This window comes from Sebaldella termitidis ATCC 33386 (assembly GCF_000024405.1).
Classification (GTDB): domain Bacteria; phylum Fusobacteriota; class Fusobacteriia; order Fusobacteriales; family Leptotrichiaceae; genus Sebaldella; species Sebaldella termitidis.
Genome location: NC_013517.1, coordinates 1672474 through 1730144 on the forward strand (window position 1 = coordinate 1672474; position 57671 = coordinate 1730144).

General features: G+C 33.7%; 58 protein-coding genes and 1 riboswitch (2 of these 59 only partly in view). Of the genes, 46 read left to right on the forward strand and 12 right to left on the reverse strand.

The annotated features are described in order from the left end of the window. From mreC to mnmA, 12 genes are all read left to right on the forward strand, one after another. On the forward strand, nucleotides 1–85 hold the end of the coding sequence (gene mreC / locus STERM_RS07705) for a rod shape-determining protein MreC (RefSeq protein WP_012861025.1). The gene continues 794 nt to the left of window position 1, outside the view; 85 of the gene's 879 nt are visible here — the last part of the coding sequence; its start codon lies off the left edge, out of view; the stop codon is at nucleotides 83–85. A 34-nt stretch (nucleotides 86–119) separates the two neighbouring features. Next, nucleotides 120–632, forward strand: a complete 513-nt coding sequence (locus tag STERM_RS07710) for a hypothetical protein (RefSeq protein ID WP_012861026.1) — start codon at nucleotides 120–122, stop codon at nucleotides 630–632. 3 nt (nucleotides 633–635) lie between these two features. Further along, nucleotides 636–1295, forward strand: coding sequence for a DNA repair protein RecO (gene recO / locus STERM_RS07715; protein WP_012861027.1), 660 nt, complete (start codon nucleotides 636–638; stop codon nucleotides 1293–1295). A gap of 11 nt (nucleotides 1296–1306) precedes the next feature. After that, nucleotides 1307–1768, forward strand: coding sequence for a PTS sugar transporter subunit IIA (locus STERM_RS07720; RefSeq protein WP_012861028.1), 462 nt, complete (start codon nucleotides 1307–1309; stop codon nucleotides 1766–1768). 11 nt (nucleotides 1769–1779) lie between these two features. Continuing rightward, nucleotides 1780–2244: a transcriptional regulator NrdR gene (gene nrdR, locus STERM_RS07725; protein ID WP_012861029.1), complete on the forward strand. Its 465-nt coding sequence runs from the start codon at nucleotides 1780–1782 to the stop codon at nucleotides 2242–2244. Then, nucleotides 2241–3053 (forward strand): DUF368 domain-containing protein, encoded by an 813-nt coding sequence (locus tag STERM_RS07730; protein ID WP_012861030.1) that lies wholly within the window; start codon nucleotides 2241–2243, stop codon nucleotides 3051–3053. The genes nrdR and STERM_RS07730 overlap by 4 nt, the downstream gene beginning before the upstream one ends. A gap of 72 nt (nucleotides 3054–3125) precedes the next feature. Then, the gene (locus STERM_RS07735) at nucleotides 3126–3407 is read left to right on the forward strand and encodes a septum formation initiator family protein (protein ID WP_012861031.1); all 282 of its coding nucleotides are present in this window, start codon (nucleotides 3126–3128) and stop codon (nucleotides 3405–3407) included. A gap of 92 nt (nucleotides 3408–3499) precedes the next feature. Further along, complete coding sequence (locus STERM_RS07740; RefSeq protein ID WP_012861032.1) at nucleotides 3500–3988, forward strand: hypothetical protein; 489 nt, start codon at nucleotides 3500–3502, stop codon at nucleotides 3986–3988. A gap of 26 nt (nucleotides 3989–4014) precedes the next feature. After that, the gene (locus tag STERM_RS07745) at nucleotides 4015–5457 is read left to right on the forward strand and encodes a S1C family serine protease (protein ID WP_012861033.1); all 1443 of its coding nucleotides are present in this window, start codon (nucleotides 4015–4017) and stop codon (nucleotides 5455–5457) included. A gap of 19 nt (nucleotides 5458–5476) precedes the next feature. Continuing rightward, nucleotides 5477–5758, forward strand: a complete 282-nt coding sequence (locus tag STERM_RS07750; RefSeq protein WP_012861034.1) for a hypothetical protein — start codon at nucleotides 5477–5479, stop codon at nucleotides 5756–5758. 129 nt (nucleotides 5759–5887) lie between these two features. Further along, nucleotides 5888–6565, forward strand: a complete 678-nt coding sequence (locus tag STERM_RS07755; RefSeq protein ID WP_012861035.1) for a DUF1905 domain-containing protein — start codon at nucleotides 5888–5890, stop codon at nucleotides 6563–6565. A 148-nt stretch (nucleotides 6566–6713) separates the two neighbouring features. Then, on the forward strand, nucleotides 6714–7793 hold the full coding sequence (gene mnmA, locus STERM_RS07760) for a tRNA 2-thiouridine(34) synthase MnmA (protein WP_012861036.1): 1080 nt from the start codon (nucleotides 6714–6716) through the stop codon (nucleotides 7791–7793). Nucleotides 7794–7998: 205 nt separating this feature from the next. Here mnmA and STERM_RS07765 read toward each other — a convergent pair whose 3' ends face one another. After that, a complete protein-coding gene (locus tag STERM_RS07765) occupies nucleotides 7999–8583 on the reverse strand; it encodes a TetR/AcrR family transcriptional regulator (RefSeq protein WP_012861037.1) in 585 nt (194 codons plus the stop codon). Between the two features lie 127 nt (nucleotides 8584–8710). Next, nucleotides 8711–8808, forward strand: a riboswitch (guanidine-I (ykkC/yxkD leader). Nucleotides 8809–8875: 67 nt separating this feature from the next. Between STERM_RS07765 and STERM_RS07770 the strand changes: the two genes are divergently transcribed. The 13 genes from STERM_RS07770 (at nucleotide 8876) to STERM_RS07835 (ending at nucleotide 28727) form a co-directional block, all read left to right on the forward strand. Continuing rightward, nucleotides 8876–10213, forward strand: a complete 1338-nt coding sequence (locus tag STERM_RS07770; protein ID WP_012861038.1) for an MATE family efflux transporter — start codon at nucleotides 8876–8878, stop codon at nucleotides 10211–10213. Nucleotides 10214–10391: 178 nt separating this feature from the next. Then, the gene (locus STERM_RS07775; RefSeq protein WP_012861039.1) at nucleotides 10392–11120 is read left to right on the forward strand and encodes an HAD family hydrolase; all 729 of its coding nucleotides are present in this window, start codon (nucleotides 10392–10394) and stop codon (nucleotides 11118–11120) included. A gap of 133 nt (nucleotides 11121–11253) precedes the next feature. Next, entirely contained in the window at nucleotides 11254–11895 is a 642-nt protein-coding gene (locus tag STERM_RS07780) for an HIRAN domain-containing protein (protein ID WP_012861040.1), read from the forward strand. A gap of 113 nt (nucleotides 11896–12008) precedes the next feature. Next, nucleotides 12009–12455, forward strand: a complete 447-nt coding sequence (bcp, locus tag STERM_RS07785; RefSeq protein ID WP_012861041.1) for a thioredoxin-dependent thiol peroxidase — start codon at nucleotides 12009–12011, stop codon at nucleotides 12453–12455. 37 nt (nucleotides 12456–12492) lie between these two features. Further along, a complete protein-coding gene (gene mprF / locus STERM_RS07790; RefSeq protein WP_012861042.1) occupies nucleotides 12493–14934 on the forward strand; it encodes a bifunctional lysylphosphatidylglycerol flippase/synthetase MprF in 2442 nt (813 codons plus the stop codon). A 29-nt stretch (nucleotides 14935–14963) separates the two neighbouring features. Beyond that, nucleotides 14964–15974 carry an aspartate--ammonia ligase gene (gene asnA, locus STERM_RS07795; protein WP_012861043.1) on the forward strand — a complete coding sequence of 337 codons (1011 nt, stop codon included), beginning with the start codon at nucleotides 14964–14966 and terminating at the stop codon, nucleotides 15972–15974. Between the two features lie 108 nt (nucleotides 15975–16082). Beyond that, nucleotides 16083–16493, forward strand: coding sequence for a hypothetical protein (locus tag STERM_RS07800; protein ID WP_012861044.1), 411 nt, complete (start codon nucleotides 16083–16085; stop codon nucleotides 16491–16493). 21 nt (nucleotides 16494–16514) lie between these two features. Next, nucleotides 16515–16958 (forward strand): hypothetical protein, encoded by a 444-nt coding sequence (locus STERM_RS07805; protein WP_012861045.1) that lies wholly within the window; start codon nucleotides 16515–16517, stop codon nucleotides 16956–16958. A 385-nt stretch (nucleotides 16959–17343) separates the two neighbouring features. Next, complete coding sequence (locus STERM_RS07810) at nucleotides 17344–25563, forward strand: autotransporter domain-containing protein (protein WP_012861046.1); 8220 nt, start codon at nucleotides 17344–17346, stop codon at nucleotides 25561–25563. A 230-nt stretch (nucleotides 25564–25793) separates the two neighbouring features. Continuing rightward, a complete protein-coding gene (locus tag STERM_RS21200; protein WP_012861047.1) occupies nucleotides 25794–26147 on the forward strand; it encodes a hypothetical protein in 354 nt (117 codons plus the stop codon). Between the two features lie 340 nt (nucleotides 26148–26487). Further along, nucleotides 26488–27216 (forward strand): CRISPR-associated endoribonuclease Cas6, encoded by a 729-nt coding sequence (gene cas6 / locus STERM_RS07825; protein WP_012861048.1) that lies wholly within the window; start codon nucleotides 26488–26490, stop codon nucleotides 27214–27216. Between the two features lie 228 nt (nucleotides 27217–27444). Beyond that, a complete protein-coding gene (locus STERM_RS07830; RefSeq protein ID WP_012861049.1) occupies nucleotides 27445–28209 on the forward strand; it encodes an ATP-grasp domain-containing protein in 765 nt (254 codons plus the stop codon). Beyond that, nucleotides 28206–28727: a DUF2247 family protein gene (locus tag STERM_RS07835; RefSeq protein ID WP_012861050.1), complete on the forward strand. Its 522-nt coding sequence runs from the start codon at nucleotides 28206–28208 to the stop codon at nucleotides 28725–28727. The genes STERM_RS07830 and STERM_RS07835 overlap by 4 nt, the downstream gene beginning before the upstream one ends. 28 nt (nucleotides 28728–28755) lie before the next feature. Here STERM_RS07835 and STERM_RS07840 read toward each other — a convergent pair whose 3' ends face one another. From STERM_RS07840 to STERM_RS07865, 6 genes are all read right to left on the reverse strand, one after another. Beyond that, nucleotides 28756–28995, reverse strand: a complete 240-nt coding sequence (locus STERM_RS07840) for a hypothetical protein (RefSeq protein WP_012861051.1) — start codon at nucleotides 28993–28995, stop codon at nucleotides 28756–28758. 111 nt (nucleotides 28996–29106) lie between these two features. Then, complete coding sequence (locus STERM_RS07845) at nucleotides 29107–29337, reverse strand: helix-turn-helix domain-containing protein (RefSeq protein WP_012861052.1); 231 nt, start codon at nucleotides 29335–29337, stop codon at nucleotides 29107–29109. A gap of 107 nt (nucleotides 29338–29444) precedes the next feature. After that, nucleotides 29445–30599 (reverse strand): toxic anion resistance protein, encoded by a 1155-nt coding sequence (locus STERM_RS07850; RefSeq protein ID WP_012861053.1) that lies wholly within the window; start codon nucleotides 30597–30599, stop codon nucleotides 29445–29447. 48 nt (nucleotides 30600–30647) lie between these two features. Further along, complete coding sequence (locus STERM_RS07855) at nucleotides 30648–32222, reverse strand: YceG family protein (protein WP_012861054.1); 1575 nt, start codon at nucleotides 32220–32222, stop codon at nucleotides 30648–30650. Nucleotides 32223–32259: 37 nt separating this feature from the next. Beyond that, complete coding sequence (locus tag STERM_RS07860; protein ID WP_012861055.1) at nucleotides 32260–32820, reverse strand: TerD family protein; 561 nt, start codon at nucleotides 32818–32820, stop codon at nucleotides 32260–32262. Between the two features lie 395 nt (nucleotides 32821–33215). Continuing rightward, nucleotides 33216–35843, reverse strand: a complete 2628-nt coding sequence (locus STERM_RS07865; protein WP_012861056.1) for a calcium-translocating P-type ATPase, PMCA-type — start codon at nucleotides 35841–35843, stop codon at nucleotides 33216–33218. A gap of 360 nt (nucleotides 35844–36203) precedes the next feature. Here STERM_RS07865 and STERM_RS07870 point away from each other — a divergent pair, with 360 nt between their 5' ends. The 17 genes from STERM_RS07870 to STERM_RS07950 all read left to right on the forward strand — a co-directional run bounded on the left by STERM_RS07870 (nucleotide 36204) and on the right by STERM_RS07950 (nucleotide 49344). Then, entirely contained in the window at nucleotides 36204–37007 is an 804-nt protein-coding gene (locus STERM_RS07870) for a GNAT family N-acetyltransferase (protein ID WP_012861057.1), read from the forward strand. A 17-nt stretch (nucleotides 37008–37024) separates the two neighbouring features. Then, on the forward strand, nucleotides 37025–37291 hold the full coding sequence (locus tag STERM_RS07875; RefSeq protein WP_012861058.1) for a GIY-YIG nuclease family protein: 267 nt from the start codon (nucleotides 37025–37027) through the stop codon (nucleotides 37289–37291). A gap of 81 nt (nucleotides 37292–37372) precedes the next feature. Then, on the forward strand, nucleotides 37373–37951 hold the full coding sequence (ruvC, locus tag STERM_RS07880; RefSeq protein WP_012861059.1) for a crossover junction endodeoxyribonuclease RuvC: 579 nt from the start codon (nucleotides 37373–37375) through the stop codon (nucleotides 37949–37951). Continuing rightward, a complete protein-coding gene (locus tag STERM_RS07885) occupies nucleotides 37948–38409 on the forward strand; it encodes a tRNA (cytidine(34)-2'-O)-methyltransferase (RefSeq protein WP_012861060.1) in 462 nt (153 codons plus the stop codon). Before ruvC ends, STERM_RS07885 begins: the two co-directional genes overlap by 4 nt. Further along, nucleotides 38406–38906, forward strand: a complete 501-nt coding sequence (locus STERM_RS07890) for a lytic transglycosylase domain-containing protein (RefSeq protein ID WP_012861061.1) — start codon at nucleotides 38406–38408, stop codon at nucleotides 38904–38906. Before STERM_RS07885 ends, STERM_RS07890 begins: the two co-directional genes overlap by 4 nt. Nucleotides 38907–38923: 17 nt before the next feature. Continuing rightward, nucleotides 38924–40342, forward strand: a complete 1419-nt coding sequence (hydG, locus tag STERM_RS07895) for a [FeFe] hydrogenase H-cluster radical SAM maturase HydG (RefSeq protein WP_012861062.1) — start codon at nucleotides 38924–38926, stop codon at nucleotides 40340–40342. Between the two features lie 55 nt (nucleotides 40343–40397). After that, complete coding sequence (locus STERM_RS07900; RefSeq protein ID WP_012861063.1) at nucleotides 40398–40649, forward strand: hypothetical protein; 252 nt, start codon at nucleotides 40398–40400, stop codon at nucleotides 40647–40649. Between the two features lies 1 nt (nucleotide 40650). Beyond that, nucleotides 40651–41520, forward strand: a complete 870-nt coding sequence (gene thyA / locus STERM_RS07905) for a thymidylate synthase (protein WP_012861064.1) — start codon at nucleotides 40651–40653, stop codon at nucleotides 41518–41520. 20 nt (nucleotides 41521–41540) lie between these two features. After that, on the forward strand, nucleotides 41541–42008 hold the full coding sequence (locus STERM_RS07910; RefSeq protein ID WP_012861065.1) for a dihydrofolate reductase: 468 nt from the start codon (nucleotides 41541–41543) through the stop codon (nucleotides 42006–42008). A 25-nt stretch (nucleotides 42009–42033) separates the two neighbouring features. Then, nucleotides 42034–42660 carry a TetR/AcrR family transcriptional regulator gene (locus tag STERM_RS07915; RefSeq protein ID WP_012861066.1) on the forward strand — a complete coding sequence of 209 codons (627 nt, stop codon included), beginning with the start codon at nucleotides 42034–42036 and terminating at the stop codon, nucleotides 42658–42660. 17 nt (nucleotides 42661–42677) lie between these two features. Then, a complete protein-coding gene (locus STERM_RS07920; RefSeq protein WP_041309871.1) occupies nucleotides 42678–42863 on the forward strand; it encodes a hypothetical protein in 186 nt (61 codons plus the stop codon). 258 nt (nucleotides 42864–43121) lie between these two features. Beyond that, nucleotides 43122–45182, forward strand: coding sequence for a BglG family transcription antiterminator (locus tag STERM_RS07925; protein WP_041309873.1), 2061 nt, complete (start codon nucleotides 43122–43124; stop codon nucleotides 45180–45182). A 34-nt stretch (nucleotides 45183–45216) separates the two neighbouring features. Beyond that, nucleotides 45217–46596, forward strand: coding sequence for a family 4 glycosyl hydrolase (locus tag STERM_RS07930; RefSeq protein ID WP_012861068.1), 1380 nt, complete (start codon nucleotides 45217–45219; stop codon nucleotides 46594–46596). Between the two features lie 4 nt (nucleotides 46597–46600). Beyond that, nucleotides 46601–47323, forward strand: a complete 723-nt coding sequence (locus STERM_RS07935; RefSeq protein WP_012861069.1) for a glucosamine-6-phosphate deaminase — start codon at nucleotides 46601–46603, stop codon at nucleotides 47321–47323. A gap of 20 nt (nucleotides 47324–47343) precedes the next feature. Further along, nucleotides 47344–47658: a PTS lactose/cellobiose transporter subunit IIA gene (locus tag STERM_RS07940; RefSeq protein WP_012861070.1), complete on the forward strand. Its 315-nt coding sequence runs from the start codon at nucleotides 47344–47346 to the stop codon at nucleotides 47656–47658. Nucleotides 47659–47664: 6 nt separating this feature from the next. Then, nucleotides 47665–48015, forward strand: a complete 351-nt coding sequence (locus STERM_RS07945; protein ID WP_012861071.1) for a PTS sugar transporter subunit IIB — start codon at nucleotides 47665–47667, stop codon at nucleotides 48013–48015. Nucleotides 48016–48030: 15 nt separating this feature from the next. Then, nucleotides 48031–49344: a PTS sugar transporter subunit IIC gene (locus tag STERM_RS07950; protein ID WP_012861072.1), complete on the forward strand. Its 1314-nt coding sequence runs from the start codon at nucleotides 48031–48033 to the stop codon at nucleotides 49342–49344. Nucleotides 49345–49403: 59 nt separating this feature from the next. On the opposite strand, the gene STERM_RS07955 is transcribed toward STERM_RS07950, so the two are convergent. Continuing rightward, entirely contained in the window at nucleotides 49404–49802 is a 399-nt protein-coding gene (locus tag STERM_RS07955; protein ID WP_012861073.1) for a DUF3224 domain-containing protein, read from the reverse strand. Nucleotides 49803–49941: 139 nt separating this feature from the next. Then, a complete protein-coding gene (locus tag STERM_RS07960) occupies nucleotides 49942–51195 on the reverse strand; it encodes an MFS transporter (protein WP_012861074.1) in 1254 nt (417 codons plus the stop codon). Nucleotides 51196–51582: 387 nt separating this feature from the next. Here STERM_RS07960 and STERM_RS07965 point away from each other — a divergent pair, with 387 nt between their 5' ends. From STERM_RS07965 to STERM_RS07980, 4 genes are read left to right on the forward strand one after another with little or no spacing between them, the layout of a single operon-like run. Further along, nucleotides 51583–52218 (forward strand): lysophospholipid acyltransferase family protein, encoded by a 636-nt coding sequence (locus STERM_RS07965; protein ID WP_012861075.1) that lies wholly within the window; start codon nucleotides 51583–51585, stop codon nucleotides 52216–52218. An 18-nt stretch (nucleotides 52219–52236) separates the two neighbouring features. Next, nucleotides 52237–54153, forward strand: coding sequence for a methionine--tRNA ligase (gene metG, locus STERM_RS07970; protein ID WP_012861076.1), 1917 nt, complete (start codon nucleotides 52237–52239; stop codon nucleotides 54151–54153). Between the two features lie 23 nt (nucleotides 54154–54176). Then, entirely contained in the window at nucleotides 54177–55568 is a 1392-nt protein-coding gene (locus tag STERM_RS07975; protein ID WP_012861077.1) for a tetratricopeptide repeat protein, read from the forward strand. A gap of 45 nt (nucleotides 55569–55613) precedes the next feature. Next, nucleotides 55614–56111, forward strand: a complete 498-nt coding sequence (locus STERM_RS07980) for a TlpA family protein disulfide reductase (protein WP_012861078.1) — start codon at nucleotides 55614–55616, stop codon at nucleotides 56109–56111. Between the two features lie 29 nt (nucleotides 56112–56140). Here the strand turns inward: STERM_RS07980 and STERM_RS07985 are convergent, their stop codons facing one another. The 3 genes from STERM_RS07985 to STERM_RS07995 form a co-directional block, all read right to left on the reverse strand. Further along, the gene (locus STERM_RS07985; protein WP_244407237.1) at nucleotides 56141–56995 is read right to left on the reverse strand and encodes a DUF5984 family protein; all 855 of its coding nucleotides are present in this window, start codon (nucleotides 56993–56995) and stop codon (nucleotides 56141–56143) included. Between the two features lie 122 nt (nucleotides 56996–57117). Beyond that, nucleotides 57118–57465, reverse strand: coding sequence for a DUF1667 domain-containing protein (locus STERM_RS07990; RefSeq protein WP_012861080.1), 348 nt, complete (start codon nucleotides 57463–57465; stop codon nucleotides 57118–57120). After that, nucleotides 57462–57671, reverse strand: partial view of an NAD(P)/FAD-dependent oxidoreductase gene (locus STERM_RS07995; RefSeq protein WP_012861081.1) — the final stretch only. The gene runs 1065 nt beyond the window's last position; the window shows 210 of its 1275 coding nt (coding positions 1066–1275); the start codon falls outside the window, past its right edge — the gene reads right to left on this strand; its stop codon occupies nucleotides 57462–57464. Before STERM_RS07995 ends, STERM_RS07990 begins: the two co-directional genes overlap by 4 nt.

Sequence of the window (57671 nt, forward strand, 5' to 3'; positions counted from 1 at the left end):
TAAGGTGGATCGGGACAGGCTTCTGCATGAAGAGATCAAAGAGCAGGAAAGAGCAGATACACAAAACATACAAAATAATAATTAAATAAGAGCAGAATTAACTTTTGGAGGAAATCGATATGAAAAAAATAATACTGACAATGTTTTTTATGAGTATTTTAGCATTTTCAAAAGATTTTTGGGAGTTAAGTAATTTCAGCGTAAATGTAAATGAAACGACAAGCTCCGGAAAATCAAAAGCATATACAATGGTGTATAAAGGCGGGACACTAAAAGTAACAATCAATTCACCGTCTGTAAATAAGGGAGAGGTTTATACTTATTCGGGAAGCCAGAAAACAATATATTATCCGTCGCTGAAGCAGACGGTTACCCAGAATGTAGACAGTGACGAGGCGAATTTTCTGAATATAATAAACATGTTAAAATCTATAAACGGAAAAAATACTGTTACCAAAGGAGATAATAAGTTCGTGTTCAGTGATTCCAAATTAGTTTCGATAGAAACAAAGGAATATACGGCATCCTTTTCGGGATATACAAGTTCAGGCGGGAATACATACCCCAAAACAGTAAGAATTTCTGAAAACGGCAAAACAAAAATTACTTTTAATCTTTCTAATTTTAAATAGTTTATGGATATACTAAAAACTGAAGGAATTGTAATAAAAAAGACAAATGTCAAGGAAGCAGACCTTGTACTGAAGGTATTTACAAAGGAATATGGAAAAATAGATATTTATATAAACGGAATAAGAAAATCAAAAAGAAGAGAGAAACTGGCTGTAGAATTAATGTCCGTAACGGATTTTCTGATATATGAGAAAAACTCGAAATATTCTTCGAATTCATTTACACTTACGGCTTTTTTCCCGAAAATACAGCTCAGTTTTCTCAAACTGAAATATTCTTATTACCTGCTTCACCTTATAGATAAAATTTATGAGCATAACTCGGAAGATATTGAATTTTACGAAAAGATAAAAAATTTATTTGGGTACATAAATACATTATCCGAGGATGAGAAAAAAACTGAAATCCTTCTCAGCTATCTGGTACTTTATCTTTTGAAGGATATTATACTTACACAGGGAATATATGAACATGAGAATATTCTGAATCTTACTGAAAAAGATAACAGGGAAAAGCTTCTGAATATTTTGAACAGCTCGGCTAAAGAAGTAATAAACAGCAGCTTATATACAATAGATGAAATAACAGAAATGATAATTTCTCTGGAAAAATATATAAATTATAATTTAAACAGAAATTTGAACTACAAATTTTTTGTTTAGGAGGGAATGATATGAGTATAAAAATAATAGATTACCTTGATAAAGATTTGATAAATCTGAATCTGAAATCAAAAACAAAAAATGAAGTAATAAAAGAATTAATGAAAACAATGCAGGAGTCTGAAAAAGTAACAGCCCCTGAACGTGCATTAAGCGGTCTTTTTGCAAGGGAAGAACTGGGTACGACTGGAATAGGGAAAGGTGTGGCAATTCCCCATGCTAAGACTGACGCTGTAACAGATCTTCTTGTAGGCTTTGGTATTTCAAGGGAGGGAATAAATTACGGTTCTATGGATGAGGAGCCTGTAAAAATATTCTTTATATTCCTTTCTCCTCTTAGCGGTAATCAGGAATATCTGAAAATTCTGGCTAGAATATCAAGATTAATAAGAGAAGATAAGTTTAGAAACAGTCTTTTAGCAGCAGATACACCGGAAAAAATTATAGAGATAATAAATAACGAAGAAAGTTAAGAGGTGTTCTTATGAAATGTCCATTTTGTGGTAGCGATAATACAAAAGTAGTTGATAGTCGTAATCATCTTGATGGAACTACAATAAAGAGAAGAAGAGAATGCGAAAACTGTGAAAAAAGATTTACAACCTATGAAAAAATAGGTGATCTTTCTCTGCGGGTAGAAAAAAAGAGCGGTTTTGTAGAGCTTTATTCTAGAGAAAAAGTATTTAACGGTATCATGAGAGCTCTTGAAAAAAGATCTGTAGACATGGAAAAAGTGGAAGAAATACTGGAAAAAATAGAGCGTGATATTTTGACTAAATACAGCGGTCTTGTGAAGTCAAGCGAGCTGGGAGATATGACCCTGTCTTATCTTTTGGATTTGGACGAGGTAGCATACGTAAGATTTGCATCAGTATATAAAAAGTTTAACAGCCTGGAAAATTTTTTGAAGGAAATAGAAAAAATAAATTTTGAAAGTGGGAAAAAATGAAGGCGTTGGAAAATATACTAAATGGTTTCTTTATTGGTGTTTCTTGTGCTGTCCCCGGAGTTTCGGGCAGTACAATAGCTTTTTTGATGGGTATATATGAAAAATTTATAGATGCTCTTAGTAATATAGCAGATACTAAAAGTCCGAAATTTACAAAAAGACTTTATCTGCTTGCGGAAGTCGGGTTTGGAATTATCCTCGGCGTATTTGCCGCATTCAAAATTTTAGCAGTTTTTTTTGAAACTCAGGAGGAAATATTGAGATTTTTCTTTTTAGGTTTGATACTATTTTCAATACCGGGAATTCTAAATAAAAAAATGCAGAAGATAGAACCAAAAGACATTATATTTGGATTCTCAGGATTAATTATTATCTGGATAATAGGACTTCAAAATAAAAGTTTTAATATGCTCCCTGACTTAAGTAATATTTTTTACATAATAAAATTATTTCTGATTTCTTTTATTTCGGCAGGAGCAATGATTTTACCGGGATTATCCGTAAGCTTTCTGCTGCTGATATTCGGAGAATACGGCAACATATCAAAATTTTTTGCAGAAACTAATTTTTTTGCGATATTCATAATGATATTCGGGACAATAACTGGGATTTTACTTTTGTCTAAAGTCATGGACAGCTTTTTTAAAAGATACAGGGAAGAAACAATTTCTGCGGCAGTGGGAATAATCATAGGTTCAACGGTAAGAATCATACCATCGCCGATAACTATAGGGAATTTATTTTTTGATATTCTCTTTTTTATAGCAGGCGGATTTTTGGTTTTGAAATTATCAGTAATAAAAAATTAGATTATATGATATAATATTTTTCAGGAAGTTATTTTGAGTTTATAAAAAAAAGTTATAAAGGTTGAGAATTTTATGATAAAGAGAAAGAACATATTTAAGGTATTTTTTAATATAATATTTTTATTTATTGTTTTAAACATATTAATTGAAGGAATACAGCTTAACATAAGAAGGAACGGGCTAAAAAGACAAGTCAGCGATGCACAGGTTAAGATAGATGAACTAGAGAAGAAAAGGAAGACTCTTGAGGAAGAAATAAAGAAAATAGAAGAAAATGAAAAAATAGAGAGACTTGCAAGAGACAGGCTCGATTTACATAAAAAAGGAGAAACAGTATATAAAGTAGTAGAATAATCATAGATATAAGCCACATTTTCATGTGGCTTTTACAGGGTATAAAGACTGTTTATTTACAGTTAATTCTAAAATTTAGGACAGGTGATAAGATGTATAACTGGAAAAATTACGTAAATGAGTTTAAAAATGCAGAGGTTTCCGACAACAGGGAAAAATACTCTTTTGGTTTGTCTTATACGTATCTTTTGCGGACAGGCTTCTTTTTTTTGGCTATTTTGATACTGGGAGGGATTGCTCTCGCAGACTCCCTGAAAAATCACTATAATATAAAAATGACTATTTCGATTCTTTTGATATTATATGCCCTGATTTCACTTTTCAGGACTTTGGCTTACAGGATAACACTGGACAGAGAAACATTGAAATACGGCAAGCACAGAATAAAACTGAATGAGATAAAATCAGCCACACTGACAATAGGAAGAATTTCAGCTTCAAGAGTGGGGAGAGCATTGGAAATAATAAGCAATGACAAAAAAGAATACATTTTGAACCTAAATATAAATCATTCGATAAAATTTTTGAAAATACTTGAGCAGAGAGTAGGTAAAAAATTTCTTATAAATGAAGAGGGGTAAAAATTTACGGGGAGAGGAATTAAAATATGAAAAAAATTTTTCTGATGTTATTCTTTTTAGTTTTACTGCAGATATCTTACGGGACTGATAAAATAAAGTCCTCGATTGTAAAGATTTATTCTACACATCAGCAGTATGATTACAGAAGTCCTTGGCAGAACGGGTCTGATTATAATTCCACTTCGACAGGCTTTATAGTAGACGGAAACAGAATTCTTACCAATGCTCATGCAGTATTGAGCAACAGGTTTCTTCAGGTTAGAAAAGAAGGAGAGTCAAAAAAATATAAGGCCAGTGTAGAATTCATTTCCGAAGAGTATGATCTGGCATTAATAAAAGTAGAGGAACCGGGATTCTTTAACGGCACTGTTCCGTTAAAATTCTCAGGAATACCGATGAACCGGGATAAAGTAGCTATTTACGGCTATCCGATGGGCGGGGACAAGCTGAGTATAACAGAAGGGATAGTATCCAGAATAGAGCACAGCAAGTATACTCTGACAACAGAAAAGTTTCTTATAGGGCAGACAGATGCGGCAATAAATCCCGGAAACAGCGGCGGACCGGTGATTTCCAAGGGGAAAATAGTGGGAGTGGCCTTTTCTGGACTGCTTGGTGCGGATAATATAGGATATTTTATACCTACGCCGATCGTGGAACATTTTTTAAATGATATAAAAGACGGAAATTATGACGGGATGCCGAAACTGGGTATTATCTGGTCAGAGCTTGAAAGCCCGTCACATAGAAAAATGCTCGGAGTGGAAAATACATCAACTGGGATATTAATAAAAAAAATAAAGAAAAATTCTCCGTTTGAGGATATTTTGAAAAAAGGAGATGTCCTTTTGAAGCTGGATAATTATCCGATAGAATATGACGGGACAGTGGAGTTCAGAAAAAATGAAAGAACAGATTTTAATTATGTAGTACAAAATAAGAATTTTGGGGAATTTCTCAGATATGAAGTAATGAGAGACAGAAAGAAGGTTTCCGGAGAAATAAAGCTGACAAAGGACAAAATTCCTTTTGATCTTATAAAAAACAGCTCATTTGAAGAGCCGCCCACATATTTTATATACGGGGGATTGATTTTTGAACCGCTTACCGATATTTATATTAATAATTCTCCGATAAAGCTTCCGGAAGACGTAGACAGCATACAGGGACTTCAAAATAAAACAGAACTGGTAGTGCTGGTAAGGGTGCTTTCAGATGATGTAAATATAGGTTATAACAATTATTACGATGCGATAATTACACGGGTTAACGGAGAGAGCTATACCGATTTCAGAGATTTTGTAAGAATAGTAAAGACATCAGACGAGCAGTTTATGAAATTTGAAGATATTGACGGAAATGAGATAGTTCTTGATACCCGTCAGGTAGAAAAAAGAAATCCTGAAATATTTCAAAATTACAGCATAGACAGGGAAATGTCTGCTGATATACTTGATATTTCCCGTTAAAACTAATCTGGAGGCAATTATGAAAAAACTGATATTTTTAATAATGCTGCTTTTTATATCGTGTACAGCTGTAACTGTACCAAAAACTTCCGTGTACACAAAAGATCAGATACTGGAAATAGGAATAAATGAAGTAAAGCGAGTATACGGACTGGACATAGACAAGGAAAATACGGCAATATTCAAATCCGGATACGGAGAATGGAAAATAGTTCTGTATAGTCCTACGAATCCTATATTTGTTTTGATTAATGAAGATGGAAGTATAAAAAGTGTAGAGATGAAAGATTACATTCAATGAATTTAATTAATAAAATAAGAAATATCCGTGGAAACCGGATATTTTTTAAATATTTGGAGTATTGATTACCAATAATTTATATTATGAAGAATAATTTTTTATAATATAAGAGATTAGGGAGGTTTATGTATGAAATATTCATTTATCGGAAAAATATTCAGGGATGGAAACAGAAATTACATAAAAATTCCTTTTAATGTATGGGAGACATGCGGACAAAAAGGGATGATTCCGGTCAAGGCGGATATTGAAAGTGTTGTTTTTGAGTGTAAGCTGGTTCCTAAAGGACACGGAAATTATTATATTCCGGTTTTAAAAGCTTTTTCAGACAAACTGGGTAAAACAGGGGAATTAAAGGTAAGTTTTGAAATAATAGAAGAATTAAGCAGAATTAACAGCAGAAGTCCGTATACAAAGAAAGAGCCGGTTAGAAAAATAGACAATATAGATCTGGTTTTGCAGCCGGAAGCAGGCTTATGCGGACAGGCGTGTCTTGCGATGTTATCAGGGGCGGACATCAAGGAAATAATAAAAATAATGAAATGCGGGAAATGGCAGGCGAGCTTTAGCAGGGTCATTGAAACACTGAATTATTTTGGAATAGAACATTCTGAAAAAATAACTTATACACAAAAAAAAGATATTGAGCTTTCGAAATGCTGTATTTTGAATATAAGGGATGAAAAAAGCTTAAAGGGCAGTCATATGGCTGTTTATTTTGATAAGAAATTTTATGATCCTGTATATGGAATTTCTGAAAAATATAACAGAGCTAAGATAATTTCTTTTTTAGAGATAAAAGTGTAACTGAAGCGGAATGGAAAATATATTTTAAATAAGCAGTAAGACGGAGAAGAGAATAAGATTAAATATCAATATACAGACGGCGAATATCAGGAAAAGTAAAAAGTTGTAAATACATCTGATATTTGTTAAAATAGTTTAGGTGATTAATGTGAAAAAGAGAGTAGTTTTAGGAATGTCAGGAGGAGTAGACTCTTCTGTGGCAGCAATATTATTAAAAGAACAGGGATATGAGGTTATCGGAGTATTCATGAAGAACTGGGATGAAACAGATGAAAACGGCGTCTGTCCGGCAGACGAGGATTATAAAGATGTGATAGCCGTAGCGGAGCAACTTGATGTTCCTTATTATTCGGTGAATTTTGTAAAAGAATACTGGGACAGGGTTTTTACGTACTTTTTGGATGAATACAGGGCCGGAAGAACTCCTAATCCTGATGTTATGTGTAATAAGGAAATTAAATTCAAGGCATTTCTGGATTATGCCGTGAAAATAGGTGCTGATTATATAGCAACAGGACATTATGCCAGAATTGAGAGAGACAGCGGGAAAGTCAGACTTCTCAGAGGACTTGATGATAATAAAGACCAGACATATTTTTTATGCCAGCTTAGTCAGGAACAGCTGGACAAGGTCATATTTCCTATAGGTGAATATAATAAAAAGGATATAAGGGCAATAGCAGAAAAATATAATCTTAAGACAGCAAAGAAAAAAGACAGTACCGGAATATGCTTTATCGGGGAAAGAGATTTTGCAGAATTTCTGAACAGGTATCTTCCTGCAAAGCCCGGTAAAATAGTAACTGCTGATGGAGAAAATCTGGGAAACCATGTAGGACTTATGCATTATACAATCGGACAGAGAAAAGGAATCGGAATAGGAAATACAAAGGACGGTTCCGGTGAACCGTGGTTTGTAGCTGACAAGGATCTAGAAAAAAATGAGCTTATAGTTGTTCAGGGCGGAGATCATGAAAAACTTTATTCAAAAGCTCTTATTGCGGATAATTTTAATTTTATAAATAAAAGGGAGCTTCCTTTGAAATGTACTGCAAAATTCAGATACAGACAGAAAGATGTGGGAGTTACAGTAGAAAAGGCCGGGACAGACAGTTACAGGGTGACATTTGACAAGCCTGAAAAAGCAGTGACTCTTGGTCAGATAGTAGTGCTTTATGATAATGAAGAATGTCTTGGCGGAGGAATAATAAAGGAAATCATTAAGTAGTTAATATTTTACAGATTTTGGTTATGGTATTTTATAACAGAATAAGGTAATATAAAATGAAGGCATTACTATGTAAAATAGAAGAATTGTACATGTCTTCCAAGGAAGAAATTTGAGTATACGGACAGGGCAAAATATGTAATATAAAAAAGAGATGTTCTCACATAAAGGAGAGAACATCTTTTTTATTTTATAAATAATTTCATTATCCTGCATTGGCTTTCAGAAGCTTATCGAATATAAAGAAAAAGTCAGTAATGGCATTTTCTTTTTTCTCCAGCTTTATTTTAAGCATAGTTCCTTCCATCTGAGAAACAAGAACTCTTGCTACTTCCTCTGCCTGAAGTGTCTTGTAGTTGGGATTTATATTTTTCATCATGGATAAAAAGAAAGAAAACTTCATTTCTATTTTTCTGTATGATAAAAGCAGATGCTGTCTTATATCCTCATTTACATCGGACAGTTCATTGGCAATATTGCCGAGAGGGCTTCCTCCGTGGTAGCTGTTCAGCTCCACATTTGAGAAAAAATTATGAAAAAATACCTTAAATTTAGGAATGGAAAGATCATTTACAGTTCTGTCAAAAAAACGTATTATATTGTTAGTATGATAATCAATGACATGAATAAGCAGATCATCTTTATTTTTAAAATAATAATAAAAGGAACCCTTTGGAATATTACAAACTTCCAGGATTTCCTTCAGTCCGGTATTTACGTATCCGTTAAAATAAAAAAGCTTCGCGCTTTCTTCAATAACTTTTCTTTTTTTTATTTCAGTCTTTTTCATAATAGCCTGCCTAGAATTTTTTTACTTTACACATAATTTTATAACTATATTTGTTTCTTGTCAAATAGAATATTGAGAAACTTGATTTTTTTTTGAGAATTTAGTATTATAGCTATAAATTGAATAAATTTAGATTTTCTAGGGTTCCGTAATATATAAATTAGTCTGGTCCGAGAGAAAACACGGTAATTATACCGGACACGGAAGGAGAAAAGCCTAGGAGGATATTAACAATATCGCTCCCGGGCTTTTCTTTTTTTTATTCAAAAATTTTTATTCAGGAGGGAAAAAAATGGAAAGAAAAAAGAATCTAAAGAATATGCTGAGATATGTAATTCCAAGTGTGACAGCATTAATGGTGAATTCTGTTTATATAATTGTAGACGGGTTTTTCGTAATGAAAGGTGTAGGTGAAAAGGCCCTTGCTGCCGTAACTCTGAGTGTGCCGTTTTTGGAAGCACTGATAGCAGTCAGTATGCTTTTGTCAGTAGGAGCAGGAATTTATATTTCGTATTATTTGGGGAAAGGCAGTAAAAATACTGCAAATACAGTATTAAATACATCTTTGGCATTACTGTTTCTGGTTTCGGCTGTAATCAGTATTTCAGGAATAGTATTTTTAAAAGATTTGGCTCGTATACTGGGAGCAGATGAAACTATGACAGAATTAGTGTGTGATTATTTGAAATATCTGCTTTATTTTTCACCTGCTCTTATTCTCAGTTATGCACTGGCGACATTTTTGAGAAATGACAATAAACCCGGTCTCGGAATGATTGCCATGATATTTGGTGGTTTGGCAAACGGGATATTGGATTATGTGTTTATTTTTGTATTTAATATGGGGATAGAAGGTGCAGGACTTGCTACCGGATTAGGACCTGTATTTAGCATATTAATCATGATGCCGCATTTTTTTCTTAAAAAAGGGGATTTATATTTCCGCTTATCGGCTTTTAGCTTTAGATACTGTAAAAAGATACTGACTGCAGGGATTCCCGCTTTTATTACTGAATATTCCCTAGGAATAGTAACTTATCTTCATAATTTTGTGATAATAAGAATTTTGGGTGAGCAGGGAGTGGCAGCTTATGGAATTATAGGTTATGTAGCTCTTATAGTACTCACATTCTATCTGGGGATTTCTCAGGGGATACAGCCACTGATAAGTATGGCTTACGGTGCAGGAAAGGACAGAGAGCTGAAATTTTATACCAGAGTGTCCTTTATATTTGCAGGAATTATAGGAATAGTTAGTACAGCAGTGATAATAGTATTTGCCCGTCCGATAACAGAAATTTTCTCGGGGAATAATTCAGAATTAACAGCTGTAACTGTATATGGTCTGAGAATATACTCCGTTAACTTTATTTTAGCAGGTATAAATATTTTGGCAATTTCAATATTTCAGTCGGTACAGAAAGTGAAAACAGCTTCTGTAATAGCTGTAATAAGAAGTACTGTATTTGTGTATGCAGCCCTTATGACACTTCCAGTGTTTTTTGGAAGCCTTGGAATATGGCTTTCGATGCCGTTTGCAGAAGCTGGAGCTTTTCTTGTAATTCTGGGAATTTGTATCTTTACACTGCGTGATGAAAAAGAAAAAAGAGCAGAGCATGTAATTTTATAGTTTGTTTAATAATAAAAGCAGACAGTTTCAGAGGAGTTATCTCAGAATTACTGTCTGTTTTTTATATTCCACTGAAAGAACCTTAAATTTTATAATATATTAATTTAAATTCAAAAATATGGTATATTTTCTTGAAAAAATAGTCATTTTAAGATACTATATAAAGGAGGTGAATATTATGAAAAAAAATATAGGTGCATTTTTTGATATAGATGGTACAATTTACAGAGATTCACTTTTAATAGAACATTTTAAGATGCTCGTAAAATATGAATTTATTAATATGTCTTCATGGACAGGTCGTGTAAAGCAGAAATTTGAGCATTGGGAAAAAAGAAACGGCAACTATGACGACTATTTGCTGGAATTAGTAGAAACTTACGTAGATGCATTAAAAAATCTGAATAAAAATGATGTGGAGTTTCTGGCGAAAAGAGTAATTGATTTGAAATGGGAAAGAGTTTACAGATACACAAGGCAGAAACTAATGGAGCATAAGGAAAAAGGACATAAAATAATTATAATTTCAGGTAGTCCGGATTTTCTTGTGGAAAAAATGGCGCTGAAATATGAAGTGGATGATTTTATGGCTTCAAAGTATCTTGTGGATAAAAATAATATATTCACAGGAGAAGTGGTACCCATGTGGGATGCTAAAAGCAAAAAGAAAGCTATTAATTATTTTTGTGATAAGTACAGCATAGATTTTTCCAAGTCTTATGCTTACGGGGATACCACAGGCGATCTTACTATGTTTAAGAATGTGAAGTTTCCTGTAGCGATAAATCCTGCTATGAGACTGATAAAAAAAATAAAAAAAGATAAGGAGCTGTCTGAAAGAATACAGATAATAGTAGAAAGAAAGGATGTCATCTACAGTCTGGATTCTCATGTTAAGGTACAGTAAATAAATCCTGTTGCATTTCGGGGAAGTCTAATGCTATTATTAAGTATGCAATAAAAAAACAAAATAGTCTCTATTTTGAAATTTTTTTGAAAACTTTGTTTCATGAATACTAAAGTATTTAGGAGGAAAAAATATGATGTCTAACAGATTTGAGGGAATAAAGCTGGAGTTTGAAGGGTTGTTTTATGGAGGAAGTTATGAGATAGAAATTTTTTCTGATGGTAGGTTTTATTATTCATTTATAGAAAATGAATCTATAGAAATACAAAGAGGCTGTTTTCAGATTTTACAAAAAGAAGTAATGATGTTTGAAGAGCTGATGGAGCATTTTGAGTTATTAAAAAAACAGGGGAATTATACTGTTACTGAATTTAGATTCGGGAATAGTCTTCTTTTATTACAGAGAAACGGAAGAAAAGAAACCATAGAAGTAGGAAAGAATATGATATTTGAGTATTCAAAGCTGCTTATGGACAAATATATGAAAAGTACAAAAAGGGTATTCCTTCTGGACACATATCTGGACGGGACAAAATATATAAGAAATTTTAACTGGAAAATAAAGAATATGACTACACTTGATCTGTTCAGGGAATTTTCCGGAACATATATAAATATGGTAGCGGCATATAATGACAGAAAAGAGAAAGTGGGCTATGTGCCGAAAGAACACAGTGAAGTTCTTGCAAGACTTGTAGATTCGGGAAAGAAGCTTTATGCACTTGCGATACCTACAGATGAAGCAATAGCATTAAAAATTTATATGTACGACTAGTGCTGTTCTTTAACGTATCAGTTTTAATAATGAACGGAAAAACAGCCGTATCTTATTTGAATACTCAAATAAGATACAAAACTAAATAAAGATAACAAGACAGGGAGGCTTATATGAAAGCAAAGGATTTCACACTTCAGGCAAGTAACGGTAAGGATGTAAGTCTGAGTGACTATAAAGGGAAGGCAGTAATTCTGTATTTTTATCCCAAAGACTCTACACCAGGATGTACTACAGAGGCCTGTGATTTCCGTGATAATTCCAGTGTGATAAAAGAAGGAAATGCCGAGATACTGGGAATAAGTCTGGATTCTATAAACAGTCACGAGAAATTCATAGAAAAAAATGATCTTCCGTTTCTGCTGTTAAGCGATCCTGATCATAAGGTATGTGAAATGTATGGAGTATGGCAGCTGAAAAAGAATTACGGAAAAGAATATATGGGGATAGTAAGAAGTACTTTTCTTATAGATAAAGATCAAAATATCGTAAAAGAGTGGAGAAATGTAAGAGTAAAGAACCATGTAGAGGAAGTAACAGAAGAATTGAAAAAACTATAATTTTAATAAAAATCCGGTCTGACCAAAAGAGGTAGTAATGAAAAAGAAGGTTATTTTGATATTAAAGCTGTTATTCTTTGTGTTAATTCTCTTTTTATTATACAGAGAACTGAAGAATTATAATATCAGGCATATTATAGAAGTAGTAAATGAATACAGTATATCAGTGATAATTTTGGGACTTCTTACAGCGGGACTGAATTATTTTATACTGACTTTTTATGATTTGCTGGCTTTACGCAATGAAGATGAAAAGCTTTCATTCAAAAAAATAATTCCTGTTTCGTTTACAGCCTTTGCATTCGGAAACAGTCTGGGATTTTCCGGGATTTCGTCCTCGGCAATAAGGCTCAGACTGTATGGAGCATTAAAGATACCAGAGGGAAAAATAATAAAGATATCTTTATTTACAATGGTTTCCTTCTGGGTGGGACTGATAACGGCTGCTGCTGTTTCGGCAGCAGTCAATATGAAAATATATGCAGTTCCGCTGATTATCCTGCTTATGATTTACTGCTGGAAAATACCTGATATAAAAAAACTGAGTATAAAAAGAAGTATAGTATTAAAACAGCTCATAGTGGGATTTATTGACTGGGCTGCAGCAGGACTTGTACTATATATCTTTTTGCCGGAAAGACCTGATTTTTTTCTGTTTTTAGGAATTTTTTGTCTGGCACAGTTTGCAGGTGTAGTAAGTAATCTTCCTGGGGGAATAGGAACATTTGAATTTGTTTTTCTAAAGCTTCTGGGCAGCAGTAACGGAATACTTGCAGCGATTTTTCTTTACAGGGTTATATATTATTTAGTTCCCTTACTCGGTGCTATAATTACATATCTGGTACTGGAATTTACCAAGAAAGCTGAAAAAATAACGAAAACTTATGAATTTCTGATTCCGATACTTCTGGCGGCATTTTGCTTTACCAGCGGAATGATACTTTTAATATCTGGTGCGATACCGCCTGCAATAAGCAGAATAACTTTTCTTGAAAAAATTATTCCTTTGGGTGTGCTGGAGATTTCTCATTTTTTGGGAAGTATAATTGGTATAGTTTTGATTTTACTGAGCTATGCAATTAAGAACAGGATAAATCTGGCATACAGAGTTTCAGTGTGTGCTTTGGTTTTCGGTATATTTTCTCTCCTGTTCAAAGGTGCAGGATACGGGACAGTAATGGTTCTTATCTTCGTTCTGATTCTTCTTATTCCGTCAAAAAAGTTTTTTTATAGAAAAAGCTCCTTATTTCATAACGGAATAAATCCGGAATGGACAGTCTTAATTATAATGGTACTTATATCATCTATCTGGCTTGGTCTTTTTTCTTATAAGCAGACGCCTTACAGCAGTCTTTTATGGTGGCAGTTCGAGTTTCATAAAGGAGCTCCCAGAGTTTTGAGAATGATCTTTGCGATAGGGTTATTTACATTTATATTTTCCGTAATAAAAATTTTAAGACCTGTACCACAGGAAAAATACACAGTATTAAATGATTCCAGAGAAGCAGTGGATGAAATTATGAAAACATCTTCTGATTCTGAGTCAAACCTTGTCTACTTAAATGATAAAAGAATATATTTCAGCGATAATAAAAAAGCTTTTCTTATGTACGGAAAGTATCAGAATACCCGTATTGTAATGGGTGATCCTATAGGGAATGAAAGTGAAATATCCGAAATCATATGGGACTATTTTTTGGAAACGAAAAACAGTCTTGAATCTCTTATTTTTTATGAGGTAGGAAAAGAAAACCTCCACTATTATCTGGATATAGGACTGACTATACTAAAAATAGGCGAGGAAGCACTGGTTAACCTTGAGAATTTTTCACTTAAGGGCGATAAAAAGAAAACTCTGAGATATACGTATAATAAGCTTACAAAAGAAGAGTATGAAATGAAAATAATCAAAAAGGAAGATATAGAACCATATCTTGATGAGCTGGAAAGAATATCCGATATCTGGCTCAAGACTAAAAGTGTAAAGGAAAAAAGCTTTTCGCTGGGTAATTTTACAAAGGAATATATGCGTAATTTTGATACGGCAGTTATAATAAAGGATAATGAAATATATGCTTTTGCCAATTTATTTTATTCTGGAGATAAAAACGAGATATCCATTGATCTTATGAGATATGATGCAGATAAGGCACCAAACGGTATTATGGACTTTTTGTTTATGAAAATAATGGAGCATGGTAAAGAAAACGAATTTAAATATTTTAATCTCGGAATGGCACCCTTGTCGGGAATAGAGGATAAAAATACAGGATTAGTTAATCTGTGGAATAAAGCCGGGATATTTATATATAAACATGGCAATCATTTCTATAATTTTGACGGGCTGAAAAAATTCAAGAATAAATTTGATCCCGAATGGAAGCCGAAATATGTGGCTTTTTACGGGAACCCGCTTAAAATAGTAAGTAATACGGTTTCCTTGATTTCTGGCGGAATGAAAGGTTTCTTTAAAAAATAAATCAAATTAAATCAGGAGGATAAAAATCAATGAAAGTTATAGTACCAAAAAATTATAAAACGCCTTTAGACATAAGGGAAACTGAAGTGGCAATAAAAAAACTCAAGGATAGATTTGAGGAAGAGCTTAGTGAAAAAATGAATATAACAAGAGTATCAGCCCCTTTATTCGTAATAAGAAATACAGGATTAAACGATGATCTGAACGGTCAGGAGCATCCGGTGAGCTTTACGGCACCCAATATTACTGATCTTAATGTAGAAATAGTACATTCTCTTGCAAAATGGAAAAGAATGGCTTTATACAGATATGGGTTTCAAAACGGCGAAGGACTTTATACTGATATGAACGCAATCAGACGTGAAGAAGAAACATCTAATCTGCATTCTATCTATGTGGATCAGTGGGATTGGGAAAGAGTTATCGAAAAGGAAGACAGAACAGAGGACTTTCTTGAAGGAATCGTGAAAAAGCTGTTTGATGTATTTAAATCTATAGAAGCATTTACTTTGGGAGAGTATCCACAGCTTGGAGAAAAATGGCTTCCTGAAAAAATAACATTTATAACTACACAGGAGCTGGAAAATAAATATCCTGATCTTACTCCGAAAGAAAGAGAAGGTGCTGCTGCAAAAGAATACGGCGCAATATTTCTGAAAAAAATCGGAGGTGTACTGGAATCAGGAGAAAAGCATGACGGAAGGGCTCCGGACTATGATGACTGGAATCTGAACGGGGATATTATATTCTGGAATCCGCTTTTGGACTGTGCTATAGAGCTTTCATCAATGGGAATAAGAGTAGACAGCGACTCTCTTGAAAAGCAGCTTCATATATCAAATGCGCTGGACAGACTAAATATGCAGTATCACCAAATGGTAAAATCAAATACTCTGCCTCTTACCATTGGAGGAGGAATCGGACAGTCAAGAATATGTATGTATTTTTTGAGAAAGGCTCATGTAGGAGAGGTTCAGGCATCTATATGGAGCGAGGAAACAGAAAAAATATGTAAAGAAAACGGAATAAATTTATTATAAGCTATAAAAACACTTTTTGATAAAAAACTGTCAGAAAGTGTTTTCTGTTTATTTTATACATATGTGTGAACATGAAATAGAAGTTTTTATTTTCAGAAAGGGAAAAATATGATCTTTGAAGATTTGAAAGTATATGAATGGAAAGATTTTTTTGATAAGCCTGTATCTGAAGGAAGAATTATAAAATTACTGGGAAATGATTTATTCAGAATGTCGTATAGTTCTTCTTCATATGAATTCACATGTCCAAGCCACAATATAAGCAAAATGATATTTATGAAAAACGGGACGATTAAATTTTTCCGTGAAAATAAAAGATATCAGGTTTCTGAGGGAGAATTTATTCTAATTCCAAGAGGTCGAACAGCAGTAACATATTCTGATATGTGTAAATATCTTACTGCGATTTTGATTAGAGACCTTCCGGATGAGATAGTCCGGAAAGAACGGGAGAAGTTCCCTGAGATAAGGATGCCATGGAAAGTAAAATCTCATGATCCGGATACAGAAAATGATTGATATTTAGGAAGGAGGAATATTATGGAACTGCCTGAATTATTACTGGAATATCTTCACAGGAAAAAGGTCAGAGTCGGCTTTGAGATAATAGGTGCAGAACCTGGAATGAAGGCTTATGTATTAATTTTTCCGATAGAAAAAAAAGAAGAACAAATATACAGAAATAATCTTCTTCCAATAGCATCTTACGAAGTAAGATATATAAAACATAAAGAAGAATATACAGATACTAAATGGGGGCTTGATTATGACTATGTTCTTGAGGATAAAGATACAAGAATAAAAAGATTTTTTATTGAAAGAAACAATGAAAATTCAAATCTTTTAAAGGTTTTATCAGAATTTGATATTGATTTTGAAGACTTTAAAAGACTGAATTTTTTTGACAGCGCTTTGACTGACAGTCCGATAGAATATTATCTAAAGGATAAAAGTATATTTCCGCATTTATGGAAAGAAGATTAGCTTTGTTTTTTAATAAGAAAATAAAGTAGATTTTGCAATTAAATAGAAGCAGGAATTAACAATATAAAAAAGAAACAAATATTTCCGAATTTGAAGCTCAGATTAATGAAGATAAAAAATCCGGTTTTCTAATATATTTATTCAAATAAACCAATTTTTTAAAAAGAAAGATTTAAACAATTGTATATAAAAATAATTTTTTGATTAATAAATTTATGAGAAGTATTAAATAATAAGATGAAAATGTACTACATTTTTTTGATTATCCGAATGTTTGATTTTTTATCTTGATTTTTTCTAAATAATATTGTAATCTTAAATATATAACTATATGTTTCTACCAAAAAAATAAAATGAAAGGTAATTTAAAAAAAGAAGGATATTTATGAAAGATTATAAAAAATTATTATTTAGTTTCTTAGCCCTTAGTTTAGCTTGGAATGCAAAATCTAGCGAAAATACTTTTATAAAAAAATATGACAGCTTATATACAAAAATAGTAAAAAATATATCAGACAAAAAGAAAGAACAGAATTTTTACAAAACCATTGAAGAGATTTTGAATAAAAGAAACTCAGAGTTAAGAGATTTATACAAACAGAATGACTATATAGTCAAACCGGAATATTTGGAGTGGCAGATTTTTTTCGGTGGTTTTTATAATGTAAAAAATAAAAAATTTACAGATAAAAACGATTATGAATACGGGTACAGCAAGGTACCGATGAGCGTGAATCTGGGAATGTATATTCCTATGAAGGACGTTTTGGGGGTCAGCCCGGCTGATATGGAAAAAAATTCAGGGTTAACAGCCGGATATTTGACTTTAAATGATCCCGGAATTAGAAATGTAAATATGTTTTCAGCAGTGAAGCCCGATATCAATTTAAATGTAAATCCATTTTCACTGTCAATGAATTTGAACGCGGAAGAATCTGAAACAATAAAATTACAGGCTGAGCCGACACCTTTGAATATACTTCTGGATGAAGTGGAGGTCTTTAACTTACAGATGAATTATATGACTACACCTTATTCTTCGGCATATTTGGGACCGGTTTTTTCAACTACACTGGGTGAAACTTCTCCTGATGATATTATATACAGAGTTAACGATATATGGAATAGTACAAATACCCTTGTAAATAACGGGTTATTGGAGAGCAGAATAAAAAGGAAAAATGCAGTTGCCCTTTTGGTAGTAAGAGGTTCAGGATTAGTGGGGACTTACGGTAACCTGTCAGTAATAAATCTTGAAAATTCTAATACTGCAGGTGCTGTAATACAGCCGTACACTGGGGGAATAGTGGGCTTTGACAAAACTACGGATTTCTCGCTGATAAATACGGAATATCTTTGGGGAACAGAAAAAAATGCGATAATCGGACAAAAATACAGTGCTTTGATAGGGCTGGCAGTGCCTCCTGCTAACGGAGTATTTACAAAGCAGGTGGGAATGGGCTACATACCAACTAATACAGCGCAAAATATACAGGTAAGGATGGAGAATTTTGGTGATATAACTATGCTGTCACCGAATAGTACAGGCTTTCTTCTGATGCCGGATATTGATATAGATCCAGGAAGCACTGCTATGGTAAATAGTACGGCTATTGCCACATATGATTCGGGATATACAAAGTATGCATATATTTTTAATAACAGTGACCAGATGAATGTACGTCAGAGAGCACTTAATGCACAATCTGGAACAATAAATGTATATGGATCAAGAAGTTACGGATTTATGACTTCACCCTATGCCGGAGATGATACCAGCTTATATAATTTCGGGATAAGCACTGAATCAGCCTATACTTCCAGCATAGCCAATCAGGGAACAATAAATGTACTTGGCGATGAATCAACAGGATTTGCAATAAAAAAGGCAATCCATCTGTGGTCAAATGAAGGAGAAATAAATGTAGGAAATAATAATTCTTCATTTTTACAGGATAATGACAATGGGAATACCATTTATGACAAAAATGGCAATCTTGTATCAACAGGAAATCAGGCACTGGTAGAAAGAGCAACGGGAATGTATACAAACCAGCCGTTGATCGCATACTCGCAGAGTTATGATTATGCATCTCTTCCGGGATATAGTGCAGATGTACTTTTCGGACTTGCGGAAAATTCAGCAAAAATAATTTTGTGGAATAATGCTGTTTACAGTTCGGGAATACGTGCAGAGAAAAACGGATATATACTTAACAGAGGAGAAATAATCATAAAAGGAGAGAACAACTACGGAATGGTAGTTGCCGATAGTAACAGCTTCGTAGCCTATACAGGAAATAATCAGGCAGTTTCTATTCCGGGAAATGACTCGTATGTCGCACCGCTGGCAGGAAGAGAGGCAAGAATTGTACTTGAATCTACAGCAGGTTCATCAGTGGGCGGTTTTGTACAAAATGAAGGAAATCTTGAAAATGCTTCCGAAATTATAGTAAATAGTATTAATTCTTCCGGGCTGTATATCAAAAGCGGAAATGCACTGAATTCAGACAGAACCAATCAGCCTAAAAATCATAATTATGGTCAGATTATTGTAAATGCAGCCGGGACAAACGGTGTACTTCTTACTAATGAAGATGAAAAAAGTGCTGTTCTGATAAATAACGGACTTATTGAAACAAAGCAGGCAGGAACTATTGCAGTGTATGCAGTGAATGGCTCACTGGCAGAAATGAAAAATCTGAATGAACAGGAAAGTCATTATACCCCCGGAGATATAATTGTAAATGGTAATTGGGCACAGAATGCAGCAATAAAAGCGGCTGACGGTGCAACAGGATTATGGCTGGAACAGTCAAATACGGCTTTTTCTGTTTCAAATCCTTCAGGATTGGCTTTAACCAGAGCTTCTATAGCAGCACCGGTAATAACAGGCAGCAGTACCAGTCAGTATACAAGTGTAGGAGTTTATTCGGACGGGATAGCAACAGCAGAATTTAAAAAAGGAATAAAATACGATCTTAATCCTACACTTTATGCAAATGACACAGCAGCTGTAAGAATCGGAAAAAATGCAGTGGCACTTTTACAAAATTATAAAATTAGCGAGGCAGATTCACGCTCAGCAGTAAATTTTGCAGGGGTAGGAGGAACATTTGATATTCAGGATCTGGAAATTAATATGGATGATAATTCTGTTATGGCTTATTCAAACGGAGGAAAAATTACTACAAATACACTGGGAGGAATACATATTTCTGGTTTGGGCAGCAATACAACATTAACATTTGTATCAAATAACGGAAGTATATTAATTAATGATACAAAAATCAGTGATTTTCTGATGTCTCCGGGAGCTGTGACCGTCGGAACCGGAACAATGGCTTATCTTGCAGAAAACGGAACAATAGAAAATCAGGTAACCACAGGCACAGAAGGACTGGCATTAAATACTGACATCGGAATGAAGGTATATTCCAAAACCGGTACAAGTGTAAGTGTGAATAAAGCAAATACGAATGTAATAAATAACGGAATAATAACTATGAAAAATAGTCTAGCCGGAGCAACGGCAATTTATATAAAATACGGATCAGTGACAAATAATGGAAACGTCGTTCTGACTGACGCTGATTCAGCCGGACTCTTTGCTGTGGAAGAATCTGATGTGATAAATAACGGATCAGTAACAGCAGAGGAAAATAATTCAGCCGGGATTTATGCTTTGTCTGATGATACAGGTTCAAGCCCTATATCGGGAGCAAGCGGAATTAATATAAAAAATTCTGGAATAATAAATGTTTCAGGAAATGACAGTGCAGGAATATATGCAAAATATAACGGAACATTTCCTATATCCGGAGCAAAAATTTATGATATAAAAAATTTGGGAATCATCAATATACGCAATACAGAAAGTGTGGGAATATACTCGGATAATGTCAAAGTCAGCAGCGTAGGGACTATTAATCTGAATGATGTAAGCCTTCTGGGCTCTTCACCATCAGGAAACAGAATAGCCGTATACGGTACAGGAAATAACACAGAGATTACAGGAGGAGGCACTATCAATCTCGGAACTGCAGATCAGACAAATATAGCATACTATCTGGTAAACGGAGCCAAATTAAGAGGAACAGGTTTAGGAACAATTACAGGATACGGGGTGCTGGTTTACAGCGGAGGCGATATTGACAATACTACACCTGACATAACTGCTTCTGACGGACAGATAGCTCTTGTGGTAAAGGGCGGATCTGGGCTTACATATGCAAAAGACATAAAAACAGGAGATACGGTCAATACCGGTACCGGAAAATATTATGCAGTAGCTCTTTATACAGACGGTCAAGCAGGAGCAATAAGTAATGATCTATATGCCGGAGCTGACGGGATAGGGCTGTATGCAGCAGGCGGAAACGGAACTCCCGGAAGCGGAAGTATACTTATTTATAATGGTCAGATAACAATAGGTGGCGGAACTGAAGGCGGAACAGGGATTTATGTAAATAAAGGATCAAATGTAAATCTTAATTCAGGAAATATTATTCTTAACGGTTTCGGAAGTGTAGGAGCATATGTGGAAAGCAACGGAGAATTCACCTTCGGAAGCGGAAGCAGTATGACATTCAGCAGTTCTGGAATAGGTATATGGGGAGAAAATGGAGCTGTTATAAATGATAACGGCGGAACTGTAATTTCTCTGGATTCTGGAGCAACAGTAATCAGAAGCAGAATAGCAAACGGAATAATAAATATAGTTGGTCCTGTAACTACAGTAGGAAACAGTATCACAGGATATGTAGTATCTGGGGAAATAAATAATATGGGCGGTTCACTGATAGAAGCTGTAAGCGGCTCTGACGGAACTGTAGGAATAGCTGCAGAAGATTATAAAACAACAGGAGCTAATCCTTATGAAGCAAATAACTTTGGGACAATAGATTTAACAAATGCTGTAAATTCCATAGGAATAAGCGTAAAAAATGCAAGGGCCTATAATGACACAGTGGCTCTGATAAAGGCAGGAGAAAAAGGTATAGGTATATACGGAGAAGGAAGTTCTTTGTTTGATCTTACAGAATTGAGAAATAACGGAACAATATCTCTAGATTATAATAATTCTGCGGGAATTTACAGTAAAGGTGCTTCCTATATCGAGAATAACGGTGCGATCACTGGAGGAGCGGCAGGTGTGGGAAATATAGGAATATACGGGAGAAAAAATTCCTCACTTTCTGTAATAACAGCAATAATCAACAATTCTTCAATAATACTCGGAGATAATGGTATAGGAATATATGCCGAGAATTCTGATATTACAAATAACGGAAGTATTGTAACAGGAAGCTCGCTGACTTCTTTGGGAACTTCAGCGGGAATTTACGCCAAAGACAGTACTGTTACGAATAATGGTAATATTAGTATAAAAGATAACGGAATTGCTTTTGCGGCAAATAATACAACAGTAAACTTAAACGGCGGTAATATAGATGATACTAAGGGAAGTCTTGTTTATGCAGAGAATGGTTCTGTGGTAAATTACAGTCTTGGGAACCGTACAACAGGAGAAAATCCGTATATATATCTTAATGACAGTGTGATAAACTTTATTTCACCGACAAAGATAACAGTATCTGACAATGGAACAGGAATATTTGCAGCAGGTTCTTCAGCAGGAATAAACGGTAGCTTATCTCTGGATATTGCGGATAATGGTACAGGGATATATTTACAAAATACCGGGCTTTATACAAACAGCAATGTAATAAATCTAAACGGACAGAAAGCATGGGGAGCGGCAGGAGAGAATACGGATATTGCCAATGCCGGAGATATAAATATAAACGGTGAAGGCGGAACAGGAATTTATTCGGTGCTGACAGCATCCGGAGCAGTAAATAATACAGTAAATACCGGGAAAATAAATGTAAGCGGAGAAAATTCAACAGGAATTTATGCTGTGGGTGAAGACAGCAGTTTGGGAATTTTAGGACAGATAACTGTGAATAATAATGGTGAAATTAATCTTGGCAGCAGTCTTGATTCGAATAAAGCCAAAACCGGAATATACGGGGATAAAGCAGTAATAATAAATAATAACAGAGATATATTAGGTGCTTCCGGTGTAATAGGAATATACAGCGACGGTGCTGCGACAGTACAAAACGGTAAAATAGTATTTGGAGATGCTTCAACAGGAATTTATTCTTCCGGAGGAACAGTAAATATAGCAGCCGGTTCTGAAATTACTGTGGGAAATAATAGAGCAGCAGGAGTATATGCAGTAAACGGTTCAGTAATAACAAATAACAGTAGTAATGTAAATGCAGGTGAAAATAGTGTAAGCTTCTATATACAGGACAATGGTTCAAAGATAACAAATTTCTCGAATTTAAGTGCAAATAAAAATAGTACAGTATTTTATTTAAAGGATTCAGAAGCGGATAATCAGGGTAATATTCTGGCAAATGGAGAAAAAGCAGTAATTTTCTACGGATTAAACAGCAGAATCAGTAATTCGGGAGTATTGGATGCTCAGGGTAATTCCGGGGTAACTGCAATTTATTCTAAGAATTCAGCGGTGTTAAATACAGGAGATATTATAATGGGAGACAGCATAATAACAGATTTGTCAATTCCTGCAAATAACAATTATTCAGTAGGAATATACGGGGATAATTCAATAATTGAAAACAGTGCCGGGACAAAAATAACTGCCGGTGAAAATGCAGTGGGGATATACAGTAAAAATAACAGTACAGCTGCTGTTAATTACGGTATTATAGAATCTTCAAAGTATGGTGCAATAGGAATGTTTGCAGAAAACGGAACAATTCAAAATGACGGGACAATAATACTCAGCGGTGATAAATCAATAGGAATGGCCGGAAGAATAGATGCTGTTCTGATAAATAACGGAGTAATAACTTTAACAGGAGATGACAGTATAGGAATCTACGCAATAGCAAATTCCAGCGTTGAAAATAACAACACTATTGAATTACACGGAAATAACAGCACAGGTATTTTGATGGAGTCAGGTTCTCAGCTTATAAACAGCGGTACAATTAATTTATACGGAAATGTTACAAATAAGGCTTTGATAACAGACGGTAATTCAGGCTATATACTTCCCAGCATAACAAATGCGGGTGTAATAAATGTAGAAGAAAAATTTGAAGCTGACGGTATAAAAATAAATATAAAGGTAGACCCGTCTTCTGTGAGAACACCTACAGTATCTGAAATATCTGCTTTTGGATATACAGCAGAGGATGTAAATGCAAAGTTTTTGATATCAGATGCGGTGCAGTTCAAGGCTGACAGCTTCAGCGTAAGCGAGCCTGTTACTGTGATGAGTGATTTTTCACAGGGGACAAACAGTACTGTTTATAAACTGGAAAATGTATTTAACCCGAGAACATCAGGAGGAATAAACAGCGGTATGCTGTCTGTATTGTCAGAATCACTGACGTGGAATGCAATTCCTGATATAAACAGTCAGGGAAATGTAGATATCTGGATGCAGAAGCTTGATTATACAGAATTTTCAGCCGGAAAATGGTACTATGACTTTGCAGAAGTGCTGGATTCAAAATATGAAGATGCCAGTGGAAATGCACTGAAAATTTATGATAAAATTGACAAAATAACAAAGGAAAAAGATTTTGACAGAATTATGGAGAGTTTGGGAGGAAATATATACTCCAATATAAATCAGAGAGAGGAAGACATAGCGGAAATTTTTGATAATTCTCTTGCATTGCTTCAGAATTCTTCTAATAATACAAAAGAAAACGTAAAAATAAATATAATTACAGGTGCGGGGAAAACTGGTGAAAAAGCTGACGGTGTACCTTCTTATGATTATGAAAGTGTCGGAGTGCTGGCTTTGAGAGAAGTAGAGAGAACTTACAGACATACATACGGATATTCACTTGGATATTTGCATACGAATTTTGATTTTGACGACGGAAGCAGCAGTAAAGAGGAAGCAGATACATTACAGGCGGGAATTCATAATAAATACACAGTAAATGACTGGAAATTTATTAATAATCTTACAGGAAGAGCAACTTTGCATAATACTGACAGAAACATAGACTGGACAGATTCATCCGGAAGATCTGAAATGAACGGAACATATGAAACATACAGTATAACAATTGATAATATAGCAGGAAGAGAATTTCAGCTTAACAAAAACATTAGTGTAATGCCTTATGGTGCATTAGCAGGAATGTATGTAACAAGACCATCATTTGAAGAAAGCGGGCTTGAAGCTCTGGAAGTGAAGAGTAATGATGCATGGAGCGTGAAACCGCGGGCTGGTATGGAATTGAAGGCATCTGTTCCTTTAGGAACAAATGAAAGCTGGAAATTAAAAGGAAATTTAGACCTGTTTTATGAATATGAACTTGCAGATTTAAATAAACGAGAATCAGCAAAACTGCTCGCAGTAGAAGAAAATTATCATAAACTGGCTAAGCCTGATGAAAATAAAGGAAGAATCGCGGCAAGAGCAGCAATAGGCGTAGAAATGAATGACAGATACGGGATTTTCTTAACAGGGGCTTATTCTGCGGATGGCAGTGAAAAAGAGGATTACAGAGCCGGGGTTGATTTGAAAATAGTATTCTAGCGCTTAGGGATAATTAGCTTTGTGTTATTGTAGACCGGCAGCAGGAGCAGCAGAGCAATCACAGATGTTATACAATGATATTCACAAAGTAAATTAAAAACTTCCTGTAGTATTGATCATTACAGGAAGTTTTTTAGTAAATCGGGAAATTATTTTTGTTCTCGTAATTGGTGACTGGATATGATAAAATATAGACATTAAGACCAGAGATAATAAAGGAGGAATTTTGCATGGCTGATAATAATGAAAAGGATATTTTTAAAAATCTTATCTTAGCAGGTGTCGGTGCACTGGCAATGACAGCTGAAAAGATCAGTGAAAGTATTACTGAACTTCAGGAAGTAGGTAAAATTACTGCTGAGCAGGGGAAAGAGATAATAGATGAACTTGCTAAAAAGGGTGAAATAACTATAGAGCAGGGGAAAAAGATTGTTGAACAATTGAAAACTGCTGATAAAGAAACTGGTGCTGCAGAAAATGAATTTGGAACTATGAATTTTGAATCTATGGATGATGAGAAATTAGCTCGTTTAAAAGAAGAAATTGAGAAGATAGAAAATGAAAGAAAAGGAAATCAGGAATAGGCTGTTTTTAGGTTTATTCTGACAGGCCAGAGACACTTTTTACGGGTGTCTTTTTTTGTGGGTTTAATCGTAATGTTGATGATAAATGTTCAATTTTATTTGGTTTATTTGCATTCTAGTATAAGCAATAAAAAGAGTCTTACATTTATTTTTATAATATAAAAAAATAAAAAAATATAAAATATATGCTATTAATATAATAATATATACAAATATTATTGTTTAATAAATTTATTAATTAATGAAAGAAAAAAATAAAAAATATTTGAAAAAATAAAAAAATAGGTTATAATTAATTAGTTTTATAAATTAAAGAAAAGTACAGTAAAGGAGGAAAAACTTGAGATTATCATTACATTGTGAATTGAAAGAAAATGAAATACCATTGGATTACCGGAGAAAAATAGTGTCAATGTTCAAAAGATGTTTAACAAACTACGATAAAGATGTTTACAACAAGTATTACCATATGAGAGATCCCATACAGAAAGAATTTACATTCTCTAATTACTTTCAAAAACCTATTATGAAAAAAGAAACAATAGAAATACCGAACAAAAGAATCATCATTAATTTTTCCACTTCAGACAATGTGATAGGAATTGATTTTTATAATGCATTTGTCAAAAATCTGTATCAAGAAATAAGATTTTCAAATTTAAATAGTATAAAAATAACAAGAATAGTCGTACAAAAGGAAAGAAAAATAGTTTCAAATAAGGTGGTTTTCCGTACTCAGTCACCGCTCATAGTTCGTGACCATCATCCTGAAAGTGGTAAAGATTGGTATTATTCTTGCAATGATATGAATTTTGAAAAATTTCTGAAAAGAAATTTATATAATCAGCTAAAGGATAAATTTTCTGAAAAAATAGAAAAAGATTTGGAGAATTTATCTATTAGAAAGGTAGATATGAAAAAAATAATTGTAACCTCTTACGGGATAAAAATGGCTTCTTCCATAGGAAGTTTTGAAATGGAGGGAGAGCAGTACATTCTTAATGAAATTTATCAGAGCGGCGCAGGCAGTAAGAAAAGTCTTGGATTTTCTATGGTAGATATTGTATAAAGAAAGTTAAACAAAGCAAGATAATAATAAATTTTGGCGAGACATTATAATGTGTTTGTAGCAGGTTCAGTTAATATTTTTGAGAAAAATTTTAAGGAATATGAAATTTAGAAAAATTATATTGAGTTTTTAGAAAAAATAATGAAATTAATACTTGAATTTTTCTTTTATTTTCTTGTATAGATAAACTATTAGTGTAAGGTAATGAATGAAAGGATAAATTAAAAAATGAAACCGTATTTAAGAATCAGAGAAAATGGAGAATTTGCGACACAAAGTATTGCTTTTGCCAAAGAAGGTTTTGATATATTAGGAATTCCAACTGCTACTTTTACACATATTTCACAGGTACCTTTATCTAAGGGAAATATGATAGTAGGTTTTGTAAATGAGGTTCGGGGATACTTGGCACAGCTTGGAATTTCAACACCGGATATTGATTATCCGGAAGAATTGACAAAGTATTTAGGAAGAAAGATAAAAAAAATAGCAATAAATAATGCAGAAATTTTTATGAATGAAAATTCACAACAGAGATATTTTATTAAGCCGGTGATTGATAAACAGTTCGATGCTTTTATAGCTGAATATCTTCAGGATTTGGCACGATTAAAACATTTTGATAAAAAAACTAAAATATGGATTTCTGAATATATGAAATTTGAAAGTGAATTTAGATGTTATATATACAATAAAAAACCATTGGCAATTTGTAAATATCGTGGTTATGCAGTGGGGGAAATAGATTATTCTATTGTTCTGGAAATGGCTGAAACTTATGTATCAGCTCCGGTAGCTTATACATTGGATGTAGGACTATTTGAAAGTAAGCTGTATTTAGTTGAGGTAAATGATGCTTATTCAGTTCAAAATTATGGACTGGCAGTGGATAAGTATGTTGCATGGCTAATGCTTAGATGGTCTGAGCTCAGCGGGCAGGAAGTCAAAAAATGTTTTGTAACTTTAAATAAGATATTGAAAGGGAAAAAATGAATTCATTGAATATTTTACTTTCTTACAGTTATATTTACAATTTATTTCCAATAACTTGGGGTGATATTTTATTTGGAATACATGAAGGATTTTTAGATTTTAAAGCTGCTGTTGAACATAGTTATAATATTATAGAAAAAGAAGAAAATTCTTCTCAAAGAGTTTTAGATATGGCTTTTCTACATGGAAATGAGTCAATTTATCCACTTATTGATGAATTAGTTGAAGAAGAAAATAAATATGATGAAAAACATGCTAAAGAAAAATATTTATATGCAGTTTTAAAATGGGTTTATAAAAATCAGAGTACATTTTTAGAGCCTCTTGAAGCAGTAGAATGTATTTATGCAGACTTTGGTTATCCAGAAATTATATCAAAATTTGTACGATATGCTTCTAATAATGAACCAGATCTTGGTTCAAGAGAGTTGAATATAAAGCGTATTTATAATAATTGGGAAAAGTATCTGGAAACTGAGAAAATTAAATGGAAAAAAGAGATGAATATTAAATTCTAAAAAAACAGGGTTTTACGCCCTGTTTTTGTCAATCCGTTTCATAATTTTGCCATGTTTTTCCAAATAAAATTCCCCATCCAAAAAACTGATTTCTAAGTATAGAATTCAAATGAATGAAAGAATCAGAAATTTCTGCAATTCTTCCGCTTAAATCTGGAAAATCCTCAGCCAATTTATCAAGCATGACAAGTGATTTTTCTTCCTGAGAAATAACTTCAGGCATTTCTTCCAAAAAATTAAAAATGAAACTCTCAATTTTTGTTTTCATAAATTTACATCCCCCTAAAATTAAAATATTTTATAATAATATTGTAACATATATTAGAAAAATGTAAATATATATTTGTAAAGATATGCTTATTTCTGTTGATTATAGTAATCACTTCTTTGGAGAAGTATAAATTATTAATTCTTCAATACTGCAATTAAAAAAGTCTAATAATTTTAAAATAGTTTCAATGTAAGTTTTATTAGTATTGTTATTATAATATATTTTATGTAAAACAGGTCTCGAAACACTTAAATTACTAATTATAAGCTGTCTTTCAAGCTCAGCAATACTCCTGATTCCTCTTTCAGCCATAAGAATATTAAGTCTTGATTTTATCATATATCTCCCCCTTGATATAAATTAATTTTAAATATTTTAACATTTTATAAAAATATAATCAATAATAATAGTGAAGCTAAAAAAAACCGCCCATTCCGGCGGCATATTTATTTTTTAGGAGAATATTTACTCCCTGTAACCTGTTTTTTAAATTCCTCAAGCTTAATAGTATTCTTCTCTCTGTCGTTCTTATTAGTTTCCTGAATCTTCTTAGTCTCACTAATACCATTAGTAATAGTTCTCCAAGTTTCCTCGATAGTTTCTATCTTTATAGAACTCGTTCCTGCCATTTTTGCCAGAGTAGCAGCATTTTTTGAAACAGAATTCGCATTTCTGATAAGCAGTTCATTTGTTTTATCATCCAAAACCTGCATTGATCTGGCCTGCAGCTCCTGTCTTTTCAGCATAATGGCCTGTGTAAGACATTGCTTGAAGATAGGCAGCGTAATAAGAAAAGCCGAGTTAATTTTTCTTATCAGGTTGTAGTTACCAAGCTGTATCATCTGTATCATAGGTATAGTCTGCATTGCCACATTTTCAGAAATTCTAAGATCGTATATTCTCTGATCCAGCATATCCCTTGCCTGAAGAAGTGACTGATAAATCAGTGCAGCTTTTTGATCATCGGGATTTTGGGCCTTTACTTCATATTCGGCAATATATTTGTCCACTTCTTCTTTTGCCAGCTCACCAGCTACAATGTATTTTTCAAGTGTTTCATAAGTTTCCACATTAGCTTTTGCCATTTGCTCGAGATTCATATTGCTTTGTCTTGTCTCAGCCTCATATTTTTTTAAAACAACATAGATTTTATCCACTTCTGTTCCAAGATCTTCATATTTGGTAAATAATTTGTCAATAGTGTCTTTGGCTTTATTAAAAAGCTTACTGACAACTCCCTGTTCCTTATAAGTATTGAATTTTTCAAATTCCTTCGGATCAAATTTGTCCATTACTCTGGTAAGCTTGACAATAAGCTCCCCGCTCTCCTCAGCTTTCACTTCCTTCATCTGCAATAAAAGGCTGTCTGAAACATTGGAAATCCCTTTTGAAGCAGAATCGCCGAAGAATAAAATAGTATTCAGATCATTAACTACAATTTCTGAAGTCAGGGCCTGCACTTCCGGATCATCCCGCAGTTTAAGCTTAAAATCATTTGAATATTCCTTAATTTCTTCCGGCATAACAAGCAAAACTTTTTCTTCCTGAGGGCTGTCCTCGTCTGGTAAAGATAACTCGAATTTCTTTTCAAAATTAATCATATTTATCTCCTTTATTAAAAACATAGCAGTAAAGCTGTTTTTATTTTTTTAAATATTAAATATTTTTTTGATAATAGAAGGCTCTTTAAGCTCTGATTCAGATTTTAACGGCAGATTTCTTACGAATTCTTCTAAAAATATTGTGTTAAAATAATGATCGTCAATATAATTTTCTATACTTCCGCCTCCTGCTGTGTTAAAAATAACTATGTCAAATCCCACTCTGTTCAGAAATGCAAATAAAAATGCAGATTCGACATTCATATCCTCAAGATGACTTGTATAAATAACTATTTTAGGTATATTCTGGGTAAAATCAAAAGTTTCCAGAGAGCTTAATACCTTTGAATCCATAAAAATTACAGAAGCAATAAAGTGGAGTATATTATTATTTTCAAGTTTAAATTTGAAAATAGGAGTATTTATAGTTTCCTCTATTTTAGACAATATGAATTCTTCCAGTTCAAATCTGATGTTTTTAATTCTGTATAATGGATTTAAACGCAGTTCTTCTTTTATGATTTTCTTATTTTTATCTATTGCAGAATCCAGAGAAAGTATACGTGATTTTTCAATGGAAATAGGAGCAATATTTACAGTACCGGCAAAAAGAGTATTTTTGCTTTTTCTAAGATCATTAATCAAAGAAAAATATTTTACACGATCAAGATTTACACCGTTTATTTTAAAGAAAAAATTAGGAATAACTACTGTATTTTCATTTTGTATATGAAATCCAGGTCTTACCTTTGCAGGCTGGTGAAAGTAGACCTCCAGATCCTCAATAGTACCGTTAATTAAAAGCGGAAGTGTATTTCCCTTCACAAACTGAAAGGGCTTGAATATTCCTGATTCAGGTGTAAAAAAACTTTCCTTGAGTTCTTCACTGGCTATTTTTGTAGGCGAAGTAATTTTATTTACGACTTTCCCCTGATTTGCAAAAAAGTCAAAAGTAGCATTAATATTAGAATTTTGAATATCGTATACAAATTTTTGTATAGGAATTTTAAAAGTATATTTTTCAAAAGGATCTTCTGCGGGATTCAGATAAACTACATCAAAACCGACAGCCAGCAGAAGAAAAAGAAATAATGCCTCATGTTCTTTTATTTTTCCAAAGTAAAAAACTTTCGGATTATCTTCAAGCTTCCAGACAATATCTTTCAGATTATCCTGAATCCAGACAATCATTTTTACCACAAAATTTATTTCGATACTCGGTGTTTTCAAAAGATTATTTTTTTTAGCCAGTTCATATATGACAGAAAGTGCATTTTTTAATCTTGTATTTAATTCTTCATTATCAACAATCTTCAAAGAACTGTTTTGTATTTCTTCAAAATTAATATCATTAATTAAAGCCAGAATATCGTTAACCCTGTCAGGAACAGCAGAAAACGGAATTTTTTCCTTAAAAAGAAGATACTGCGAATTATATTTTGATGTTTTATCTTTGATATTAGCTAAAAAATCACAGTAAATACGCATGTCGTTTATTCCTGTAATACCGGCAAAATAAACATAATAATTATCAGTTTTTGCAGTCCTGTCAGATTGCTTTTTGAAAATATCCTGAAAAATATCATTTGATTCTATTAAATTAGAAAGATGAATTCGTTTCAATTTATCTACCTCTTTCCCTTTTCTTTAGTATTTAAATTTATACATTTACTCCGAAATTTCTGCACAGGGCATTAAGTCCGTCCCGGAAACCGCTTCCTACAGCCCGGAATTTCCATTCGCCGCTTGACTTATAGAGTTCGGCAATAATGATAGCAGTTTCTATGCTGAAATCTTCAGCAAGGTCATATCTTAAAATTTCCTCGTTGTCATCCTCGTTTATTATTCGGATAAACGCAGTGGAAATCTGTCCGAAATTCTGCTGTCTTTCACCGGCTTCATGTATAGTAACAATAATAGGTATTTTTTCTATGTCAGAAGGTATTTTGGAAAAATCAACCATTATAGTTTCATTATGTCCCTCTTCTGTTCTGCTGCTTCCTGTATGAATTACCGCTTTTGTCTCGGATTCCATGTTATTGTAGAAGATAAAATCCACATCCTGTGTTACTTTTTCCTCTGCATTTAATAAAAATGCAGAAATATCAAGATCAAAATCTATGCTCTCGTCATCCCAGCCAAGGCTTGCAATTATTTTTTTCAGATTGGGATTTTCTTTTGTCAAATTTGTTTTCTGACCTTTTGTTAATGAAATTGCCATAATCACTCCTCCTAGTGTGGTGATGCGTTTAGTTTTGGCTAAAAGCAGATAAGCTGCCACACACTAATTTACTATAACATATACTTAACAGGAAATACAGAAAAAATCCTGTAAAAACAATTTTTAATAATATTGCTTATGTATAAAATTAAATTTTTATGTTAAAACTGTCCTGTTTTAGTATTTTAAAAAATTCATTTATTATAAAATCTTTATTATTATACCAGATTTTAGAGATTATTTTAATCAATTTATTTCTAAAAACAATTGCAGCGGATTATTTAAAATAAAAAATATACAAAGAGAATAAAACAGGCTGTAAGAATTCAAATATATTTTGAAAATCCCACAGCCGTTTTTTATTTTAAAATTTATAGTTTTTCTCTGTAATAATATTATTTATTGTAGGTTTTTGCAGGAAAGATAAGTTTTCTTATCATATCCACAGGGATTATAAGAACTGATAATCCAAAAATAACAAGCCATTCAGAAACTGAAAGCGGAACAGTCCTGAATATTTCCCCGCCTATATATACTAAAACAATTTGGATAATAAAAATCAGGGCAAATACCTTCAGAAAATTCGGATTTAGGCTGAGATTGCTGAAAACATTGATTTTGTCACTTCTTACATTAAATCCGTTAAAAAGTCCGCTGAATACAAATAAACAAAAGTAAGCTGTTAGATGATGAATTTCATCAGCGAACAAATTCCTGAATATATCCAGTTTTAAAAACAATATACTGATAATAGTGGTCCAGATACCTGTCCAGAAAATAGCCGTACTCATACTTTTAGAAACAATTTTTTCTGATCTGCTTTTCGGACGTTCTTTCATATACTCGGAAAGTGCTGGTTCTCCTCCGAGAGCTAAAGCTGCCAGAGTATCCATAATCATATTGATCCATAAAATCTGAAGAATCGTAAGCGGATTCTGAACTCCTGTAAATGGTGCAATAACTGATATCAGCACAGCTGAAATATTAATGTTCAGCTGAAATTTCAGGAATTTTTTTATATTGTTATAAATGGTTCTTCCATATAATACTGCTTTTTCAATAGATTGAAAATTATCATCAAGAATTATAATATCCCCGACTTCTTTTGCTATTTCGGTACCGCTTCCCATTGCAAATCCGATATCGGATCTTTTCAGTGCAGGTGCATCGTTAACACCGTCTCCTGTCATTCCTGCTACAAGTCCCAGCTCCTGAGCCAGTCCCACAAGGCGGAATTTATCCATTGGAAGTGCTCTTGCTATTACCCTTACATCAGGAAGTACTTTTTTGATTTCTTCATCAGACATTGTCTGAAGCTCATCTGAAGTAAGAACAACCTCTTTGTCAGAGGTAAGAAGCCCGCTGTCTTTGGCTATTGCCATAGCTGTTTCTTTTCTGTCCCCGGTTATCATAATAACCTGAATTCCTGCTGTCATAACTTCTTCAATGGCTTTTACAGCCTCCGGTCTGATATCATCCCTTATTCCCAGAATTCCGAGAAAAGTCATTTCTTCCGGGACAACATCTTCGGTAAGCTTTTTATCACTTACAGTAAGGGCAAGAACCCTGATTGACTTTTTAGCGAGGTCGTCAATTACTTTTGTAATATCCGGTTTTTTTGTAAAAGCCTGTTTATTTCCATCATTATCATAATATGTAGTGCATTTTTCAAGAAGTCTTTCCGGTGCCCCTTTATAGAAAGTAAGGTTGAGATTACTGTCGAGTTCTGAGGCAGAGTATTTATTAGTACTGTTAAAAACCTGTTTGGTTTTTACTTCAATATTATCATCAATTTCATTTCTGTCAATAAATCCCAGTATAGATCTTTCAGTGCTGTTTCCTCCGATAATAGCTCCGTTTTCAGCTATCATTGAGGAAGTATTTTTGGAAATAGCAGTATTTACAAGCTTTCTCAGCTCATCAGGTATTTCTGCATACTCTTTATATGAATCAAAGCTTCCGTTTTGAAAAAGGATAACCTCAAGACGTCCTTTTGTGATTGTTCCGGTTTTATCTGAAAACAGGATATTTAATGAACCTGCTGTTTCTATACCTACGAGTTTTCTCACCAAGACGTTGTCCTTAAGCATTTTCTGCATATTCTGCGAAAGAACTATGGCGATCATAAGAGGAAGTCCCTCAGGTACTGCCATAACTATAATAATTACTGCATAAATCAGTGAATTAAGAGCAGTTTTTGCTATTTCAAGAGAATTGGCAGCTGTAAAAAATACTGACGGATCATTCAGATGAAGTGAAGTATAAAGAAAATTCAGTATACCAATAAGTATTGCACCCATATATCCGATTTTTGAAATTTTTGCTGCAAGATCTGAAAGCTTTATCTGCAAAGGAGATGGAGTATCCTCAATATTCATGTTCTGCATCATAATACCGTTGACAGTCTGCATACCGACTTTTTCAATTTTTATTACACCCTCACCATGGCTTACTACAGCGCCTCTGTAAGTTTTATTGGGGTGAGTAAAGTCTATTTTATCGTCAAGCACAGTATCGTCAGTAACAGGCTGTTTGGGATTTTCGTCAGATTCACCGTTTAGAACCGAGTTATCGACTTTAAAATGTCCGTAAACCACAATACCGTCTGCGGGGATTTTATCTCCGGAATTCAGCAGTACATAGTCTCCGACTACGATTTCATCAATAAGAATCTCCTTGACATTATTATTTCTATACACTTTTACCAGAATTTTATTTGCTTCTTCCTGTAATGATCTGAATTTTTTGCCCGAAGAATATTCATTAAGCGTGGAAACAATAGTGGCGACAAATATTGCCATCGCGATACTTACAGGTTCGATCATTTTGATAATTCCAAAAAGTGAGAGAACCAATAATAAGATGCAGCAGACACTAAGTATCTTAATCATTGGGTCATTAAAATTTCCAAGGAATTTTTTCAAAAATGTTTCAGATTTTTGTTCGATGATTTCGTTATTTCCGTTCAGTTCGCGGCTTCTGGTTACCTCTTCTTCATTAAGCCCGTTAAAATTAAAGTCCATTTTCCATGCTCCTTTTTTATTAAATATAATCATTAATTATACTATAATTCTTTTGAATTAGCAATATGGAAATTCTTGGTGAAAGCAAGAAAAAACCAGTATGCTGACCTGTTTGCTTTTTATGTGCCGTTATACTCTCCTTTATTTTTTATCCTGTGAAGTATTGAAATCAGATAGGAGCATGCAGATAACAGAAATAATAAGAGTGAAAAATAACATGTCTGAAGCTTTGGGATATGGCAGTACATATAAGAAAGCTTCAGTTTAGAGTGACAGTGTTAAGTTAAAAAAATTGAAATAATAAAAAAATTATGATAGGATTCACTTAAGAAAATAAATATTAGATAAAGAGGTAGATAAATGGAAACTAACAATAAAATTTCCGAAATTATACAAAAGAATTTTATATCAAAAATTTCATATTTTTCAAAATACAACAGTGAGATAAAAATAAGTGAAAACAGTGATTTCATGAGAGTGGATTCAATGCTTCCCTCTGATACATTTAATATATGTGTATTAAAAAATAAGAATTCTTTGGAAAAAGTAGAAGTTTTTCAGGAAATAACAGAGTATTTTAATAAGAAGTCATTTCCCGCTGCAGTCTGGCTATGGAATGACAATTGTGCTTCCAAAGAAAGAATGGAAGAGAGCGGTTTTGGTCTTTCTGAAATAGAAAAAGGCATGTATATTGATACCTGTAAAATTAAGGAAAAAGATCTTAAATATGAAGGCTTTACAATTGAAAAGGTTTCTTCCGGTAAACAAATGGAAGATTTTTCCAAGGTAATAGCTTCTATATTCGGAGAAACAGAAGAAGCACATTATGTAAAGAGGCAGTATGATATTCTTGGGCAAAAAAAGATATATACAGATACTGAAATGACATTTTTTGTGGGGTATTTTGACGGAACTCCTGTTTCCTGCGGAACTGTTTATGTAACAGAGGAAAGTACCGGAATTTATGATGTTGCTGTAAAAGAAGACTGCAGAAAAAAGGGATTTGGTTCTGCTATGTTTGCCCATTTGATGGGTGAAGCAAAGAAAAATAATACAAAATATTGTATTTTACAGGCGTCGTCTGACGGAGCGGGAATTTACAGAAAAATGGGATTTACTGATGTATGTGATATAGATGTTTATGAAAACAGGGATTTTTTGTAAAAAATTAAGGAGAAAAAATGCATTATGCGTATATAGTAAAGTGTTCTGACGGAACCTATTATACCGGATATACCAATGATCTTGAAAAACGCCTTTTGGCACATAATGCCGGAAAAGGTGCCAAGTATACCAGAAACAGGCTTCCGGTAGAGATGGTATACTTTGAAGAGTATGAAGATAAGTCAGAAGCAATGAAAAGGGAATATGCCATAAAACGATTAACAAGAAAGCAAAAGGAAAAATTGATTTCAGGTAAAGTATTACCTGCTGTACAGATAAAATAACATGCGGTTTTTAAATTGAAAAAATAGTGTATTTATGATACAATTTATTTAATAAGTAGATATACAAATTAAAGGAGAGAGATGATAGTACTAGGTGTCGATCCCGGAACAGCAATAGTAGGCTACTCGGTAATCGAATATGTGAAAAGTAAATACAGGATACTGGATTACGGCTGTGTTTATACAGATAAAGATGAGGATATGCCTGTAAGGCTGGAAAAAATATATGACGGGCTGGACGGAATTATAAAAATCTGGAAACCCCAGGATATGGCCATAGAAGAGCTTTTCTTTTTTAAAAATCAGAAAACGGTAATAAAAGTCGGGCAGGCACGAGGGGTAATAACTCTTTGCGGACAGAAAAACTGTCTGGATTTGTATAGTTACACACCATTACAGGTAAAGATGGGAATAGCAGGTTATGGAAGAGCTGATAAAAAGCAGATACAGGAAATGGTAAAAGTTATTCTGGGAATGGACGAAATACCAAAGCCTGATGATGCTGCCGATGCTTTGGCCATTGCTATTACTCATATAAACTCCAAAGCCGGATTTGGAAGCTTCAGCAGAGGAGATAATTTATCGAAAAAGCTTGGAAAGCTTGAAGGTAATAAAATTAGTGTTTCAGAATATAAAAAGTTAATGGGGCTGAAAAAATGAACATAGTATTATTGAATCCGGAAATCCCCTATAATACGGGGAATATAGCACGGACATGTGTACTGACCGGAACCGGACTGCATCTGATAAAGCCGCTCGGCTTTTCGCTTGATGAGAAACAGATAAGACGGGCTGGGCTGGATTACTGGAAAGATGTGAAGCTTACCGTATGGGACAGTCTTACAGAGTTAATGGAAAGTAACAAAAATGCGAAATTTTATTTTGCCACGACAAAGACCAGACAGAAATATACTGATCCTGTTTATAGAGAAGATGACTATATTGTGTTTGGTCCTGAATCAAGAGGGGTGCCGGAAGAGATTCTTCTGGAAAATAAGGAAAACTGCATTACAATACCGATGCTGCCAAAAGGAAGGTCACTGAACCTGTCTAATTCAGCAGCAATTATATTGTATGAAGCACTCAGGCAGAATGAATTTAGAATGAGGGATATATGATGCGAAAATTTATTTTTTTTCTTTTATTCATTGCAGCACTTACAGGTGGTGCATATTATCTGATGAATACACTTTTCCCGATAAAATACGAGGAATATGTAAAAGAAGCAAGTGAAAAATATGACATAGACGAGGCACTGATTTATGCTATTATAAAAGCTGAAAGCGGCTTTAACAGCAGTGCGAAATCACATAAAGATGCTCAGGGACTTATGCAGCTGCTTCCTTCTACAGCAGAGTGGATAGCTAAAAGAGAAAAGATAAAAAGTTATGATCTTCATGACCCTAGAGATAATATAATGCTGGGAACAGCATATTTTAATTATTTACTGCAAAAAACAGACGGAAATGTGGAGAAAGCATGGATAGCGTATAATGCAGGAATTGGAAGATTAAAAAACGAAAAGTGGAGGCAGATAGAGGAAACTACTAAATATGTGCAGAAGCTGAATTTTGTATATCCGATATATAAGTTCAGACTAAAGTACAAAATATAAAAGAGGTGTTGTAAAAAATGGAAACATGGAAAGACGAAGTTTTGGAGCAGAGTTTTGTTAATACGGATTTGATAGAAAAACTCATATCAGCTGAAAATATACCAAGTGATGAAGAGTTTAACAAAGTAATGGAAAAAGCCGAAAAAGGAAAAGATACACTTTCACTTGAAGAAGTGGCGGTACTCCTAAACTCACCACAGAAAGAAAGAATTGAGAGAATTTTCGAAACAGCTAAAGAAATAAAAGAAAGAGTTTACGGACACAGGGTGGTTTTATTTGCTCCGCTGTATCTGGGAAATAAATGTATGAATCTTTGTACATACTGTGGTTTTAAGGCTACAAATACTGAAATAGACAGGCTTACCCTTGATTTGGATCAGATTGACGGAGAAGTAAATACACTAATAGATCAGGGTCATAAAAGACTTATACTTGTTTACGGTACGCATCCTGATTATACTGCGGAATATATCGCTAAAACAGTAGAAAAGACCTATTCGGTAAAAGGTGAACACGGTGAAATAAGAAGAGTTAATATAAATGCGGCGCCTATGTCTGTAGAAGACTTTAAAAAAATAAAAGATTCAGGAATAGGAACATATCAGATATTTCAGGAAACATACCATGAGCCTACATACAGCCATGTCCACCCGCAAGGTGAAAAGGCTAACTTCAAATGGAGACTTTTCGGTCTTGACAGAGCAATGAAGGCCGGGATTGACGATGTGGGAATCGGAGCTCTTTTCGGGCTTTATAACTGGAAATTTGAGGTTTTGGGATTGATGAGCCATGTGCTTCATCTAGAAGAGAATTACGGGGTAGGACCTCATACAATTTCTTTCCCGAGACTTACAGAAGCCACAGGAATAGTAAGACATGAGGACTACACAGTAAAGGATGACGAATTAAAAAGAATAATAGCAATATTAAGACTGGCAGTGCCGTACACAGGATTAATTCTTACTGCAAGAGAAAGTGCCAAGATGAGAAAAGAGTGTATGGATCTGGGAGTCTCACAAATAGATGCCGGAACCCAGATAGAGCTTCAGGGATATACAAAAAACGAGAAAGAACAGGATCTTGCAAAGGAACAGTTTACAATAGGAGACAGCAGATCACTTCTGGAAGTAATGCAGGATCTGATGGAAAACGGATTTGTGCCGTCGTTTTGTACAGCGTGCTACAGACTCGGGAGAACCGGAGAGCATTTTATGGAATTTTCAAAACCCGGATTTATTCATAATTTCTGTTCACCTAATGCTTATCTTACACTGGCGGAATATCTGGAAGATTATGCAGAAGAGGAAACCAAGGAAACAGGCTATAACCTTATAAAACAGGAGATAAAAACTGCACCGCTTGATGAGAGAGTAAAGAAAGACGTAATAGAAAAACTCGAAAAAATCAAGAATGGTGAAAGAGACCTGTATTTTTAATGTTTTGTACTGAGATATACCAAGCAGGCGAAGGCAGGATCAGAAAGAGGAGGCTATGAAGGATTACGGGAAATATAAGCCGTTAATAGAAAAAATAATGGAAAACAATACAGGCAAGATTACTCTGACAAAAAGAACTGTGCATAGAAATTCATATATTTTCAGTGTAGGTAAAACACAGTTTCTTCAAAGCAGTATTATTTTTGAAAATGATGAAATTACTGTATTTCAGGAGGGGGTTTCTCAGGAAAACATAAGACTTGTCAGTGAAGTTTTTAAAAATGAAAAAATATTAGAGGAGAGATGAGATGAAACAGTATTTGGATATGGTTAAGTATGTGTTGGAAAACGGGATAAAAAAGGAAAACAGAACCGGGGTAGATACTATTTCTAATTTTGCATATTTTTACAGAGTGGATTTAAGTGAGGGTTATCCTCTCCTTACTACAAAAAAAATGTATTTTAATTCAATGCTGAAAGAACTTTTCTGGTATTTAAGCGGTGAAGAGCATATAAAAAATTTGAGAAAAGATACTAAAATATGGGATGCATGGGCAGATGAGGAAGGAAGGCTGGAAACAGCATACGGAAGATTCTGGAGAAGATATCCCGTACCTGAAACACATCTTGACGGTGAAGTATTCGCAGACGAGAGCAGCAAGTGGGTAACAAGAGAGTCAAACGGACAGCTTGTTTTTGATCAGATTGGATATGTGATAGATACTCTTAAAGAGATGAAGACAAATCCTAATCATAAAAACGGCAGAAGACTGATAGTTCTTGCATGGAACCCGGGAAATGCCGCTATAAGCAAGCTTCCGCCGTGCCATTATACATTTGCGTTTAATGTACTTGGGAATAAGCTGAACTGTCATCTGACACAGAGAAGCGGGGATATAGCTCTGGGAATACCGTTTAATCTTGCATGTTATTCTCTTCTTACAATGATGATAGCAAAAGAGTGCGGATATGAACCGGGAGAATTCGCCCATACTATAATTGATGCACATATATATGAAAATCATATAGAGGGGCTTAAGGAACAGCTGAAAAGAGAGCCGCTGAAGCTGTCTAAGATAGAGATAGCGGATAAGCCGTTTGATGAGCTTACATTTGATGATGTAAAGCTGGTGGATTACGTGAGCCATCCGCTGATAAAATTTGAAGTGGCAGTATAAAATAATAGAAGAGGTGGAATATGTTTAGTGCAATTGTAGCAGTAGGCAAGAATTATGAAATTGGAAAAAAAAATCAGTTGTTGTGGCATATTTCAGACGATTTGAAAAATTTTAAAAAAATAACAACAGGAAAAACAGTTATAATGGGAAGAAAAACCTTTGAAAGCATAGGAAAGCCGCTTCCGAACAGAAGAAATATAATCTTGTCCAGAACGTTGGATAAGGTAGAGGGAGCTGAGGTTTTTCATTCGCTGGACGAGGTAATCAGCTTATTTGGGAAAAGCAATGAAGAGGTATTTATAATAGGCGGAGCAGATATATACAGTGAAATGTTTGACAGCTTTCAAAAGCTGTATGTTTCATTTATAAAAAATGAGGACACTGAGGCAGATGCATTTTTTCCAAAGATTAATTTTTCAGACTGGAAAATTATGGAAGAAAGAGATTATGAAGCTTGGAGCTTTAAGATATTAGAAAAAATACAATGAATTTTTTGTGATGGGAGGGAATCATATGCCTAAAGTAAAGTTTGACAGGGAAGAAATAATAAACACTACTTTTGAATTATTAAAAAATGACGGAATAAGAGGAATAAGTGCCAGAAATATAGCAAAAAAAATGAAGTCATCTACAGCACCTATTTATGCACACTTTGAAAATATAGCTGTTTTGAAAAAAGAAGTTATAAATATGGCAAAGGATGTATTGGTTAATTATCTGGAGAGGATGTACACAGACAGAAAGATGCTTAATACCGCTATGGGTGTGGTAATATTTGCAAGGGAACAGAAAGAGCTTTACAGATCTATATTTTTAATTGATGCAGATTTTAAGAGTATATTTGAAAGAGCTGTTCTAAAAATACTGGAAACAAGCAGGGATGATGAAAGATTTGAGCATTTTGACAGAAATGAAACTATGAATATAATTTTGAAAATCTGGTATTATCTGCATGGTTATGCTACTCTTGTCTGTACAGAGTTTATTAAGAATCCTACTGATGAAGAGATAAAAAATAAAATACTGGAAGTAGCAACAATATTTATTTCTGATGCTTTGGATAAGAAACTGACAGCTATAATTAATAAAAATAGAGGAGAATTTTTCTGCCTCTTTTTTTGTTTGAAAAATTTTTTATAATATAGGTTATATATTCTGTGACAGTAATAGAATCTTTCTTTGTATTAAATGAGAAAAAAACACCGGAAAACCGAAAAAAAGAAAGACTTATCGAAAAGCTGTTTCTGCCTGTAGGTTTAAAGTGCAGGAAAACATGGGAGTATCATTTCGGGATAATGGATGTAGATGAAACTATGGTTTTGGGGGAACTGGTGATTTATTAGTTAAATAAAGAAAATCAGCTAAGTAATATAAAGAGAAATTGCAGAAACTGTCTTAGTTTTTTTAAGGCAGTTTTTTTGTATAAAGTATTTTATTGGAAAATGTAAGCCAAAGATAAAATTAGTATAAATATTTTACATATAAAACCAGAATTAGAGCATATTAAAGAAAACAAGTGAAACTTTTTTGGAAAAATACGGCTAAAAGTTGAAGATTGTTTTTTTTTAATTATGAGCTAATATGTATAATGGGTGATATCAGTGTATATAAATAATCGATTATTAAAAGTAATAGAATTTTTGAAAAATAAAGATGAAGCAACGATAAAAGAAACTGCCGTAGCCTTAAAGATATCTGAAAAGGCAGTAAGATATGAAATTGATAAACTGAATTTTATACTGGCAGTAAATAAATTCCCCGAGATAAAAAAGGAGTCTAAGGGAAGGCTTATAAGCCGTGAATTTTCAGCAGCATATGATGAAAAAGTATTTTTGGAGCTTATAAATAAAAATACAAAAAATGACAGAAAGGAATACATAAAATTAAGAATTCTGCTTGATGAAAAAATAAATTTTTCCCGTATGTCCGATGAACTGGATGTAAGCCGGACTACTGTAAAAAATGATGTAAGTGAAATAGAAAAGGAAATAAAAAAGGAAATAAAAAAGGACGGTATAAAGCTTAATAATAATAACCACGATAATGAGGAAACCGACATAAGAAACTATATCCTGAAAAACTACAAGGAAAATATAAATAAATTCTTCTATATGGAAGAAACAGAGAGCGGTCTTATAGATACTCTGGTTTTTAACGAGCTTTCCGGGGCAGATATGGATATGATAAGAGAGTTTTTGAACAGAATATCGGAAGAGATAGAAAATAAGGATAATAATTTTTATGAATATATATTTTCCTATCTGATAGTTGCCTATATGAGAATAAGAAGAGGTCATCTGATAGAAAATATGAAAAATAAAAGTTTTTTAAAAAATACAAATGAATATATCCTTGTATCCGGACAGATAAAAATACTGGAAAAAAGCTTTGGGATCACTTATGCCGAGAATGAGGTACTCCAGCTCGTAGACTATATTCTGGGATTTATTTCATACGGCTATAATACTTCAATATTTGAAAGCTGGATAGAGATAAAGCTTTTAGTTCAGGAAATAATAAGCGAAGTAAATAATTATACAGATCTGGATATTACTTCTGACGAGGAGCTGTTCAACGGACTTCTGAATCATATAAAGCCGGTGATCTACAGAATGAAAAACAGTCTGGGAATAGAGGAGGAAATTTATTATGAGGCTATAAAGGCTTACCCTGAATTATTTGATATTGTGAAAAATGCTCTGAAAGGTCTGGAAAATCTGATAGGAAAGAAAATAGACAATTCTGAAATAGCTTTATTTACGATACATTTTCTTGCCTCAATAGAGAGAAACAGAAATTTTAGAAATAAATACAGGAATATCCTTCTGGTATGCGGAGGAGGCTACGGTACTTCAATGCTTGTAGGAAAGCAGCTGGAGGAAAATTATGACATAAATATAACTGCAACATTATCTTATATGGAGCTTTTGGATTATAATCTCGAAAATGTAGATTTGATAATCAGTACACTGACATTGAACGAACATCTGACAGAAAAGATAAATAAACCTATAGTAAAAATAACTGCTTTTTTTACGGTGGAGGATCAGGAAAAGCTGAATATATATCTGGTAAAAAAGAATTCCTATAAGGAAAAAATGAATAAAGTACTGGAATTAATCGAGGAAACCGATATTGTCAAGAACGACAGGGAGCTCAAGAATAAATTAAAGCTGATAATAGATGAAGATGATACTGTTTTGATAAAAAAAGAAAAGAGACTGGCTGATTTTATTCTGGAAGACAGGGTACAGATAATAGACAGTGCGGAAAGCTGGCAAAAATCAATAGAAATATGCGGCAGACCGCTTATCGAAAAAAATGAGATAAAAAAAGACTACATAGAGGAAATAATAAATATAGCAGAGTTATTCGGAGTACATTTTATACTGGAAAATAATGTGGCAATACCTCACGGGGAAGTTTTTACCAATGTGAATAAATCCTGTATAAGCGTGCTGAGTATAAGAAATGCGGTTGATTTTCCGGGAAACAGAAAGGTATTTCTGATGTTTCTAATAGGAGCTGCCAATATTACGGAACACGTAAAAAGTATAGAAGAGATAATAAACCTGACACAGAAAAAAGATTTGCTGGAAAAAATAAAGAAAATAGATAATTCGGCGGAGTTATATAAGTTTTTTAAAACTTTAAATAATTAATAAATAAAAAAGTATAAATCTGGGAGGAAAACAAATGAAACTTACAGTTCTGGGCGGAGGAGGAGTAAGATCTCCTTTTCTGGCAAAATCATTAACAAACAAAGCTAAAGAGCTTGGAATAAAAAAACTGGTATTTATGGATAATGATGAGGAAAAACTGAAAATATACGGAGGAATTGCTAAAAGAGTAGCAGCAGCTGTGGATAAAGATGTAATATTCGAACTTACCACAGATGCGGAAGAGGCTGTAACAGATGCTAATTATATAATAACTACGCTGAGGGTAGGGCAGGATGAAGGACGATATCAGGATGAAAAAACAGCACAGAAATACGGGGTGCTGGGACAGGAAACTACCGGTGCAGGCGGATTTGCAATGTCTTTGAGATCTATTCCCGTACTGGTGGAATACTGTAAGTTAATAAATAAAAAATCTGCTCCGGGGGTAATTATATTTAATTTTACAAATCCTTCGGGACTTGTAACACAGGCGTTAAGAAATGAAGGCTTTGATAATGTATATGGAATATGTGACGGACCGAGCCACTTTACACAGCAGCTCGCAGATTTTATAAAGGCTGACAGGGAAAAATTTGATATAACATGCTACGGATTAAATCATCTTTCATATTTTAGAGATGCTAAAGCCGACGGAAAAGATGTTATGAACGATATCCTGAATCACCCTGCATTATTCAGCGAAACAGAGATGAGACTGTTTGACAGACAGCTTCTTCATATACTTCATGACGAGCTTCCGAATGAATATCTGTATTTTTTCTACTATAACGATAAAGTGGTAGATTCTATAAAAAAGAACGGTTCTGCAAGAGGAGAGCTCATAAAGGACATCAATAAGAGAATGCTGGAAGAAATAAAGAGAACAGATATAAATGATACAGATAAAATATTTGAAATATATATGAGACATCTTATGGAAAGAGAGAAAAGCTATTTTGCCATAGAGTCCGGTCAGGTAAGACCCGAGGAATTTCCTGTTCCTACATTTGAAGAATATGTAAATACACCTGACGAAGGAGGGTATTCTTCAATAGCACTGAACTTCATAAAAGCTGTTAACGGAAAAGGAGATATTTCCATGACTCTTCTTGTACCGAACAACGGGAGTATAAAGGAACTCAATGATGAGGATGTAATAGAGATAACATGTGATATAAGCAAAGACGGGGTAAAGCAAAGAAAAATAGATAATATTCCTGATGCGCAAATGCAGATAATAAGAACAATAAAGATGTTTGAAAGACTCACAGTAGAAGCAATCAAGGAAAAAAATAAGGAAAAGGCAATAAAGGCACTGATGATACACCCGCTTATAAATACTTACAATATTGCAGAAAAGATAACAGATGAATTTTTGGAATTATATAAAGAATATATCGGAGAATGGAAGTGAGAAGATGGAAATAATTAAGACCGGAAATTATGATGAGCTTTCTAAATATGCAGGGGAAATAATACTAAAAGAGATAAAAAGCGAGGAAAAAACATTGATATGTCTGGCTTCGGGAGATACACCGCAGGGAGCGTATACCTACGTGGCAGAAGCACTAAAAGACGAGGATTTATCTAAGTATAATTTTGTATTCGTAGGGCTGGACGAGTGGGCAGGAATGGATAAAAACGATAAGGGAAGCTGTCAGGATTATATGCAGAGGGATTTATTCGGAAAGCTTAATTTAGGACCGGATCAGCTTGTGGAATTTAATGCAAAATCAGATAATCTTGAAGAAGAATGCAGAAAGATGGATGCTTTCATAGAGGAGAACGGAGGACTCGATCTGGTGATTCTTGGTGTAGGTATGAACGGACATCTGGGATTAAACGAGCCTGGGACATCTTTTGATAAATATTCTCATGTAGTAGATTTGAGTGAAAATACCAAGGAAGTAGCGAAGAAATATTTTGAAACAGAGAGAAAGCTGGAAAAAGGAATAACTTTAGGAATAAAACATTTTCTGGAAGCTAAAAAAGAAGTTCTTATTATTTCAGGCAGCAAAAAAGCGGATATAGCCAAGAAAGTGGCAGAAGAGGAAGTAAGTGTGGAAATACCTGCTACATCAGCAAAACTACACAAAAACAGCTGTTTGATATTAGACAGTGAAAGCAGCAGCAGACTTTAAATTTAACGGAGGATACTAAAATGGATATAGAACAAATAAGTTTTCAGATAATTTCTTTTGCAGGAGACAGTTTCTCTACAATGTTAAAAGCTTTGGGGAAAGCAAAGGAAAAAGACTTTGAATCAGCGGAAAAATTAATGGAGGAAGCCAAAAAATCACTTGATGATGCGCATAATGTGCATACAGAGATACTGGTTTCCGAAGCACAGGGAAATAAGCAGGAGTATTCCGTACTTCTGTCTCATGCACAGGATACACTGATGAATACAATACTGGCAGAAACATTATTAAGTGAAATAATAGAATTATATAAAGCAAAGGAAGATAAGGAGTGAGTGAATATGGATTTTGACAGACTTCATATATTATTAGTTTGTAATTTAGGGGCTTCTACTAGTGTTATGGTGAGCAAAATGACCGAAGTGGCAGAAAAAAGTGAAAAGCTGAAAGACGTGGATATAAAAATAGATGCTTATCCTGTAAGTACTTTGAAAGAGCATATAAAAAATTATGATGTAATACTGGCTGGGCCTCAGATAAAGCATAAGGAAAAAGAGATACAGCAGGAATGTGACAAGCTGGATAAGCCTTTTGCCATAATAAACTCAAAAGATTACGGAATGGTGGACGGGGCGGCAATATTAAAAGCAGCAATTCTGCTAAAAGTAAAACATGATAAAAAAAATGTATAACGGAGGATATTTTTTATGAAAGAAAAAAAGATGAACGGCTTTATTATAATGCTTGAAAAATATATAACGCCTGTTGCGGAAAAAATAGAAGCGCAAAGACATATATCTTCGATAAAAAACGGGATGATAAGTCTTATGGCCATTTTGATGGTTGGATCGATAAGTTTGATAGTAATGGGACTGGGGAATTTTTTTCCTGACGGTTCAAGTATAAAAACTCTATTTGATAATTATAACGATGTACTGGGACTTCCGTTTATGTTTACTTACGGACTGCTTTCCATATATGCGGCAATAACTATCTCATATGCACATTCCCAGAAAATGGAAATTCCGGTTTTGCACAGTGTTCTGGGAGCAGTGCTTGCCACGGCAATACTAAATGTAAAAGTAGTTGACGGTGCCTTTGATTTTAGCTTTATGGATTCGAGAGGACTCTTTATAGCTATCTTCGCATCACTTATATCTGTGGAAATAATGGCATTTCTAATTAAGAAAAAAGTGACTATAAGAATAAAAGGACTGCCTGATATGATAGGCAAGACTTTCGAGGCTATTGTCCCGCTGCTTATAATAATATGCATCAGTGTATTTATCAGTATATTTACTCAGGAAATGTCAGGAGGAAAAGCACTTCCTGAGGTATTTGTAACAGTATTAGGACCTGCAACTCAGGGAATCGATACACCGGTAGCCGTATTTTTGGTAGCATTGTTTGAAATGATTTTCTGGTTTTTGGGATTAAATGGTTACGCAATACTTGTAAGCTTTACACTGCCGTTTATGACACAGTATCTTACGGAAAATGCCCAGGCTTTTGCATCAGGCGGAGTACCGACACATATTTTTACGGAGAATTTCTGGGGATATTTTATGGCATGTACAGGCTCGGGAGTGACAGGTGCTATTTCAATTCTGGGACTTATGAGTAAGTCAAAAGAGCTGAAGGCAGCAGGAAAGGCTTCTATAATACCGGCAATATTTAATATTTCCGAACCGGTAGTATATGGTTTTCCGGTAGCATATAATCCATATCTGTTTATCCCGTTTGTAATCGGGACACCTATATTAAGTGTATTTTCATTTTATGTATTCAAATTAGGTTTTATTAATAAACCTGTAGTCAATGTGGGAGGAATGCCGAGTCCAATAGCGCAGTATCTGATTACGCTTGACTGGAAGGCACCGATTTATGCAGTGTTCATTGTTATTTTGGGAATTATTATGTATTATCCTTTCTTTAAAATGTATGAAAAAAGTGTACTGGCCGAGGAAGAAAAAGTGGCAGAAGTAGATAAAGAGCTGGAAGAGCTGGATCTGGATTTCTAAAAAATTATTTATATACTTAAAAAACTGAATCAAAGTTTCTGATTCAGTTTTTTTATTATTTAAAATTCAGTGATTAAAATAATCTGTCCGTTTTCAAAGGTGTATTTTCCACTTCCTTCCAGTCCCATAAAATCATTTGTTGCAGCCTCAGGTTTAATACTTAGACTAGAAATGAGACTGTTTTTACTGTGTTCTCCGGTTTCCAGAAATGTTATAGAACCGGCTTTACCATTGATTATTCCGGAAAATATTGTGTAGCCGGTAAAGGTAGAACGGACTTCATGGAGTTTTTGCGGATTATAAATTGTATAATGAATAAGATATACAGAAGTAAATGTTCCTCTCATCCATCCGGTAGATTTATATTTGGCTTTGGCAATGTTAACAGCATTTTCAGCAGAAAAATCCTCTATAAGAGGTTCATCCCATGAAAGTACTTCTAGTGTAGTTTTATTCATTATAATTCTCCTTTTTTATATTTAATAAAAAATTATAGCTAATATAGTAAATAAAGTCAAATATAAGTATATAAAAAATGCCCTGACATATTTCAAGGCATATTATTATTTTAGGTTATAAATTAGATTTAATAAATTTCTATATATTAACATGTATTTTTTTCTCGGCTTTATTTTTTCTGTAGTAAATATTAAATACAAGCAGAATCAGAAGAACTGTAACAAGTCCGTCTATAAAAAAACCAAACCGTGCAGAAAGCAATGACATAACCAAGCCTGTGAATGAGTTGCCAATAGGGGTGCTTCCTGTATTTACCATGGTATACATACTCATAACCCTGCTTCTGTAACGATTTTCCGTATGAAGCTGTATTCGTGTATTGGCTCCGTTTAAAAAACAAAGATTGAAGAAACCGATAAGAATGAGCAATACAGATATAACAGTTAAAGAAGATGTAAAAAGTGTAAGCATCTGTATAATTCCAAGTATACCTGCTACAAGAATAAGGTAATATTTATAAGTGATTTCCTTTCCCTTTACAGCCATAAACAAAGCACCGAATAACGAACCTACACCTACCATCGACATAAGAAAGCTGTAGGTTCCTTCATCACCCATAAGTGCATCTTTGGCGAAAACCGGAAGTGTTACATTGGTGTTCATAGAAAAAGTACATACAATAGCCATCATAAAAAACGAGGAAAGCAGAATACGGTGTCTGAGAATATATCTTACTCCTGCCCTGATATTACCAAGTGTGCTGATCTCTCTGGAGCTTTTTTTGCTTGTATATCCAGGTACTGAAATAAGGGTAATACCGTAAATTACCGGAACAAAGCTCAGACCGTTTATGAAAAAACATTCTGCCACGCCTATATATTTCATTATAATACCTGAAACAGCAGGTCCTATAATTCTTGCCAGATTAAACGTAGTAGAATTCAGTGAAATAGCATTAGGAAGATCTTCCTTTCCGACAAGGTCAATAAAATATGACTGTCTCGTAGGCTGGTCAATGCTGTTCCCTATTCCTGCCACTACAGCAAGTGCGGCGAAATACCAGTAATTCTCTGATTTCAGCCATACAAGCACTGCAAGCATGAGTGACTGAACCATAAATAAGGTTTGTGTAAAAATCAGAATTTTTTTCTTTGGAAATTTTTCGATAAAAACACCTGCGAATAAGGATAAAAGAAGAACCGGTCCATATTCAAAAATAGACATAAGTCCGAGCAGAAAAGGAGAACCGCTTATTTTATAGACATACCAGCTTAAAGCTGTAACCTGAATCATGCCTCCTATAACAGAGACAGCCTGTCCAAACCAGAAATACCTGAAGTCTTTATGATATAAAGCGGGAAAAACCCTTTTAAAAATATTATTCAAAAACATACAAATCACCCTGTACAAAGAATTTTATGTTTATATATTAATTTAAATTTATTTAATGTTATGATAAGAACCTTCTTTAAGAAAATGTAAGCTATAAAAGTGCTTATACAATTATTATAGCACTAATGACTTTAACTTTAAAGAAGAAAATAAAAAATTGTAAAATAAAACAAAGAGGTGAAATAATTGATATATCAAGGCTTATCTGACAGGCAGGATAAATATGGATGTCTGGGAAACCCAAAAGATTAGAAACTATAAGACCGCAAGTTATCCAAAAAAGTTATTTGTAAAATAAAAAAAAATTCAAAGAAAATATTAATATATAAATTGCTACTTTAGTTAATATATGTTATAATTTTTTAAAAATAGACAGGTGTAATTTATATGAATAAATACAGATTAACCGGCATATTATTAAGCGGTTTTATAAAAATTTTAATAAAAACTACTAAATATAAAGTTGTTCAGTCTGAGGAAGCAATGAAACAAAAACAGGCAATAATTATTTTCTGGCACAGAAAAATTATCCCGACAATGCTGTCCACAGATTTTGTAGAGAAAAAGTCTTCGCTTGTAAGCTCCTCGAAGGACGGGGATATACTGGAGGAGGTACTGACAAGATTTGATAATCTGGTAGTAAGAGGCTCATCAAATAAAGATAATGTAAAAAGTCTGAAGCAAATCCTAAAACTGATAAAAACCGGTTTTTCAATAGGAATAGCCATAGACGGACCAAGAGGTCCCATATATGAGCCGAAATCAGGAGCATTATATATAGCTATGAAAACCGGCCTGCCAATGATACCTATCGGAGGTTATACAAACAAAAAACGAATATTTAAAAAAGCATGGGATAAATTTGAACTTCCCAAATTTTTTTCTAAAAGCTGTTATTATGCCGGGGAACCGCTCTATTTTACAAAGGATTCCGACATAGATGCGAGTATGGAGCTGATAAAGTCAAAGCTGCATGAAGCTAACAGAATAGCAAAAGAATATTATGATAAAGAGTATAGATAAGATAAAGGAGAAAGTTAAATGTCAAAAAAGTTTTATGTATCAACACCAATTTATTATCCTAATGCAAAGCCTCATGTGGGAACTGCATATACCACTATAATTGCAGATGTAACTGCAAGATATATGAGGCTTAAGGGTTATGAAGTAAAGTTTTCTACCGGGCTGGATGAACACGGACAGAAAATTCAGGAAGCAGCCGAAAAAAACAATGTTACTCCTCAGGAATGGGTAGACAGAATGGCGGAAAATTTTAAGGCACTATGGAAAAAATTAAATATTTCAAATACAGAATTTATACGTACTACAGAAGAACGTCATAAAATAAGCGTAAAAAAGATGATAAAAAGAGTATATGAAAACGGTGATATATATAAAGGAGAATATAAGGGGCTTTACTGTGTATCGGACGAAACATTCGTACCTGATAACAGTGTACTTGAAGGTAATAAATGTCCTCATTGCGGAAAAGATCTTATAGAGGTAAAGGAAAATTCATATTTTTTTAAATTATCAAAATATCAGGACAGACTATTAAAATATATAGAAGAAAATCCTGATTTTATACTTCCGTCTTACAGAAAAAACGAAGTAGTATCATTTATAAATCAGGGACTTCAGGATCTGTCAATTTCAAGAACGACTTTTAACTGGGGAATACCTCTTGAGCTGGAAGAAGGGCATGTAATATATGTATGGTTTGATGCTCTTACCAATTATATAACTGTAGCCGGGTTCGGTGATGACGAGAAAAAATTTGAGGATATATGGATAGACGGTAAAGTTATGCATCTTATGGGAAAAGATATACTGAGATTCCATGCGATAATCTGGCCTGCGATGCTTATGTCGGCAGGAATACCTCTTCCGGATACTGTAGCAGCTCACGGATGGTGGACTGTAGAAGGCGAGAAAATGTCAAAGTCAAAGGGAAATGTTGTAGATCCTTTGGAAGAAGTGGAAAAATACGGACTTGACCCTTTCAGATATTACCTAATGAGAGAAGTAACATTTGGTCTTGATGGTGATTATTCGCAAAAAGGGATGATTCAGAGAATAAATGCTGATCTTGCCAATGATCTGGGAAATCTTCTGAACAGAACAATAGGAATGCAGAAAAAATATTTTGATTCGGCAGTAGTACTTGAAAAGGAAGAAACTGCACTGGAAGAAGAAATTTATGCTCTGTGGAAAACAACTGTCGAGGATATAGACACTTACTTTGAAAAGGTACAGTTTTCTGAAGTACTGAAAGCTGTTTGGAAATTTATCTCAAGAATGAATAAGTATATAGACGAAACAGCTCCGTGGATACTGGCAAAAGATCCCGAAAATAAAAGCAGGCTGTCCACTGTTATGTATAACCTTGTGGAGTCGTTATATAAAATTGCTGTTCTGATATCTCCGTTTATGCCTGAAACCGCACAAAAAATGTGGAATCAGCTCGGGATAAATGACAGTATAGAAAATATCAGACTTGATGATATTAAGCACTGGGGAGTTTATCCGGTAAATAATATACTTGGAGAAGCAACGCCTATTTTTCCGAGAATAGAAATAGAACCGGAAAATAAAAAAGAAGCTTTATTTAATGAAAATCTTGAAGTGGAAAATCCTATAGGAATAGAGGACTTTTCAAAAGTACAGATAAAAGTGGTAGAAATATTAGCAGCAGATAAAATAGAAGGTGCTGATAAGCTTCTGAAATTTATCATAAATACAGGAACTGAAAAAAGACAGATAGTTTCCGGAATTGCAAAGTATTATCCGGAACCGGAGGAATTAATAGGGAAAAAGGTTTTAGCTGTCACGAATTTAGCCCCTGTCACATTAAGAGGGGAGCTGTCTCAAGGAATGCTTTTAACAACTGAGGAAAAGAAAAGATTAAAGCTGATAGTAATTGATGAACAGGTGAAAGTGGGGTCAGATATAAAATAAATTATTAGATTGGATGATAGCTTATGAGAAGAAGTCTGGTTATATTATTTTTATTGTTATTATCCTTGAATTCATGCAAATTTTCGGGGAGTAACAGCAAAGGCTATAAAGAACTGGAAGAGGGAATAATAAAAATTTTTGATAATAAAGACGGAATAACAGATTTTAGTGCAGCAGCTAGAAAAGGTAATCTGGAGGTTTACGGTATAGTAACATATTATTACGGGTATTCTGCCCTGGATTTTTTGGAAAAAAATTTCAAAAAGTCTGACGGAAAAGCGGAGTATTATTATGCTTCTATTTTGATGAGTGCAAATACTAATGAAGATAACGCAAAAAAGCTCTTTGAAGAAGCGGTAAAGCAGGGAGAATACAATGCATACTATTCACTCGGAACTTTATATGAAAATGATCTTGATTATAGCACAGCAATGAATTACTACGAAAAAGGGCGGGAAAAAGGCGATATGTTTTCGCTTTATGCGTATGAATACTTGAAAGCAAATAAAAACAGCATAAATAAAATAGAAACCTTAGGCAAAAAGTTTAAAAACGGGACAATAACATCCGATGAAAAAAAAGAGATGGGAAAGCTTGTACTGGAAAAATTTTCCAACTATGATAAAGCATATGAAATATTAAAGGAATTCGTAGCAGAAAAATATCCCCCGGCGTTATATGCAAAGGCTAAAATACTTCAGAATGAAGACAAGGCAGGGGAAGCATTTGCTATCTTTAATGAACTATACAGTGTGAATAAATATTATCTGGGAACTTTTGAAATGGCATTTTATGAAGTAAATAATCAAAACTTTGAAAAAGCTCTTTTATATCTGGAAGACGGAAATTACAATGAAAGTCTTATTTATGCCTATAAAGGCTATATTTACAGACAGCTGAAAATATATAAAAAGGCTGAGGAAAATTACAAAAAAGCGGTGGATCTAAAGGATATAGATGCTATCTATTATCTTGGAATGCTTTACAGAGACCAGGGAGATCTGGAAAAAGCAAAAAAATATTTTGAAACAGGCTATAAACTTGGTTCAATACCTTCCGGTTATAATTATGCCTATACAGTATCCGATATACAGAAAGAAAAGAGACTTCAAAAAGAAACAGGAAATACCAAAAATATAGATATAGAAGCTTTAGGAAGAAATGACGTATCTAAAAAAGTATATGAGAATCTTGCCAAACAGGGTGATTATGCTTCAATGATTAATTTAAGTACTTATTTTAAAGAAAATTCCGAAGAGATGAGAAGACTGAATCTTATAGCAGCTTCAAGAGGATATCCTGTAGCATTTTCTAATCTTGGTGTTTACTATATGCGTCACAAAAATAAAGCCAAGGCTAATTACTGGTTTGGATTAGCGAAAGAAGCAGAGGGTCTGACCACAGTGGAAAATTAGATATACAGCAATTTATTCACAAAAAAACAATATATAGGAGAAAACATGAAAAAATATTTGTTGTTATTAATGATATTCATCTGTAGTTTTTCGTTTTCGGCGGAACCTGTGGATTTTAAGGTAAAGCTTGTAAAAGGCGAGGTTTTTCCGGAATTTGTGCTGGAAAAATTAAGCGGAACGAAGGAACTGAGTACAGAGGTTTTTGATAAAAATAAAAAAACATTAATAGTACTGGCTGCCGAATGGTGTCCTGCGTGTCAGTGGGAGATGGGACAGCTTGCTAAATTTTATGAAAGCAATAAAACTAAGTATAATATTGCAGTAATATTTATAAGGGAAAATTCTTCCGAGGCAAAGGTAAAAGAATATGTTGGCTATAATAACTACACTTTCCCCGTATATTTTGACTACAGCGGAAAGATACTTCAGGGAACTGGTGTGGAGTCTATTCCCACAAATATAGTTTTGGACAAAAACAGAAAGATTTCAGCTGTTAAATCAGGAATATGGGAAGAAGGAGATTTTATTAATAATTTAAAATAAGAAATGCCGGTTTTTAATCCGGCTTATTTTTATGCTTTTTCAAAATTAAGAGTAATAAATTTTATATTTTCTCTGATTTCATCCCAGTTTATTTTTTTGCAGTTATTATTTTTTAATGATCTCAAAACAGAATAAAAAGAAATTTTCCTTTCCTCGTGCTCTTCAAAGAGATAAGCAGTTCCCGGTTTTGTATTTTTATCTCTTTGAACAAAAATATCATAGAATACTTCATCTTTCAGCTCCGCTGCAGCATTAGAAATTTGTTTTTCCATATCACAGAAAAATCTGTTTAAAAGATTTTCAATTTCATCAAGAAATTCTTTGTATGTTAGGGTAAACCTGCCTGATTTTGCAGTCCATATAGGATTGTTTTCTTCATCAAAATCTTCAAAGTCATAATGAATGATTATCTGATCACTTACATGATAAAAGCAGCAGCAGCATTTTACGTTTAAATAACCTGTATCAAGCCGGCCGTAAGATAAAAAGCTACATATATTTTCATCAAGAATTTCATCTTTATCAGAAAAAACTTTTTGTTCGTCAATCCAGTTATCAAAACACTTTGTGAGATTCTTATATTTTTTCTCGTTATAAATATATTTATACAGATCCTCCGGTATTGAATTTGAAATTACAGGAAGAATCTCAAATAAATCTTCAAGTTGTCTGATATAATAATAGTCATCAAAACAAGACTTGATGTCATGTTTTTTCATAAATTCAGAAGATAATTCAAAAAGCTTGGTTTCTCCTAATTTAATATAATAGCTGCTGTCTGTAAGCCAGAACCAGCAAATATTTTTTTTGCCGTTTTTATTAATTGGAAAAGCACACTCAGTAACAGACTTGAGTTCGTAATTAAATAGACTGATAAAAATCAACTCCGTTGGAATAAAATATTTTTTGAAGTATTATAGCATCTTTCTTTATATTTTGTAAATTCTATAAAAAAAGCCTTTCATTGTTTCTATTTTAACGAAAGGCTTTATTATATATATTTCATTTACATATTCCTGCATGCGACAATATTGGCACCAGTATTAAGCACATTATGAATAATTACATCTCCCAGCTTCACGGGAGATTTTACTTTTACCCTGTTAATCTCCTCCATACATTTATAAATAAGTTCTTTTGGTATAGCAATACTGGTCTTGACAGGAAGTCTGGCATATACTCCGTTCTCTATATAAACAGTGCTGGTTACCATTCTTTGCGGATTTATCAATTCCTGCCTGCCGTAATCATTCCCTCTGTTACATTTTGATCCTTTTACGGAATAATCATTGTCTATATCTATTTCCAGTTTACAGCCTTCCGGGCATACGATGCATGTAAGATTTTTTATCATAAGCCATCACCCTCAATAGAAATTATTAAATTAGATTTTATCAAATCAGTAGGGATTGATATTTTCTCCATTTCACTGGGGACAAGATGACTGCGTTTGAATCCCGCTATTTCTTTATCCTGACATTTCACGCTGATTTTTTTATCTTTATAAACATTATTTACTCTGAAAGATATATTCAGAGTTTTTGATTCAGTGTTTATATT

What these genes read in the sequence shown, in the direction of transcription:
- STERM_RS07735 (WP_012861031.1), top strand. Translation starts at nt 3,126, where the DNA reads ATGATAAAGAGAAAGAACATATTTAAGGTATTTTTTAATATAATATTT.
- STERM_RS07980 (WP_012861078.1), top strand. Translation starts at nt 55,614, where the DNA reads ATGAAAAAATATTTGTTGTTATTAATGATATTCATCTGTAGTTTTTCG.
- STERM_RS07755 (WP_012861035.1), top strand. Translation starts at nt 5,888, where the DNA reads ATGAAATATTCATTTATCGGAAAAATATTCAGGGATGGAAACAGAAAT.
- STERM_RS07875 (WP_012861058.1), top strand. Translation starts at nt 37,025, where the DNA reads ATGCATTATGCGTATATAGTAAAGTGTTCTGACGGAACCTATTATACC.
- STERM_RS07955 (WP_012861073.1), bottom strand. Translation starts at nt 49,802, where the DNA reads ATGAATAAAACTACACTAGAAGTACTTTCATGGGATGAACCTCTTATA.
- STERM_RS07860 (WP_012861055.1), bottom strand. Translation starts at nt 32,820, where the DNA reads ATGGCAATTTCATTAACAAAAGGTCAGAAAACAAATTTGACAAAAGAA.
- STERM_RS07730 (WP_012861030.1), top strand. Translation starts at nt 2,241, where the DNA reads ATGAAGGCGTTGGAAAATATACTAAATGGTTTCTTTATTGGTGTTTCT.
- STERM_RS07940 (WP_012861070.1), top strand. Translation starts at nt 47,344, where the DNA reads ATGGATATAGAACAAATAAGTTTTCAGATAATTTCTTTTGCAGGAGAC.
- STERM_RS21200 (WP_012861047.1), top strand. Translation starts at nt 25,794, where the DNA reads ATGGCTGATAATAATGAAAAGGATATTTTTAAAAATCTTATCTTAGCA.
- metG (WP_012861076.1), top strand. Translation starts at nt 52,237, where the DNA reads ATGTCAAAAAAGTTTTATGTATCAACACCAATTTATTATCCTAATGCA.
- STERM_RS07800 (WP_012861044.1), top strand. Translation starts at nt 16,083, where the DNA reads ATGATCTTTGAAGATTTGAAAGTATATGAATGGAAAGATTTTTTTGAT.
- STERM_RS07850 (WP_012861053.1), bottom strand. Translation starts at nt 30,599, where the DNA reads ATGATTAATTTTGAAAAGAAATTCGAGTTATCTTTACCAGACGAGGAC.
- STERM_RS07830 (WP_012861049.1), top strand. Translation starts at nt 27,445, where the DNA reads ATGAAACCGTATTTAAGAATCAGAGAAAATGGAGAATTTGCGACACAA.
- STERM_RS07990 (WP_012861080.1), bottom strand. Translation starts at nt 57,465, where the DNA reads ATGATAAAAAATCTTACATGCATCGTATGCCCGGAAGGCTGTAAACTG.
- STERM_RS07930 (WP_012861068.1), top strand. Translation starts at nt 45,217, where the DNA reads ATGAAACTTACAGTTCTGGGCGGAGGAGGAGTAAGATCTCCTTTTCTG.
- mprF (WP_012861042.1), top strand. Translation starts at nt 12,493, where the DNA reads ATGAAAAAGAAGGTTATTTTGATATTAAAGCTGTTATTCTTTGTGTTA.
- thyA (WP_012861064.1), top strand. Translation starts at nt 40,651, where the DNA reads ATGAAACAGTATTTGGATATGGTTAAGTATGTGTTGGAAAACGGGATA.
- STERM_RS07740 (WP_012861032.1), top strand. Translation starts at nt 3,500, where the DNA reads ATGTATAACTGGAAAAATTACGTAAATGAGTTTAAAAATGCAGAGGTT.
- STERM_RS07975 (WP_012861077.1), top strand. Translation starts at nt 54,177, where the DNA reads ATGAGAAGAAGTCTGGTTATATTATTTTTATTGTTATTATCCTTGAAT.
- STERM_RS07805 (WP_012861045.1), top strand. Translation starts at nt 16,515, where the DNA reads ATGGAACTGCCTGAATTATTACTGGAATATCTTCACAGGAAAAAGGTC.
- nrdR (WP_012861029.1), top strand. Translation starts at nt 1,780, where the DNA reads ATGAAATGTCCATTTTGTGGTAGCGATAATACAAAAGTAGTTGATAGT.
- STERM_RS07845 (WP_012861052.1), bottom strand. Translation starts at nt 29,337, where the DNA reads ATGATAAAATCAAGACTTAATATTCTTATGGCTGAAAGAGGAATCAGG.
- STERM_RS07810 (WP_012861046.1), top strand. Translation starts at nt 17,344, where the DNA reads ATGAAAGATTATAAAAAATTATTATTTAGTTTCTTAGCCCTTAGTTTA.
- STERM_RS07960 (WP_012861074.1), bottom strand. Translation starts at nt 51,195, where the DNA reads ATGTTTTTGAATAATATTTTTAAAAGGGTTTTTCCCGCTTTATATCAT.
- STERM_RS07950 (WP_012861072.1), top strand. Translation starts at nt 48,031, where the DNA reads ATGAAAGAAAAAAAGATGAACGGCTTTATTATAATGCTTGAAAAATAT.
- STERM_RS07710 (WP_012861026.1), top strand. Translation starts at nt 120, where the DNA reads ATGAAAAAAATAATACTGACAATGTTTTTTATGAGTATTTTAGCATTT.
- STERM_RS07775 (WP_012861039.1), top strand. Translation starts at nt 10,392, where the DNA reads ATGAAAAAAAATATAGGTGCATTTTTTGATATAGATGGTACAATTTAC.
- STERM_RS07945 (WP_012861071.1), top strand. Translation starts at nt 47,665, where the DNA reads ATGGATTTTGACAGACTTCATATATTATTAGTTTGTAATTTAGGGGCT.
- STERM_RS07720 (WP_012861028.1), top strand. Translation starts at nt 1,307, where the DNA reads ATGAGTATAAAAATAATAGATTACCTTGATAAAGATTTGATAAATCTG.
- STERM_RS07745 (WP_012861033.1), top strand. Translation starts at nt 4,015, where the DNA reads ATGAAAAAAATTTTTCTGATGTTATTCTTTTTAGTTTTACTGCAGATA.
- STERM_RS07840 (WP_012861051.1), bottom strand. Translation starts at nt 28,995, where the DNA reads ATGAAAACAAAAATTGAGAGTTTCATTTTTAATTTTTTGGAAGAAATG.
- STERM_RS07900 (WP_012861063.1), top strand. Translation starts at nt 40,398, where the DNA reads ATGAAGGATTACGGGAAATATAAGCCGTTAATAGAAAAAATAATGGAA.
- STERM_RS07965 (WP_012861075.1), top strand. Translation starts at nt 51,583, where the DNA reads ATGAATAAATACAGATTAACCGGCATATTATTAAGCGGTTTTATAAAA.
- STERM_RS07865 (WP_012861056.1), bottom strand. Translation starts at nt 35,843, where the DNA reads ATGGACTTTAATTTTAACGGGCTTAATGAAGAAGAGGTAACCAGAAGC.
- STERM_RS07870 (WP_012861057.1), top strand. Translation starts at nt 36,204, where the DNA reads ATGGAAACTAACAATAAAATTTCCGAAATTATACAAAAGAATTTTATA.
- asnA (WP_012861043.1), top strand. Translation starts at nt 14,964, where the DNA reads ATGAAAGTTATAGTACCAAAAAATTATAAAACGCCTTTAGACATAAGG.
- ruvC (WP_012861059.1), top strand. Translation starts at nt 37,373, where the DNA reads ATGATAGTACTAGGTGTCGATCCCGGAACAGCAATAGTAGGCTACTCG.
- STERM_RS07935 (WP_012861069.1), top strand. Translation starts at nt 46,601, where the DNA reads ATGGAAATAATTAAGACCGGAAATTATGATGAGCTTTCTAAATATGCA.
- hydG (WP_012861062.1), top strand. Translation starts at nt 38,924, where the DNA reads ATGGAAACATGGAAAGACGAAGTTTTGGAGCAGAGTTTTGTTAATACG.
- STERM_RS07765 (WP_012861037.1), bottom strand. Translation starts at nt 8,583, where the DNA reads ATGAAAAAGACTGAAATAAAAAAAAGAAAAGTTATTGAAGAAAGCGCG.
- recO (WP_012861027.1), top strand. Translation starts at nt 636, where the DNA reads ATGGATATACTAAAAACTGAAGGAATTGTAATAAAAAAGACAAATGTC.
- bcp (WP_012861041.1), top strand. Translation starts at nt 12,009, where the DNA reads ATGAAAGCAAAGGATTTCACACTTCAGGCAAGTAACGGTAAGGATGTA.
- STERM_RS07770 (WP_012861038.1), top strand. Translation starts at nt 8,876, where the DNA reads ATGGAAAGAAAAAAGAATCTAAAGAATATGCTGAGATATGTAATTCCA.
- STERM_RS07915 (WP_012861066.1), top strand. Translation starts at nt 42,034, where the DNA reads ATGCCTAAAGTAAAGTTTGACAGGGAAGAAATAATAAACACTACTTTT.
- STERM_RS07835 (WP_012861050.1), top strand. Translation starts at nt 28,206, where the DNA reads ATGAATTCATTGAATATTTTACTTTCTTACAGTTATATTTACAATTTA.
- STERM_RS07890 (WP_012861061.1), top strand. Translation starts at nt 38,406, where the DNA reads ATGATGCGAAAATTTATTTTTTTTCTTTTATTCATTGCAGCACTTACA.
- STERM_RS07885 (WP_012861060.1), top strand. Translation starts at nt 37,948, where the DNA reads ATGAACATAGTATTATTGAATCCGGAAATCCCCTATAATACGGGGAAT.
- STERM_RS07780 (WP_012861040.1), top strand. Translation starts at nt 11,254, where the DNA reads ATGATGTCTAACAGATTTGAGGGAATAAAGCTGGAGTTTGAAGGGTTG.
- STERM_RS07910 (WP_012861065.1), top strand. Translation starts at nt 41,541, where the DNA reads ATGTTTAGTGCAATTGTAGCAGTAGGCAAGAATTATGAAATTGGAAAA.
- STERM_RS07750 (WP_012861034.1), top strand. Translation starts at nt 5,477, where the DNA reads ATGAAAAAACTGATATTTTTAATAATGCTGCTTTTTATATCGTGTACA.